General features: G+C 71.5%; 53 protein-coding genes (1 of these 53 running past the window's edge). 25 read left to right on the top strand and 28 right to left on the bottom strand.

What is annotated here, in order from left to right:
* The 4 genes in view from N1031_RS18840 to N1031_RS18825 are tightly spaced (each overlapping or abutting the next) and all read right to left on the bottom strand, a layout consistent with a single transcriptional unit that may run on beyond the window.
* Window positions 1-1,321 carry the 5' portion of an APC family permease gene (locus N1031_RS18840; protein ID WP_259481471.1) on the bottom strand. Its footprint begins 104 nt before the window's first position, so 1,321 of the gene's 1,425 nt are visible here — the first part of the coding sequence; its start codon is at window positions 1,319-1,321; its stop codon lies beyond the left edge, outside the window.
* The gene (locus tag N1031_RS18835; protein WP_259481469.1) at window positions 1,318-3,027 is read right to left on the bottom strand and encodes an amidase; all 1,710 of its coding nucleotides are present in this window, start codon (window positions 3,025-3,027) and stop codon (window positions 1,318-1,320) included. The genes N1031_RS18840 and N1031_RS18835 overlap by 4 nt, the downstream gene beginning before the upstream one ends.
* The gene (locus N1031_RS18830) at window positions 3,024-4,094 is read right to left on the bottom strand and encodes an agmatine deiminase family protein (RefSeq protein ID WP_259481468.1); all 1,071 of its coding nucleotides are present in this window, start codon (window positions 4,092-4,094) and stop codon (window positions 3,024-3,026) included. Before N1031_RS18830 ends, N1031_RS18835 begins: the two co-directional genes overlap by 4 nt.
* Window positions 4,091-5,524, bottom strand: coding sequence for a pyridoxal phosphate-dependent decarboxylase family protein (locus tag N1031_RS18825; RefSeq protein WP_259481466.1), 1,434 nt, complete (start codon window positions 5,522-5,524; stop codon window positions 4,091-4,093). The genes N1031_RS18830 and N1031_RS18825 overlap by 4 nt, the downstream gene beginning before the upstream one ends.
* Window positions 5,525-5,641: 117 nt before the next feature.
* On the opposite strand from N1031_RS18825, the gene N1031_RS18820 reads away from it, so the two are divergent.
* The 3 genes from N1031_RS18820 to N1031_RS18810 all read left to right on the top strand — a co-directional run bounded on the left by N1031_RS18820 (window position 5,642) and on the right by N1031_RS18810 (window position 8,979).
* The gene (locus N1031_RS18820; protein WP_259481465.1) at window positions 5,642-6,931 is read left to right on the top strand and encodes a serine hydrolase domain-containing protein; all 1,290 of its coding nucleotides are present in this window, start codon (window positions 5,642-5,644) and stop codon (window positions 6,929-6,931) included.
* Window positions 6,932-7,049: 118 nt separating this feature from the next.
* On the top strand, window positions 7,050-8,765 hold the full coding sequence (gene pgi, locus N1031_RS18815; protein ID WP_259481464.1) for a glucose-6-phosphate isomerase: 1,716 nt from the start codon (window positions 7,050-7,052) through the stop codon (window positions 8,763-8,765).
* A 10-nt stretch (window positions 8,766-8,775) separates the two neighbouring features.
* Window positions 8,776-8,979, top strand: a complete 204-nt coding sequence (locus tag N1031_RS18810; RefSeq protein WP_259481463.1) for a hypothetical protein — start codon at window positions 8,776-8,778, stop codon at window positions 8,977-8,979.
* Between the two features lie 3 nt (window positions 8,980-8,982).
* Here the strand turns inward: N1031_RS18810 and N1031_RS18805 are convergent, their stop codons facing one another.
* Window positions 8,983-9,639, bottom strand: coding sequence for a dihydrofolate reductase family protein (locus N1031_RS18805; protein WP_259481462.1), 657 nt, complete (start codon window positions 9,637-9,639; stop codon window positions 8,983-8,985).
* 55 nt (window positions 9,640-9,694) lie between these two features.
* Complete coding sequence (gene map / locus N1031_RS18800; RefSeq protein WP_259481461.1) at window positions 9,695-10,453, bottom strand: type I methionyl aminopeptidase; 759 nt, start codon at window positions 10,451-10,453, stop codon at window positions 9,695-9,697.
* A gap of 67 nt (window positions 10,454-10,520) precedes the next feature.
* Here map and N1031_RS18795 point away from each other — a divergent pair, with 67 nt between their 5' ends.
* Window positions 10,521-10,808: a helix-turn-helix domain-containing protein gene (locus N1031_RS18795; protein ID WP_259481460.1), complete on the top strand. Its 288-nt coding sequence runs from the start codon at window positions 10,521-10,523 to the stop codon at window positions 10,806-10,808.
* A 43-nt stretch (window positions 10,809-10,851) separates the two neighbouring features.
* Here the strand turns inward: N1031_RS18795 and N1031_RS18790 are convergent, their stop codons facing one another.
* Together N1031_RS18790 and N1031_RS18785 are read right to left on the bottom strand one after the other, a co-directional pair.
* A complete protein-coding gene (locus N1031_RS18790; RefSeq protein WP_259481459.1) occupies window positions 10,852-11,379 on the bottom strand; it encodes a DUF5655 domain-containing protein in 528 nt (175 codons plus the stop codon).
* Between the two features lie 16 nt (window positions 11,380-11,395).
* Entirely contained in the window at window positions 11,396-12,337 is a 942-nt protein-coding gene (locus tag N1031_RS18785) for an NAD-dependent epimerase/dehydratase family protein (protein WP_259481458.1), read from the bottom strand.
* Between the two features lie 152 nt (window positions 12,338-12,489).
* Here N1031_RS18785 and N1031_RS18780 point away from each other — a divergent pair, with 152 nt between their 5' ends.
* The 5 genes from N1031_RS18780 to N1031_RS18760 all read left to right on the top strand — a co-directional run bounded on the left by N1031_RS18780 (window position 12,490) and on the right by N1031_RS18760 (window position 17,558).
* Window positions 12,490-13,266: a TetR/AcrR family transcriptional regulator gene (locus tag N1031_RS18780; protein ID WP_259481457.1), complete on the top strand. Its 777-nt coding sequence runs from the start codon at window positions 12,490-12,492 to the stop codon at window positions 13,264-13,266.
* 96 nt (window positions 13,267-13,362) lie between these two features.
* Window positions 13,363-14,580 carry a serine hydrolase domain-containing protein gene (locus N1031_RS18775; protein WP_259481455.1) on the top strand — a complete coding sequence of 406 codons (1,218 nt, stop codon included), beginning with the start codon at window positions 13,363-13,365 and terminating at the stop codon, window positions 14,578-14,580.
* Window positions 14,577-16,178 (top strand): D-alanyl-D-alanine carboxypeptidase/D-alanyl-D-alanine endopeptidase, encoded by a 1,602-nt coding sequence (gene dacB, locus N1031_RS18770; RefSeq protein ID WP_259481454.1) that lies wholly within the window; start codon window positions 14,577-14,579, stop codon window positions 16,176-16,178. The genes N1031_RS18775 and dacB overlap by 4 nt, the downstream gene beginning before the upstream one ends.
* A 35-nt stretch (window positions 16,179-16,213) precedes the next feature.
* Window positions 16,214-16,657, top strand: coding sequence for a DUF805 domain-containing protein (locus tag N1031_RS18765; RefSeq protein WP_259481453.1), 444 nt, complete (start codon window positions 16,214-16,216; stop codon window positions 16,655-16,657).
* 7 nt (window positions 16,658-16,664) lie between these two features.
* Window positions 16,665-17,558 (top strand): alpha/beta fold hydrolase, encoded by an 894-nt coding sequence (locus N1031_RS18760; RefSeq protein WP_310795721.1) that lies wholly within the window; start codon window positions 16,665-16,667, stop codon window positions 17,556-17,558.
* Window positions 17,559-17,565: 7 nt separating this feature from the next.
* Here the strand turns inward: N1031_RS18760 and N1031_RS18755 are convergent, their stop codons facing one another.
* The 4 genes from N1031_RS18755 to N1031_RS18740 form a co-directional block, all read right to left on the bottom strand.
* Entirely contained in the window at window positions 17,566-19,071 is a 1,506-nt protein-coding gene (locus tag N1031_RS18755) for a glycosyltransferase family 39 protein (protein ID WP_259481452.1), read from the bottom strand.
* Window positions 19,072-19,131: 60 nt separating this feature from the next.
* Complete coding sequence (locus tag N1031_RS18750) at window positions 19,132-20,496, bottom strand: NtaA/DmoA family FMN-dependent monooxygenase (RefSeq protein ID WP_259481451.1); 1,365 nt, start codon at window positions 20,494-20,496, stop codon at window positions 19,132-19,134.
* A 42-nt stretch (window positions 20,497-20,538) separates the two neighbouring features.
* Window positions 20,539-21,915: an NtaA/DmoA family FMN-dependent monooxygenase gene (locus tag N1031_RS18745; protein WP_259481450.1), complete on the bottom strand. Its 1,377-nt coding sequence runs from the start codon at window positions 21,913-21,915 to the stop codon at window positions 20,539-20,541.
* Window positions 21,916-22,019: 104 nt separating this feature from the next.
* Window positions 22,020-22,601 (bottom strand): TetR/AcrR family transcriptional regulator, encoded by a 582-nt coding sequence (locus N1031_RS18740; RefSeq protein WP_259481449.1) that lies wholly within the window; start codon window positions 22,599-22,601, stop codon window positions 22,020-22,022.
* A gap of 102 nt (window positions 22,602-22,703) precedes the next feature.
* Here N1031_RS18740 and N1031_RS18735 point away from each other — a divergent pair, with 102 nt between their 5' ends.
* From N1031_RS18735 to N1031_RS18700, 8 genes are all read left to right on the top strand, one after another.
* Window positions 22,704-23,507, top strand: a complete 804-nt coding sequence (locus N1031_RS18735) for an ABC transporter ATP-binding protein (RefSeq protein ID WP_259481448.1) — start codon at window positions 22,704-22,706, stop codon at window positions 23,505-23,507.
* Window positions 23,508-23,511: 4 nt separating this feature from the next.
* Complete coding sequence (locus tag N1031_RS18730; RefSeq protein ID WP_259481447.1) at window positions 23,512-24,261, top strand: ABC transporter permease; 750 nt, start codon at window positions 23,512-23,514, stop codon at window positions 24,259-24,261.
* Complete coding sequence (locus tag N1031_RS18725; protein WP_259481446.1) at window positions 24,258-25,076, top strand: ABC transporter permease; 819 nt, start codon at window positions 24,258-24,260, stop codon at window positions 25,074-25,076. Before N1031_RS18730 ends, N1031_RS18725 begins: the two co-directional genes overlap by 4 nt.
* An 83-nt stretch (window positions 25,077-25,159) precedes the next feature.
* Entirely contained in the window at window positions 25,160-26,245 is a 1,086-nt protein-coding gene (locus N1031_RS18720) for an ABC transporter substrate-binding protein (RefSeq protein ID WP_259481445.1), read from the top strand.
* A gap of 10 nt (window positions 26,246-26,255) precedes the next feature.
* Entirely contained in the window at window positions 26,256-27,659 is a 1,404-nt protein-coding gene (locus tag N1031_RS18715; protein ID WP_259481444.1) for an NtaA/DmoA family FMN-dependent monooxygenase, read from the top strand.
* A 32-nt stretch (window positions 27,660-27,691) separates the two neighbouring features.
* Window positions 27,692-29,044, top strand: coding sequence for an NtaA/DmoA family FMN-dependent monooxygenase (locus N1031_RS18710; protein ID WP_259481443.1), 1,353 nt, complete (start codon window positions 27,692-27,694; stop codon window positions 29,042-29,044).
* Window positions 29,041-29,637 carry a helix-turn-helix domain-containing protein gene (locus tag N1031_RS18705; RefSeq protein ID WP_259481442.1) on the top strand — a complete coding sequence of 199 codons (597 nt, stop codon included), beginning with the start codon at window positions 29,041-29,043 and terminating at the stop codon, window positions 29,635-29,637. The genes N1031_RS18710 and N1031_RS18705 overlap by 4 nt, the downstream gene beginning before the upstream one ends.
* A gap of 715 nt (window positions 29,638-30,352) precedes the next feature.
* Window positions 30,353-30,862 carry a hypothetical protein gene (locus N1031_RS18700; RefSeq protein ID WP_259481441.1) on the top strand — a complete coding sequence of 170 codons (510 nt, stop codon included), beginning with the start codon at window positions 30,353-30,355 and terminating at the stop codon, window positions 30,860-30,862.
* Window positions 30,863-30,877: 15 nt separating this feature from the next.
* On the opposite strand, the gene N1031_RS18695 is transcribed toward N1031_RS18700, so the two are convergent.
* Genes N1031_RS18695 through N1031_RS18685 form a run of 3 tightly spaced genes read right to left on the bottom strand, consistent with a single transcriptional unit; the run spans window position 30,878 to window position 32,497 of the window.
* Window positions 30,878-31,231 (bottom strand): DUF2200 domain-containing protein, encoded by a 354-nt coding sequence (locus N1031_RS18695; protein ID WP_259481440.1) that lies wholly within the window; start codon window positions 31,229-31,231, stop codon window positions 30,878-30,880.
* Between the two features lie 34 nt (window positions 31,232-31,265).
* Window positions 31,266-31,901 (bottom strand): hypothetical protein, encoded by a 636-nt coding sequence (locus N1031_RS18690; RefSeq protein WP_259481439.1) that lies wholly within the window; start codon window positions 31,899-31,901, stop codon window positions 31,266-31,268.
* Entirely contained in the window at window positions 31,898-32,497 is a 600-nt protein-coding gene (locus N1031_RS18685) for an RNA polymerase sigma factor (RefSeq protein WP_259481437.1), read from the bottom strand. Before N1031_RS18685 ends, N1031_RS18690 begins: the two co-directional genes overlap by 4 nt.
* Before the next feature lie 161 nt (window positions 32,498-32,658).
* On the opposite strand from N1031_RS18685, the gene N1031_RS18680 reads away from it, so the two are divergent.
* On the top strand, window positions 32,659-33,192 hold the full coding sequence (locus N1031_RS18680) for a YbhB/YbcL family Raf kinase inhibitor-like protein (protein WP_259481436.1): 534 nt from the start codon (window positions 32,659-32,661) through the stop codon (window positions 33,190-33,192).
* A 54-nt stretch (window positions 33,193-33,246) separates the two neighbouring features.
* On the opposite strand, the gene N1031_RS18675 is transcribed toward N1031_RS18680, so the two are convergent.
* Both N1031_RS18675 and N1031_RS18670 read right to left on the bottom strand, forming a co-directional pair.
* Entirely contained in the window at window positions 33,247-35,076 is a 1,830-nt protein-coding gene (locus N1031_RS18675) for a hypothetical protein (protein ID WP_259481434.1), read from the bottom strand.
* Window positions 35,077-35,159: 83 nt separating this feature from the next.
* Window positions 35,160-35,612 (bottom strand): hypothetical protein, encoded by a 453-nt coding sequence (locus tag N1031_RS18670; RefSeq protein WP_259481433.1) that lies wholly within the window; start codon window positions 35,610-35,612, stop codon window positions 35,160-35,162.
* Between the two features lie 72 nt (window positions 35,613-35,684).
* On the opposite strand from N1031_RS18670, the gene N1031_RS18665 reads away from it, so the two are divergent.
* A complete protein-coding gene (locus N1031_RS18665) occupies window positions 35,685-36,392 on the top strand; it encodes an RraA family protein (RefSeq protein ID WP_259481432.1) in 708 nt (235 codons plus the stop codon).
* A 16-nt stretch (window positions 36,393-36,408) separates the two neighbouring features.
* Here N1031_RS18665 and N1031_RS18660 read toward each other — a convergent pair whose 3' ends face one another.
* Together N1031_RS18660 and N1031_RS18655 are read right to left on the bottom strand one after the other, a co-directional pair.
* Window positions 36,409-37,548: a hypothetical protein gene (locus N1031_RS18660; RefSeq protein WP_259481431.1), complete on the bottom strand. Its 1,140-nt coding sequence runs from the start codon at window positions 37,546-37,548 to the stop codon at window positions 36,409-36,411.
* 63 nt (window positions 37,549-37,611) lie between these two features.
* Entirely contained in the window at window positions 37,612-38,403 is a 792-nt protein-coding gene (locus N1031_RS18655) for a helix-turn-helix transcriptional regulator (RefSeq protein ID WP_259481429.1), read from the bottom strand.
* Between the two features lie 104 nt (window positions 38,404-38,507).
* Between N1031_RS18655 and N1031_RS18650 the strand changes: the two genes are divergently transcribed.
* Window positions 38,508-38,918 carry a DUF2000 family protein gene (locus N1031_RS18650; RefSeq protein ID WP_259481428.1) on the top strand — a complete coding sequence of 137 codons (411 nt, stop codon included), beginning with the start codon at window positions 38,508-38,510 and terminating at the stop codon, window positions 38,916-38,918.
* Window positions 38,919-38,962: 44 nt separating this feature from the next.
* On the opposite strand, the gene N1031_RS18645 is transcribed toward N1031_RS18650, so the two are convergent.
* Genes N1031_RS18645 through N1031_RS18635 form a run of 3 tightly spaced genes read right to left on the bottom strand, consistent with a single transcriptional unit; the run spans window position 38,963 to window position 44,891 of the window.
* On the bottom strand, window positions 38,963-39,946 hold the full coding sequence (locus N1031_RS18645; protein ID WP_259481426.1) for an acetylxylan esterase: 984 nt from the start codon (window positions 39,944-39,946) through the stop codon (window positions 38,963-38,965).
* Entirely contained in the window at window positions 39,946-41,295 is a 1,350-nt protein-coding gene (locus tag N1031_RS18640) for a cellulase-like family protein (protein ID WP_259481425.1), read from the bottom strand. Before N1031_RS18640 ends, N1031_RS18645 begins: the two co-directional genes overlap by 1 nt.
* Complete coding sequence (locus N1031_RS18635) at window positions 41,292-44,891, bottom strand: DUF5107 domain-containing protein (protein ID WP_259481424.1); 3,600 nt, start codon at window positions 44,889-44,891, stop codon at window positions 41,292-41,294. Before N1031_RS18635 ends, N1031_RS18640 begins: the two co-directional genes overlap by 4 nt.
* Before the next feature lie 118 nt (window positions 44,892-45,009).
* Here N1031_RS18635 and N1031_RS18630 point away from each other — a divergent pair, with 118 nt between their 5' ends.
* Window positions 45,010-45,885, top strand: a complete 876-nt coding sequence (locus tag N1031_RS18630) for an AraC family transcriptional regulator (RefSeq protein ID WP_259481423.1) — start codon at window positions 45,010-45,012, stop codon at window positions 45,883-45,885.
* Between the two features lie 43 nt (window positions 45,886-45,928).
* Here N1031_RS18630 and N1031_RS18625 read toward each other — a convergent pair whose 3' ends face one another.
* Both N1031_RS18625 and N1031_RS18620 read right to left on the bottom strand, forming a co-directional pair.
* Window positions 45,929-46,873, bottom strand: a complete 945-nt coding sequence (locus N1031_RS18625) for a carbohydrate ABC transporter permease (protein WP_259481422.1) — start codon at window positions 46,871-46,873, stop codon at window positions 45,929-45,931.
* A complete protein-coding gene (locus tag N1031_RS18620; RefSeq protein ID WP_259481421.1) occupies window positions 46,867-47,727 on the bottom strand; it encodes a carbohydrate ABC transporter permease in 861 nt (286 codons plus the stop codon). The genes N1031_RS18625 and N1031_RS18620 overlap by 7 nt, the downstream gene beginning before the upstream one ends.
* Here N1031_RS18620 and N1031_RS18615 point away from each other — a divergent pair.
* Window positions 47,720-47,848: a hypothetical protein gene (locus tag N1031_RS18615; protein ID WP_259481420.1), complete on the top strand. Its 129-nt coding sequence runs from the start codon at window positions 47,720-47,722 to the stop codon at window positions 47,846-47,848. The genes N1031_RS18620 and N1031_RS18615 overlap by 8 nt on opposite strands.
* Window positions 47,849-47,907: 59 nt before the next feature.
* On the opposite strand, the gene N1031_RS18610 is transcribed toward N1031_RS18615, so the two are convergent.
* Both N1031_RS18610 and N1031_RS18605 read right to left on the bottom strand, forming a co-directional pair.
* Window positions 47,908-49,236: an ABC transporter substrate-binding protein gene (locus tag N1031_RS18610; protein ID WP_259481419.1), complete on the bottom strand. Its 1,329-nt coding sequence runs from the start codon at window positions 49,234-49,236 to the stop codon at window positions 47,908-47,910.
* A gap of 175 nt (window positions 49,237-49,411) precedes the next feature.
* The gene (locus tag N1031_RS18605) at window positions 49,412-51,868 is read right to left on the bottom strand and encodes a beta-glucosidase (RefSeq protein WP_259481418.1); all 2,457 of its coding nucleotides are present in this window, start codon (window positions 51,866-51,868) and stop codon (window positions 49,412-49,414) included.
* A gap of 186 nt (window positions 51,869-52,054) precedes the next feature.
* On the opposite strand from N1031_RS18605, the gene N1031_RS18600 reads away from it, so the two are divergent.
* Window positions 52,055-52,936: a glycosyltransferase family 2 protein gene (locus N1031_RS18600; protein WP_259481416.1), complete on the top strand. Its 882-nt coding sequence runs from the start codon at window positions 52,055-52,057 to the stop codon at window positions 52,934-52,936.
* Window positions 52,937-53,014: 78 nt separating this feature from the next.
* On the top strand, window positions 53,015-53,236 hold the full coding sequence (locus tag N1031_RS18595; RefSeq protein ID WP_259481414.1) for a hypothetical protein: 222 nt from the start codon (window positions 53,015-53,017) through the stop codon (window positions 53,234-53,236).
* Window positions 53,237-53,258: 22 nt separating this feature from the next.
* On the opposite strand, the gene N1031_RS18590 is transcribed toward N1031_RS18595, so the two are convergent.
* Window positions 53,259-54,815 carry an FAD-dependent monooxygenase gene (locus N1031_RS18590; RefSeq protein WP_259481413.1) on the bottom strand — a complete coding sequence of 519 codons (1,557 nt, stop codon included), beginning with the start codon at window positions 54,813-54,815 and terminating at the stop codon, window positions 53,259-53,261.
* 42 nt (window positions 54,816-54,857) lie between these two features.
* On the bottom strand, window positions 54,858-55,574 hold the full coding sequence (locus N1031_RS18585; RefSeq protein WP_259481412.1) for an SDR family oxidoreductase: 717 nt from the start codon (window positions 55,572-55,574) through the stop codon (window positions 54,858-54,860).
* 87 nt (window positions 55,575-55,661) lie between these two features.
* Between N1031_RS18585 and N1031_RS20480 the strand changes: the two genes are divergently transcribed.
* Window positions 55,662-56,168 (top strand): winged helix-turn-helix transcriptional regulator, encoded by a 507-nt coding sequence (locus N1031_RS20480; RefSeq protein WP_310795720.1) that lies wholly within the window; start codon window positions 55,662-55,664, stop codon window positions 56,166-56,168.
* The last annotated feature ends 213 nt before the right edge of the window (window positions 56,169-56,381 follow it).

Below are 56,381 nucleotides of genomic sequence, written 5' to 3'. Positions count from 1 at the left end.
CCACCACGATGCCGCCCACGATCAGCGCCGGCACCAGGGCGTCGGGCGGGGTGACGAGCACCACGAGTGCGACCACCACCCACACCAGCGCGGCGACCGCCACCGGCACCTCCAGCCTGCCGAGGGCGAAGCCGCCCTCCCGCCGGTCGAGCCGTCGCCGCACCGCGAGGTAGAGCACGATGGTTCCGCCGTAGAGCAGCGCCGGCAGGATGGTGCTCCCCACGATCAGCTGCAGCAGCGCCGCTCCCGGCAGCGCCAGCATGAGCACCGCACCCACCACGACGATGAGCACCGTCGCGGCGATCGGCGTGCGGGTGCGCGGGTTCACCCGCGACATCAGCCTCGCCGCGGGGAATCGCCCGTCGCGCGCCATCGCGAACACCTGGCGCGCGCAGGCGGCCATCGTCACCGTGCCCGCCCCGAACATCGCGAAGGCGATCACGGCCAGCAGCAGCCGCTCCCACACCGGCCCCAGCTGCTCGCGGATGATCGCGGCGACCGGTGAGGCGTCGCGGGTGACCGCGTCGAGGTCGTCAATCGAGAGGGTGAGCACCACCACGAACACCAGCCCGGCCACGCCGGCGGCGACGACCGACAACACGATCGCGCGCGGCACCGCACGGAACGGCTCGCGGGCCTCCTCGGCGAGGTTGGCGGCGGAATCGAAGCCGACGAGCGTGGTGAGACCCATCAGAGCGCCCGCCATCAGCCCTCCGCCGAGCGCGAAGTAGGCCGGGTCGCCCGCGGCCGACCCCTGCGACACCAGGTTCTCGGGATGCGCGCTGCCCGACACGAGCATCGCCACGACGAGGGCCACCACCAGCACCGCCACGATGGCGAGCTCGGCCACCACCGCCGTCGAGCTCACCAGTCCGAGCAGCCGGGTCGAGGCGATGACCAGAGCGGCCTGCACCACGAGCACGGCGAGCGTCAGCACCCGGCCGGTGCTTTCGTCGTCGGGCAGGCCGAACAGCGGCGTGATCGCCTGGGTCACGAGCGCGTTGTCGACGGCCACCACCGCGATGGCGAGGAACCAGAACCCGAGCCAGCCGAAGAACCATCCCACCCGCGGCGTGGCGAGCCGCGACGCCCACTGGTACGACGAGCCGCTCAGCGCGATCCGCGCGGCGAACTGCGCCACCACCAGGGCCACCAGCGTCTGGCCCACGGCGACCACCACCCACAGCCAGATGCCCACGGGACCCGACGAGGAGAGCACGTCGCCGTAGGTGCCGAACACCCCCACCGCCACCGAGATGAACGCGAACGAGACCGCGAAGAGCTGGAAGCCGCCCAGCGTGCGGGTGAGCCCGGTGCTCACAGCCGCGGGGTGCGCGGCGGCTCGGTGCGCGCAGGGTGCAGTCGTTCGAGGGCCGCGGCCAGCCGGAGCAGCAGCACGTCGGAGTAGGCCGGCCCCGCGAGCGTGACCCCGATGGGCATGCCGATGTCGGCCATCTCCCCCATCGGTACGGTGACGGTCGGGATGCCGAGGTGCCGCACCGCGAGGTTGCCGTTCGCCACCCACACCCCGTTGCGCCACCCGGCGTCGGCCGATTCCGGGTTCACGTCCATGTCGGCCGGCCCGACGTCGGCCACGGCGGGGAAGAGCACGGCGTCGAGCCCGAGGTCGTCCATCCACTCCTCCAGGTCGAGCTCCCTCGTGCGTTCGAGGCCCCGCACGCCGTCGGCGAGGGCGGGGATGTCGGTGAACGCGGAGTACGGATGCTCGCGCACCTGCTCGGGGTAGCCCGCGATGTCGTCGTCGAAGCCGGTGTACCGGTCGGGCAGCGCGCCGGCCGGATGCGGGAAGATCGCCGAGCCGTCGACTCCGACGAGCGTCGAGAGGGCGGGATCGCCGTTGGCGGCGAGGAAGTCGTCCCACGCCCACGCCGAGAGGTCGACGATCTCGCGCTTCAGGAACTCCGGAGACACCAAGCCCCTCGTCGCGATCGTGGGCGCGCCGGCCCGGTCGCCCTCGTAGTTCGTCACCGCGGGGAAGCCGACTTCCACGACCTCCGCACCCGCCGCCTCGAGCACCCGGCGCACCCGCCCGAACAGCTCGAGCGAGCTCGGCCGCGGAACGATCCGCTCCCCCGTCGGTCCGCCGATCCCGGTGCCCGTACCCGCGTGCTCGTCGGTGCCGAGATACATGCGCGGCACCCCGAACCGCACGCCGGCAAGGGCGGCCTGCGCATGGTCGTCGCTGGCCGGGGCCAGCGCCGGGAACGACGGCGGCCGGATGCTCGACGCGGCCGGGATCTCGACCCACGGCTGCGACCGCCAGAAGTCGCCCCGCGCATCCGGGTCGTCGTCGACCACGACGTCGAGCACCTCGAGCAGGTCGGCGACCGTGCGGGCGTGCGGCACCACGACATCCATCGTGGGCACGAGAGGCCAGTTGCCGCGCACCGAGATGACCCCGCGCGACGGCGTGTAGGCGCAGAGCGCGTTGTTGGTGGCCGGCGCCCGGCCGCTCGACCAGGTCTCCTCGGCCAGGCCGAAGGCCGCGAAGCTCGCGGCGGTGGCCGTGCCCGATCCGTTGGACGACCCCGAGGCGAAGGCCGAGGTGAGGTACCCGGCGCTGTAGGGGCTCTCGGCGCGCCCGTAGAGTCCGCGCTGCATGCCTCCGTTGGCCATCGGCGGCATGTTGGTGAGGCCGAGGCAGATCGCACCGCCGGCGCGCAGCCGCTCCACGGTGAAGGCGTCGCGCTGTGCCCGCAGGCCTGCGAAGGCCGGGCTGCCGGCCGCCGCCGTGAGGCCTCGCACGAGGTAGCTGTCCTTCGCGGTGTACGGGATGCCGTCCAGCGGCCCGAGCACAGGATCCGCTGCCCGCCGCGCGTCGGAGGCGCGTGCCTCGTCGAGCGCTCCGGGGTTCAGTTCGACCAGGGCGTTCAGCCGCGGCCCCCCGCGGTCGTAGGCCTCGATTCTGGCGAGGTAGGCGTTCACGAGCTCGACGCTCGTGGTGCGGCCCTCCTCCAGCGCAGAGCGGAGCACCGCGATCGGCGCCTCCACGACGTCGAAGCTCATGCGCCGGCGCCCGTCCCCGCCTCGCGCGCGGGCAGCTCGGGCAGCGCGGGTTGCTGCTGCGTGATGCAGTGGATGCCCCCGCCGCGCGCGAAGATCTCGCGCGCGTCGACCGTCACCACCTCACGACCCGGGTACTCCTCGGCCAGGATCGACGCCGCCCGCGCATCCGCCACCGGGTCGCCGAAGCCGCACGCGATCACCGCGCCGTTCAGCACGTAGTGGTTGACGTAGCTCCAGTCGACCGGCCCGTGCTCGTCGGTCAGCGTGGCCGGTGCGGGCAGCTCGACGATCTCGAAGGCGCGGCCGGCTGCATCCGTCTGGCCGGCGAGCACCTCGCGCAGCTGCTGCACCACGAGGTGGTCGGGATGCGCGGGGTCGGGCTGCGCGTGCAGCAGCAGCCGCCCGGGCGAGGGGATCGCCGCCACGATGTCGACGTGACCGTTGGTGCCGAAATCGTCGTAGTCACGGGTGAGCCCGCGGGGCAGCCACACCAGGTGGTGGGTGCCGAGGGTGCGGAGCATCTCGGCCTCCACGCGCCCCCGGTCGGCGAACGGGTTGCGGCGCGGGTCGAGCTGCACCGTCTCGGTGAGCAGCACCGTGCCTTCGCCGTCGACGTGGATGCCCCCGCCCTCGTTCACGAGCAGCGAGCTCACGAGCTCGGCACCGACCGCGTCCGCCACGAAGGCTCCGTGCCTCGCCGACTTCTGCCACTCGGCCCAGGCGGGGGCGCCCCAGCCGTTGAAGATCCAGTCGACCGCGCCGAGCGCTCCCGGCCTCTCGGCGTCGAGCACGAAGGTGGGGCCCGAGTCGCGCATCCAGAACTCGTCGACGGGGGTCTCGACGAGGTCGATCGCCCCGTCGAGCAGCGACCGGGCTCGGGCCGTCTCGGAGGGGTCGACGAGCATCGAGAGCGGCTCGAAGCCGGCGACCGCGTTGGCCACGGCGGCCCACGCGGCGTAGCCGCCCTCCGTCTCGGCGGGCGTGCGCCCGAGGGTCTCTCCGACGCGCGGGAAGGTCATCCAGGTGCGCTCGTGCGGTGCGCCCTCGACGGGCATGCGCCAGGTCACGACTGTCCCCCGGCGGTGCCGTGGGCGTCCATGGTGTCGAGGATGAGCACCAGGTCGGCGAGCGTCGTGCGCGGGTTGACGATGGCGAACCGGGCGTTCGCCCTGCCGTGGTGGGCGCTCGGGGTGACGAAAGCGAGCTGCTCGTCGAGCAGTCTCGCCGACCAGGCGGAGTAGTCGGCCTTCGACCAGCCGACCCGTTCGAACACCACCACCGAGAGCTGCGGGTCGCGCACCAGCTCGAATCCGGGTCGCTCACGGATGAGCTCGGCCGCCTCGCGGGCCAGCACGAGTGAGGCGGTGATGGCCTCGCGGTATGCCGCAGCCCCGTAGCTGGCGAGCGAGAACCACAGCGGCAGCCCGCGCGGGCGCCTGGTGAGGTGCGCCGCGAAGTCAGAGGGGCTCCAGTCGGTCGTCTCGGTGAGGGTGTCGAGGTAGTCGGCGTGCTGGGTGTGCGCCCGGCGGCCCAGCTCGGGGTCGCGGTAGAGCAGGGCGCAGGCGTCGAAGGGGGCGAACAGCCACTTGTGCGGGTCGACCACGAGCGAGTCCGCCCGCTCCACGCCGGCGAACCTCGGCCGGGCTTCCGGGGACAGCATCGCCGACAGCCCGTAGGCCCCGTCGACGTGGAACCAGACACCGTGCGCGGCCGCCGCCTCGCCGACACCGGCGAGGTCGTCGACGATGCCGAAGTTGGTGGTGCCCGCCGTGGCGACCACGGCGAACACGCTGCCGCCGTGCTCCTCCAGCGCGGCGCGCACGGCCGGGCCGCGCAGCGTGCCGTCGGCGTCGACCGGCACCGCCACCACCTCCACGTCCATCACCCGCGCGGCCGAGGCGATCGAGGAGTGCGCCTCCGCACTGCAGACCACCCGCCAGCGCTCGGGCAGCGGGCCGCCCGCCTCACGAGCCCGATCGCGGGCCGCCTCGCGGGCCGCGACCAGGGCCGACAGGTTGCCGAGCGTGCCGCCCTGCACGAACACGCCGCCCGCACCGGCGGGCATGCCGAACTCGGCGGCGAGCCAGCGCAGTACCTCGTTCTCGGCGTGCACCGCTCCCGCGCCCTCGAGCCACGAGCCGCCGTAGAGAGCGCTCGCCGACACCACCACGTCGAACGCGGCGGCGGCCTTCGAGGGCGCGCTCGGGATGAACGAGAGGTACCGCGGGTCGTCGGTGGTGATGCAGGCCGGGGCCAGGATGTGCTCGAAGATCGACAGCGCCTTCGCCGCGCCGATGCCCTGCTCGGTGACGGTCGCCCCCGCCAGACGGCTCAGCTCGGTGGCGCTCTGGGGCTTGTCGAGTGGGGTGTCGACCATGAGCAGCCGCTGCCGCGAGTAGTCGAGCACCCGGTCGACGATGTCGCGGTTCTCCTCGGTCACCTCGTGCATCCGCGCGGCGGCGACGGTCGTCGCTGCGCTCGAGTTCTGTGCGGTCATCGGCACCTCCGGTGACCATACGATACCCAGCCGGAGCGCCGAACCCCAGCATCCCTTCTCCGCGCCTGGGGACCTGGGTCTATTCCGCGCATCCCGGCCGGATGGGAGCGTGGTGGGGTGATCAGACGCGCCCTCACCGCAGCGCACCCCCTCCTGGTGCTCCCCGTGTCCGCACTCCTCCTCGCGGGGTGCACCGTGGGTACGCCCACCTCGAGCAGCGCTGTGCCCACACCGTCCGCCACCGCCGGCGGCGACGCGGCGCGCGTCTACCAGACGCTGGCGCCCCTCGACCGGGACGGCCTGGTCTCGCTGTTCGAGTCGACCGCAGAAGACCTCGGGCAGGCGGGCGCCGCCCTGCTGCTGCGCACGCCGGAGGGCGAGGTGACCGCGACCTTCGGCACCACCACCCGCGGCGGCGACACCCCCGTCTCGATCGATGACCACATCCGGGTGGGGTCGAACACCAAGACGTGGACCGGCACCGTCATCCTGCAGCTCGTCGGCGAGGGCCGCATCGCCCTCGACGACCCGGTATCGCTCTACCGCCCCGACGTGCCGAACGGCGAGAACATCACCATCGAGCAGCTCCTCACGATGCGCAGCGGACTGTTCAACTACACCGAGACCTACGAGCTCAACGCGGCCATGGACGACGAGCCGGAGCGGGTCTGGAACCCCGAAGAGCTCGTGGCCATCGGTCTCTCCCTGCCGCCCTACTTCGCGCCGGGCGAGGGCTGGCACTACTCCAACACGAACACCGTGCTGCTCGGACTCATCGCCGAGCAGCTCGACGGCAAGCCGTTGCCGCAGATCTTCGAGAACAGGCTGTTCGGCCCGCTCGGACTCGACGAGACCTCGCTCCCCGCCCTCGACGACGCCCAGCTGCCCGAACCGCGCTCGGACGGCTACTACTGGTGGACCAACGTGGGCACGATGTCGAACCCGGCCCTGCCCGCCGACCTCTTCGCCGCCGCCGAGGCCGGCACGCTCCAGCCGAACGACAGCACCGTCGACAATCCGTCGTGGGCCTGGTCGGCGGGGGCGGGCATCTCGACGGCCACCGACCTGGCCGACTGGGTCGAGGCGCTCGGCGGCAAGCCCGGCACCCCCGTCGCCCTGCTCGATCCCGAGCTGCAGCAGGCCCGGCTCGACAGCATCGCGCCCACCACCGAGGCGAGCCCCGACACGGCCGGCGCCCCGGCCGCGGGATACGGATGGGGCCTGGCCAGGCTCGGTCCGTTCTTCGGTCACACCGGGGAGCTGCCCGGCTACAACTCGTTCATGGGCTACGACCCGGTGAACGACGTGACGCTCGTGGTGTGGGCCAACGTCGCTCCGGCCGCCGACGGCCGCGCCCCGGCCTCGACGATCGCGCTCGACCTGGTCGACGAGGTCTACGCCGACTGACGCGCGTCAGCGCCCGGTCTCCCGGCGGTCACCTCCGGGTCACTCCGAAGCGGTAGGTTCGAGGTAAGCGCGTCCGCTCACGACTCCGGATGCGACGCTCGAGTCTCCAGGAGAACCCATGGCCGGAACGGCGCCCATCGACCCGACTGCAAGCACCGCGTGGAAGGAGCTCGAGGGCATCGCCTCCGGCTTCGCGCCCGACCTGCGGGCCTGGTTCGCCGCGGAGCCCGAGCGGGCCGCCCGCTACACCTTCCAGGCCGCCGACCTCACGGTCGACCTGTCGAAGAACCTCGTCACCGAGGAGATCCTGGGTCACCTTCTCGCCCTCGCCGAGAACGCCGGGGTGGCCGCGCGCTACCAGGAGATGATCGCCGGCGAGCACATCAACGTCACCGAGAACCGCGCCGTGCTGCACACCGCCCTCCGCCGCCCCGCTCCCGGCACGCCGGCCGCGGCCGACCTCGACCCGGCCTCGGGCTTCGTGGTCGACGGCGCCGACATCGACGCCGAGGTGCAGTCGACCCTCGAGAAGGTGTTCGCCTTCGCCGACCGTGTGCGCTCAGGTGCCTGGACCGGTGTGACCGGCAAGCGCATCGAGACGGTGGTGAACATCGGCATCGGCGGGTCGGACCTCGGCCCGGTGATGGTGTACGAGGCCCTCAAGCCTTACGTGCAGGCCGGGCTCGAGTGCCGCTTCGTGTCGAACATCGACCCCTCCGACATCTACGAGAAGACCGCCGGCCTCGACCCCGAGACCACTCTCTTCATCGTGGCGTCGAAGACCTTCGGCACCCTCGAGACGCTCACCAACGCCCGCCTGGCGCGCGAGTGGCTGTGGAAGGGGCTCACCGCATCCGGAGCCATCGCCGACGACGAGAGCGCTCGCACCGGAGCGGTGGCCAAGCACTTCGTGGCCGTCTCGACCGCGCTCGACAAGGTGGCGGCCTTCGGCATCGACCCCGAGAACGCGTTCGGCTTCTGGGACTGGGTGGGCGGCCGCTACTCGGTCGACTCGGCCATCGGCACGAGCGTCGCCATCGCCATCGGCCCCGACGGGTTCCGCGAGTTCCTGGCCGGCTTCCACGCGATCGACGAGCACATGCGCACCACCCCGCTCGCCGAGAACGTGCCGGTGCTGATGGGCCTGCTCAACGTCTGGTACACCAATTTCCTCGGGGCGCAGAGCCACGCGGTGCTGCCCTACGCGCAGTACCTGCACCGGTTTCCCGCCTACCTGCAGCAGCTCACGATGGAGTCCAACGGCAAGAGCGTGCGGTGGGACGGATCGCCCGTCACCACCGACACCGGTGAGATCTTCTGGGGCGAGCCGGGCACCAACGGTCAGCACGCCTTCTACCAGCTCATCCACCAGGGCACCCGGCTCATCCCGGCCGACTTCATCGCGGTGGCCAACCCCGCGCATCCGCTGAAAGACGGCGACGCCGACGTGCACTCGCTGTTCCTGGCGAACTTCTTCGCCCAGACCAAGGCGCTCGCCTTCGGCAAGACGGCCGACGAGGTGCGCGCCGAGGGCACCGCCGAGTCGGTCGTGCCCGCCCGCGTGTTCAGCGGCAACCGGCCCACCACCTCCATCCTGGCTCCGGCTCTCACGCCGGGCGTGGTCGGTCAACTGATCGCCCTCTACGAGCACATCGTGTTCACCGAGGGCACCATCTGGGGCATCGACTCGTTCGACCAGTGGGGCGTCGAGCTCGGCAAGCAGCTGGCGCTGCAGATCGCCCCCGCGGTCGACGGCGACGCCGCCGCGCTGGAGTCGCAGGACTCGTCGACGAAGTCGCTGATCGCGAAGTACCTGGAGCTCCGCGAGGAGTAGGGTCGCGCGCATGAGCGATGCGAGCACACCCGAAGGCACCGGCGACACCCAGGACGAACCGGTGATGAGCGGTTCCGACGAGGCGACCGAGGATGAGAAGGCAGCCGGCCGGGCCGCGCAGGAGCGTGCCGACGCGGCGTTCTACGACGCCAAGGCCGGGGACACCACGCCCGACGACGACACGCCCTCCGACGACAGCGACAGCGGATCCTGAGCCTCAGCGCGTCATGTCGCCGGTCGCCGGCGTCTCTCCGGTGGGGCCGTAGCGCAGGATGAGGATGCCGGCCGGGGTGCTCACGGCCGGCTCCAGCAGCGTGAGCCGGTTCGCCGGGCCGTCGTCGGGGAAGAGCCGTTTGCCCGCCCCGAGCACGATCGGGAACACCCACAGGGTGAGCCGGTCGAACAGGTTGTCGGCCACGAGCGAGCGCGCGAAGTCGATGCTGCCGATGACGTGCACCTCGCGGTGCCGCTCACGCAGCGCGGCGACCTGGCCGGCGAGCACGGAAGTCCGCCCGCTGCCGCCGCTGCCGGGATCGTCGTCGAGCAGCCGCGCACCTCGCCACGTCAGTTCGGGCCGGTGCCGCGACGCCACGTACTTCGGCACCTCGTCGAAGGTGCGGCCGATCTCGCCCTCCGGGCCGTCGAGGTGGTGCGGCCAGTACGACGCGAAGATGTCGTAGGTCTTTCGCCCGAGCAGCAGCGCGTCGAGCCGCCCGATGCCCGCCATCACGTCGGCGCCGATCTCGTCGTCGTCGAACGGCGCCTGCCACCCGCCGAAGGCGAAGCCTCCGTCGCGGTCTTCGTCGGGCCCGCCCGGCGCCTGGGAGACCCCGTCGAGCGTGGTGAACAGATCGATCTCGATTCGTCCGGTCATGCAGCGACCTTCGTCCTCACCCCCGCCGGTGTCAAGTGCCGTGCCGGCGGTCGCCTCAGGTGAGCACGAGCGGGCCGTCCTCGGTCACGGCGAGGGTGTGCTCCGTATGGGCGGCCCGGCTGCCGTCGGCCGAGCGCACGGTCCAGCCGTCGGGGTCCATCCGGATGCGCGCGGTCGTCTTCGCCCACCAGGGTTCGAGGGCGATCACGAGTCCGGGCCGGATGCGGTAGCCGCGACCGGGGCGGCCGTCGTTGCAGATGAACAGGTCGCCGTGCATGGTGCGGCCGACGCCGTGCCCGCCGAACTCGCGGTTGACGGGGTAGCCATAGGCCGCCGCCACCGCGCCGATCGCCGCGGAGATGTCACCGATGCGGTTGCCGGGCACCGCGGCCGCGATGCCGGCCTCGAGCGCTTCGCGCGTGGAGCGGATGAGGCGCTCGTCGTCGGGATCGGGCCGCCCCGCGATCACGGTGACCGCCGCATCCGCCACCCAGCCGTCGACCGAGACAGCGAAGTCGAGGCTGAGCACGTCGCCGTCGCGCAGCACGTAGTCGTGCGGCAGGCCGTGCTGCGCGGCGTCGTTCACCGAGAGGCAGATCACGTTACGGAACGGTCCCTCGCCGAACGAGGGTGCATAGTCCCAGTAGCACGAGACCGCACCACGTCGCTCGATGGCCCGGCGTGCGGCGTGCTCGAGCTCGAGCAGGTTGACCCCGACCTCGACGCGGGCGGCCAGCCCGGCCAGCGTCGTGCGCACGAAGTCGCCCGCGGCGCGCATCCGGTCGATCTCGGCGGGCGTGTGGAGTTCGATCATGACTGGTATGATAATACCGAATGCGGGATGATAATACCGCTGCGATGGCAGACCGGAGACTCACATGATGGTGCGCGCACCACTCACCCCCGAGCAGCTCGAGGCCGGGCGACGGCTCGGCACGGCCCTGCGCACCGCCCGCGGGTCACGGTCGCTCAACGAAGTGGCGACCCTCTCGGGCATCTCGCCCGAGACCCTCCGCAAGATCGAGACCGGCCGCCTGCCGAGCCCCGCCTTCGGTGTGGTCGCCGCCCTGGCCGCCACCCTCGGTCTGTCGCTCGACGAACTCGCGGCGGAGTGGGCCCACCCGCCGACCGCCGAGCTCCGCGGCGTCGCCGCCGAACGCACGGCGTAGACCTCACCAGCGACAACGCCGCGCGCCCCGACGACACCCAGGCTCAGGCCCGGGCGTAGGCTTCGCGCAGCCACCCCCGCAGCTCGTCGTCGATCTCGTCGACGCCCGTGAGCACCACGCGGTGCGAGCACATGGTGTTACCGGCCCGCAGGCGCTCGGTCGCCTCGACCCCCTTCAGCTGCAGGCCCAGCTGTACCCGCGCGGCGCTCGGCACCTCGATGAGGGCGAACTGCTTGCTGCGCCGCAGGGAGACTCCGGTCTTCTTCGGCGCGACCTCCACGTCGTCACCGAGCGCGAGCGCCGCGGCCACAAGACCGCCGTAGACGGGCCGCAGCGCCGCCTTCGCCCCGGCGTACTGCGCGGCGACGAGGTCGTCGGCGTCGGTGGAGGCACCCCGATTCAGGTAGGCCTGGGCGATGCCGTTCGCGAACCCGTGCGTGAGCCCGTGCTCCGACTTGAGCCAGGCGACGATCTGCCCGTGCTTCTCGAGACCCGACGACCCCACGATCGCGATCCACGCGGGCATGTCGCGGCCGGTCTTCTCGACGAGGTTGGTGAACGGATCGCTCATGCGACAGATTGTGCCCTCAGATGGCCGCCGGCGCCATCCCCGATCCGAGGGTACGCCGGCACACGTCCTCCCACGGGGTCGGCGCGAGGCCGAAGTGCGCCCGCGACGCGCTGTCGTCGAGCACGTACGGGCGGGTCCACTGGTACGACAGCTCGCCGATCTCGCGCAGCATCGGCACGACCAGGCCACCCAGTCGCAGCACCGCGCGCGGGATGGCGCTGACCGCCACCGGCGGCAGCCCTCCGGCGGCGAGCACCTCGGTGAGCGCCTGCCGCTGCGACCGCGGCGGGTTCGACGGAACGTGCCACACCCTCCCGTGCGCCGAGCCGTCCTCGGCGGCGGCCACCAGGATGCGCGCCACGTCGAGCACGTCGGTGAAGCTGTGCGGCTGGTCGGGGTCGCCGATCACCCAGGCCCGCTTGCCCCGCCGGGCGGTCGGCAGCTGGCGGGTGACATGCCCATTGGCCCCCACACCCGGCCCCACGTAGTCGGAACCCCGCACCTCCACGGCACGCACCTCGCCCGCGCGGTGCGCAGCCAGTGCATCGGCCCACAGCCGGGCGCGGAGCACCCCTTTGTGGTCGGTCGCCGCATCCGGCAGCTCCTCGGTCATCGGCACGTCGACGGGACCGTAGGGGTAGAGGTTTCCCGTGATGGCGTAGACGGCACCGGTGCGCCTGGCCGACTCGAGCAGCGAGCTCGCGAGCGGCGGCCACACGGTGTCCCAGGTGGTGTAGTCGCCGGGGTTGGCGCAGTTGTACAGCACGTCGGCTCCCTCCACCGCGCGCGTGAGCTGCTCGACGTCGCTCGCGTCGGCCTGCACCGACCGCACACCCAGCAGACCCACGTCGGTGCCCGACCGCGTGACGACCACCACTTCCGACCCCCGCTCTGCGAGCAGCGCGGCGACGTGCCGCCCCACCGGCCCTGCCCCGACGACGACGTGACGATCCGACATGATGAATCCTCCCTGATGAACCGGTCCGGACCGCGAGCCGATCCGAACGGAGAGCACTGCTCTCGCAATCACTCTCGCAGATCGCCGGTCCGATCGCAAGAGCACTGCTCTCGTTTGTTGCGCCTGCTCTCTCAAGAGGCCAGAGTGAGGGGATGCACAGCGACGACTCCCCCGCGCCCGCCCGGTCGGCCAGGGCGCGCGCCCGCGATCAGATCACGGCCGAGATCCTCGCCGCCGCGCGCATCCGGCTCGCCGCAGAGGGGCCCGCCGGGCTGTCGCTGCGCGCCGTCGCCCGTGACGTGGGCATGGTCTCCTCGGCGGTGTACCGCTACTTCGCGAGTCGTGACGAGCTGCTCACCGCCCTGCTCGTGCTCGCCTACGACGACCTCGGCCTCGCGGCCGAGCGGGCGGATGCGACGGTGGCCGATCGCAGCGATCTCGGCGCCCGCTGGCTCGTCTCGCTGCGCGCCGTGCGCCGCTGGGCCCTGGCGAACCCCGGTGACTATGCCCTGCTCTACGGTTCCCCCGTGCCCGGCTACGCGGCACCGCAGACCACGGTCGAGCCTGCCGCGAGGGTGATCCTCGTCATCCTCGGCATCGTGCTCGACGGCGCGGCGGCCGGTGCCGAGCCGAGCCCGCCTCCCCCCTCGGCAGACCTCCGGCGCGACGAGGCCGCCGTCGCCGACGCTATCGGATGGGTGCGGATGCGCGACCTGGTCGCGCCCGAGGTCGCGGTTCCCGCCGAGCTCGTCATCCGCACCCTCCTGGCCTGGACCACGGTGTTCGGCACGATCTCCTTCGAGTTGTTCGGCCACCTGGTCGGATCGGTCAGCGACCGGGACGACTACTTCGATGCCGTGCTCCTGCGCCTGGCCGCCGATCTGGGCCTGCCCACGGACTTCGAATCGGCAACGACCGCGCAGGCGTAGACCTAGGTCCCTTGCGAGTGCGACGACCGACTTGGGAGCATGACCTCAGAGGTGCGTGACCGGTCAGGTGCGCGCCCACGACAGCGAGGGTTGCACATGGCGAGGTTGACGGTTCGGCGATCGAAGACGATGGGGGCGCTCGCGGTGATCGCGGCCGGAGGGCTGCTGCTCGCCGGCTGCTCGGCGGGCGGCGGCACCACCACCTCGACCGCTGCACCCGCCGGGGTCTCCGATGAGGCCGCCGCCGTGCCCGAGCCCACCCGTCCCGCGGCCCCGGAGGGCGAGCTGCCCGCCGAGCTGCAGAGCGAACTGCAGAGCACCCTCGAGTCGACGATGGCAGAGTACTCCGTGCCGGGAGCCGCCGTGGGCGTGTGGATACCCGGGGTGGGGTCGTGGACCACCGCGTCGGGCCTGGCCGACATCGCCGGGAACGTGCCCGTCACCACCGAGATGAGCTGGCCCCTGCGCAGCGTGACGAAGTCGTACACCGTCACCCTCATCCTCCAGCTCGTCGACGAGGGCAAGCTGAGCCTCGACGACACCATCGACCAGTACGTCGAGGGAGTCACCGACGGCGACCGCATCACCATCCGCCAGCTCGCCGACATGTCCAGCGGCAACGCCGATTACACGAACGACGCGTTCCTCGCCGACTTCAGCCAGGACACCACGAAGATCTACACGATCGACGAGCTCAACGGCTTCATGCTCGGCCTGCCCGCGCAGTTCGAGCCGGGTACCGCCAAGGTCTACACCAACGCCAACACCAATCTGCTCGGCGCGGTGATCGAGAAGGTCACCGGAGCGGACTACGACCAGGTGCTGCAGGAACGCATCCTCGACCCGCTCGGCCAGACCGGCACCCACTACATCGTCGACGTGGCGGACTGGACCGGCCCGCATCCGACCGGCTACCAGCCGGGTGCCACGGGGCCGGAGGCGCAGGATCAGAACCCGTCGATCCTCGGTGCGGCAGGCGCGATGTTCTCCACCCTCGACGATTCCCGGGTGTGGGCCGACACGCTCGGCGACGGAACCCTCCTCACGCCGGAGACCCAGGCGGAGCGACAGGAAGGCGCACCGCTGGACGCGGGGCCTCCTTACGACCGCTATGCCCTCGGGATGGGCGAGACCGCCGGCTGGTGGGGTCACAACGGCGAGGGCGTCGGCTTCACGGCGGCGGTCTTCCATCAGTCCGAGAGCGGGGCGAGCATCGTGGTGTTCATGAACGAGTCCGACGTCGACGACGCGCATCCCGCCGACCAGACCTTCCGCCGCCTGGCCGAGGTGCTGACCGCGCAGGGCGTGCTGTGATCGCCCGCCTCGCCCGCCTCCGCCGCCCGGCCGGTGTCGTGGCGCTGGCCGCCGCGGCCTCCCTGCTCGCGGGCTGCGTGTCCGGCGCTCCCGCCGAACCGCAGGCGGCACCGGTGCCCTACTCCGACGTGCACGGCCTGCCCGAGGGCGCTCTCGCGGTCATGAACCAGCCGCAGTACGCCCACGGGCGCTGGCTCATCTCGGTGAAGGACATCGACACCGGCGAGGTGCTCATCGACCTCGACGCCGACAAGATGGTGGAGCCCGGTTCCTTCGTGAAGACCTACAGCGCCGGTGCGGCCTGGCTCACCTGGGGCCCCGACCACACCATCACCACCCCGGTCAAGCGCACCGGCGACGTGGCAGACGGCACTCTCGCGGGCGACCTCGTGCTGGTGGGGATGGGCGACCTCACGATGGGTGGTCGCACGAAGCCCGACGGCACCGTCGACTTCACCAACCTCGACCACAACGACGCGAACCCGCTGCCGGGCGCCACGCTCACCACCGAAGACCCGCTCGCCGGGCTCGACGAGCTGGCCGCCCAGGTGAAGGCCGCGGGCATCGACAGCGTGGCCGGTGACGTGCTGGTCGATGACCGCCTGTTCTCGGGCGAGCTGGAGAACCAGCCGATCTCACCGATCATCATCAACCAGAACATCCTCGACGTGCTCATCACGCCCGGGGCCGTGGGCGAGACCGCGACCGCGGCGCTCACCCCCGCCGTGGCTCCCTGGACCGTGGTGAGCGAGGTCGAGACCGTCGAGGCCGGCGGCGAGACCGCCATCTCGGCGCCCGTCGAAGGAACCGACGGCACCCTCACCGTCACGGGCACGGTGGCCGCCGACGCAGGACCCCAGCTCAAGGTCTACGCCTTCGACGACCCCGCGACCTTCGCCCGGACGGCCTTCATCGAGGCCCTCGGCCGCGCCGGCGTGGCCGTCACCACCGACCCGCTGGCCACGAACTCCACGGCCGCCCTGCCTGCGTTCGCCGACGTCGAAGCGCTCCCCTCGGTCGCCGAGATCGAGTCGCTTCCGCTCGGTGAGGAGATCACCTACGTGATGAAGATCAGCTACAACCGCGGCGCCCAGACCCTGGTGTGCCGGCTCGCGGTGCAGGCGGGTTCCGACGACTGCGACGACGGCATGGCCGAGGAGAACCGCATCTGGAAGGAGGCGGGGCTCGACGTGCTCGGCGCCTCCCTCGTCGACGGGTCGGGGCTCGACGGGAACGTCATCACACCCGAGAACGCCGTGCAGATCCAGACCCTCCTGGCCGAGCGCCCCGACGCCGAGCGGTGGCGCGACACCCTTCCGATCCTGGGCGTCGACGGCTCGCTCGCCGACGTCGCGTCTGACAGCCCGGCCGCGGGCAAGGTGTTCGCCAAGACCGGAACCCTGCTCGGCTACGACGCCTTCAACGATCGCTACCGCCTGGTGACGAAGGCGCTCGGCGGCGTGATGGACTCGGAGGACGGGCGGCACCTGGCCTTCACGATCGCCGTCAACCAGGGCTTCTTCGACGACGCCGTCGGCGTGTTCAGCGCCAACGACGACGTCGGCGCGGTGGCAGCGCTCATCCAGCAGGCCTGGTAGCCTCCGAGCAACGACACACTCCAGGGGGAGATCAGATGACCGTGCCAGCCACCGCCGTGCCGCTCGACGCACCGTACTACAACGCTCCCATCGGAGCCGCGTTCACCCGGTTCTTCACGAAGTACGGCACCTTCTCGGGCCGGGCCAGCCGCAGCGAGTACTGGTGGTGGTACCTCATCTCGGTGATCGTGAACACGGTGTTCAACATCCTCGCCTTCACCCTCGGCGGCTATGGCATGCAGCTCGACGGTACCTACGCCACGCCGAGCGCCGGAGCCGTCGTGATCTTCGTGCTCTGGGGCCTCTGGGCGCTGGCCGTGATCGTGCCCTCGCTGGCCCTGCTCGCCCGGCGCCTGCACGACACCGACCGGAGCGCCGGCTGGATCTTCATCGGTTTCGTGCCCTTCGTCGGCGGCATCATCCTGCTCGTCTTCACCCTCCTCGCACCCGTGCCCGCCGGAGCCCGCTTCGACCGCTAGCCCGAGCATCCACCACCGGGTCGGGGTCAACGGCGTCGACCTCTCGGTCGAGATCTTCTCGAACGAGGGTCCGGATGCGCCGCGCGGCGGCCCCGCGGGCGACATCGTTCTGGTGCCCGGGGCGTCGTCGGCTTCGGACTGGTGGGACCCGGGCTTCTGCTCCGCGCTCTCCAGCAGGGGCCACCGCGTGGTGCGCTACGACCTGCGTGACACCGGCGAGTCCACCACCCGGCCACCCGGGAGCCCGGACTACGGCGGAGACGACCTGGTCGCCGACCTGCGCGGACTGGTCGCCGTGCTCGGCCGCGGCCCCGCCCACGTGGCGGGCCTGTCGATGGGCGGAGCGCTCGCCCAGCAGCTCGCGGCCGAGCATCCCGGCAGCGTGGCCTCGCTGACGCTGCTGTCGACCACGGCGATCGACCCGTCCGATCCGGCGGAAGAGCTGCCCGGCATCACCCCCGAGCTCGAGGAGTACTTCGAGGTGCTCGCGGAGCGGCCGGCTCCGGCAGACCGGGAATCCGCGTTCCGCGCCGCCCTCGCCGACGAGCGGGCCTTCGGCGGCACCCTCCCGATCGACGTCGACCGCCTCCGGGCCATCTCCGACTCCGTCTTCGACCGCTCGGTCGACCTCGCCGCCGCCGGCAACCACGGGATGCTCGGGGGCAGCGAGAGCGAACGCCCCCGGCTGGCCCGTGTCGTGGCCCCGACGCTCGTGGTGCACGGCACCGAAGACCCCCTGTTCCCCCTCGAGCACGGGCGTTCGCTCGCCCGGCGCATTCGCGGTGCCCGCCTGCTCGAGGTGCCCGGGCTTGGCCACCAGTTCCCGCCTCCGCCGAGCTGGGACGTCATCGTGCCCGGCATACTCCGACATGTGGCGGCAGCCGGCGCGCCCCGACCCTGAACCTGGCTCAGTTCAGGTGGGCGAACGAAGGCCAGAGCTCGGCCCACGGGCGCACGGGGCCGGAGCAGACGGCCATCGGCTCGCCCTGCTCCTCGTTGTCGACGCCGAGACCCGAGTCGAGCTCGTCGACGACGGCGCAGCGGGCGAACAGATCTCGCACCCGCTCGAACTGACCACCGACGACGACCGCCGCCTCGGCGTCGGCCGCCGGGCGTCTGGCCGCGGCCAGGGCGTTGTGCCCGCTCACAACGGGCGGGAGCGCATCACCCCCGTACCGGTCGAGCGCGCCCGCCTCGCCGTAGTTGCTCGCGATCACGACGTCGGCTCCGGAGTCGAGGGCGGCACGCTCCACCTGCGCGACGTAGGCGGGCCACCCGACCTGGTCGGCGACCGACTGGTTCATCGCCGGGATGGGCGTGGCCCCGAGCACGTCGACCGGCACGATCGGCAGGGAGATGACGGCGCTCACCACGGAGTTCACCGCAACGGCCGCAACCAGGAGCACCCGCCGCAGCCTCCGCCCCGGCCACGACCCCGCCCAGTCGGCGACCACGACGCATCCGGCCGCGTACACGCACACCAGCAGCCCGTAGGGGTAGTAGAACTGCGCCCCCGCGATCGCCACCAGCACCAGCAGCACACCGAAGGCGACCGCCAGGAAGCGCGCAGAACGCCAGGCCGCACGGCGGAGCAGCCCGACGAGGCCGGCCACCCAGATGGGCACCAGCAGCGGCCCGAGCAGCAGCGCGAGGAACGGCCACATCAGCACCCGCACCTCGCCGGCGTTGCCGCTCGAGAGCGCACCGCCCATCGCGAGCTGCGGCCATCCGTTCAGCGCCTGGTAGACCAGGGCGGGGGCGCCGAGCACGAACATGACCGCGACCCCGAGGTAGGGCCAGCGTGTGCGCAGCACGCCGCGGGGCCCGGCGACGAGGATGCCCGCGGCGAGCGAGAGCAGCAGCAGCGCGACCAGCAGCTTGTTGTCGAGGCTGAGCCCCACGATCGCTCCGGCCACGAGCCACCACCAGGGCTGCGCGGGCTCCGGCCAGCCTCGGAGCGCCCGCAGCACGGCCAGCACCACGAGCGGCCACACGAGCAGGTCGAGCGACGCCGTGAAGAGGGCGTGACCGAAGGTGAGCGTGAACGACCCGAAGGCGTACCCCCACGCGGCGAGCCCCTGCGCGAAGGCCCCACCGCCGAGTTCTCGGGCGAGGAGAGCCACCACCGCGACGGATGCCACCGCGAACAGCAGCGGCCACAGCCGCAACGCCCAGGGCTCGTCGGCGATCAGCGTGCTCAGCTTGGCCAGCAGGGGTGTGAGGGGCGGCTGGTCGAGGTAGCCCCAGGCCGGCTCGAGCATCCTGAAGTAGAGCTCATCACGGTGGTACCCGTAGCCTCCGGCCGTGAGCGCGAGCACCAGGGCGAGCGCACCCGCCGCCGAGAGCACGGGCAGGCGCGCGAACCGCGGCAGGATGCGCGACCCCGCCGGTGCGCCCGTCGCGACCCCCGTCACACCGCCAGGCTACGACACAGAGCGCCGGTCGGCCACGAAGCCAGTCGGCCACCGCACCGGCTACACCAGCGCGTTCGCGGCGCGGAACCCCGCTCCCGGGTGGCTCTCCGGCAGCAGCACCGACCCTTCTCCGAACAGGTGCTCGCGCAGCGTCGCCCCCTCGAGCTCGTCTTTCAGCAGCCCACGCCGCCGCAGCTCCGGCATCACCCGGCCGAAGAAGAGGTCGTGCCCGCCGTCGAACTCGGGCTGCACCAGGAAGCCGTCGGCACCGGTCTCCTCGATCATCGCCTCGGCCTGGTCGGCGATCTCCTCCGGTGTGCCGAGGAACGGCTTGCCCATCACGCCGTTGGCCCGGAACTCCTCGAGCACCTCGCGCACCGTGGGCGCGTCGGGGCCGAGGAAGCGCTCGATGTTGGTGCGCCCGTTGTCGCCGTTCGCCGCGCTCTCGGGAATGGGCTTGTCGAGGTCGAGCGAGAGCAGGTCGATTCCGGTGAAGTAGGCGTAGAGGGTGGCGGCGTGCTCGAGCGAGATGCGGTCGATGATCGCCTGGTGCTCCGCCTCCGCCTGGGCGCGGCTGTCGGCCACCCGGAAGGTGCCGGCGATGAGGCACTTCACCGCATCCGCCCCACGCCCGTTCTCCACCGCGAGCCGGCGGATGTCGGCGATCTGCGCCGCCAGTGCCTTCGACTCCGCGGCGAGGAAGACCGCCTCGGCGTAGCGCGCCGCGAGGGCCCGGCCGGCGCTCGAGGCACCGGCCTGGAAGAGCACGGGCGTCACCTGCGGGCTCGGCGGCGTGACGAGCACCCCCTTGGCCTTGAAGTAGGTGCCGTCGTGCACGATCTCGTGCACCTTGGCGGGGTCGGCCCACACGCCGTTCGCCCCGTCGCGCACCAGGGCGTCGGGTTCCCAGCATCCCTCCCAGAACTTCAGCGACAGCTCCACGTGCTCGGCCGCCTTCGCGTACCGCTCGTCGTGCGGCATGAGGTCTTCTCCGAACAGCATCGCCGAAGCCGCCTGCGCCGACCCCGTCACGATGTTCCATCCCACGCGTCCCGCCGAGAAGTGGTCGAGAGACCGGTACTGGCGGGTGAGGGCGGGCGGGGCCTCCACCATGGTCGACGTGGTGGTGACGAGCCCGAGCTTGGTCGTCACCGCCGCCAGCGCGGCGATGAGCGTGTGCGGGTCGACCGTGCTGAACTGCACGTTGCGTTCGACCGCGGTGGGCACGATCTCGCCGTGCAGCGTGGGGTAACCGTAGGAGTCGGCGAAGAACAGGAAGTCGACGCCCGCCGCCTCGCACTTCTTCGCCAGGTCGATCCAGTAACCCAGGTCGGTGAAGTTCGGGTCGTTCTCGCGGCCGGCGATCTTCCAGCTCTGACGCACGCCTCCGCCCTGGAACATGCCGATGGCCAGCTTCTTCGTCATGGTGCGTCTCCTTCGTGGTGTGTCAGGTCGTCGTGACGGGGATCACGTCGCGATCGCGACGCGCGAGGGCACGCGATGAGCGGCCCCCGGATGCGCGGGGTCGAGGTGCGGGCCGCCACCCAGGCGCTCGCGCAGCGTGAGCACGGGTTCGTCCGCCGCCGGCACGGGCGCCACGAGGCCGCGCCGCCGGAACTCCGGCAGCACCAGCTCGACGAACGAGTCGAACACCCCGAACGCGTCGGGCTGCACCAGGAACCCGTCGGCCCCGGTCTCGGCCATCACGGCCTCGGCCCGATCGGCGATCTCGCGGGGGTCTCCGATCAGCGGCGAGCCCATGACGCTGTTGCGCTGGAACTCCTCGAGGATCTGGCGCACCGTCGGCGCGCCCGGCCCGAGGAACCGCTCGACGTTGGTGCGCCCGGTCTCGGTGAGCGCGGCGCTCGCCTCGAGCGGCCGGTCGGGGTCCATCCGCGAGAGGTCGAGGCCCGTGAAGAACGCGTACTGCACCGCGGCGTCGGCGAGGCTGCGCACCGACTCGGTGCGGCGACGCAGCTCCTGGGCCCCGGCGCCCGTCTCGGCCACGAAGATGGTGCCCGCGATGAGGCACTTCACGGCCTCCGGGTCTCGCCCGTTCTCCGCGGCGCGCCGCCGGATGTCGGCGATCTGCGCGCGCATGGCAGGCACCTCGGCCGCGATGAACACCCCCTCGGCGTACTTCGCGGCGAGCTCACGCCCCCGCTCCGAGGCTCCGGCCTGGAACAGCGCCGGTGTGCGCTGGGGACCGGGCGGTGTGGTGAGGATGCCGTCGGCCGAGAAGTGCGACCCCCGGTGGTGGATCTCGCGTACCCGTTCCGGGTCGGCGTACAGATTGGCCTCGCGGTCGACGACCAACCCGTCGTCGTCCCAGCTGCCCTCCCAGAGCTTCAGGGTGAGGTCGACGTGGTCGTCGGCGATCGAGTACCGCTCATCGTGCGGCGTCATCGCCTCGCCGAAGAGCCGGGTGGAGGCGTTCTGGCCCGCTCCCGTGACGATGTTCCAGCCGATCCGGCCGCCGGTGAGGTGGTCGAGGGTGGCGAGTTTCCGCGCGACCATCGGCGGCTTCTCCACGGTGGTGGACAGCGTGACCACGAGCCCCAGCCGCTCGGTGACGGCGGCGAGGGCGGGCAGGATCGCCATCGGATCCGCCCGCGGAAACGAGATGCCGCCCCGCATCGCCTGCGCCGGCAGCGCCCCGTCGATCAGCGGGTAGCCGTAGTCGTCGGCGAAGAAGAGGAAGTCGACCCCTGCGGCGTCGAGCGACCGCGCCATCGCGAGCCAGTGACCGAGCTCGAGAAAGCTCGTCGACCGGTTCTCCGGCAGCTGCCAGGTGCCCATGAGACCCGCCGTCTGGAACATGCCGATGGTCCACGGAGCCGGCATCCGCCACCTCTTCCCGAGTCGTCCGTACTGCGAAAGTGAACTGATCGATTCACAATCTAGACGCGCGATGTTTCGGCCTCGTCACATCGGCGTGACGATCTGACTCAGGATGCGGGCACGGGTGCCAGCAGCGCCGCGAGCGAGCGGCGATGGGCGGCCGTGAGCTCGTCGGCGTCGACCCCGGCCAGCAGCGAGATCTGCAGCCCGCGCCACAGCCCGACGATCGAGACGGCGCACACCTCGGCGGTGGCCGGATCGGCGCCTTCCCGCACGAGCAGTCGCGCCACCCCCTCCGGCCACTGCGTCGCGATGCGCCGGAAGTACCCGTCGTTGCGCTCGGGCCGGCGGGCGTGCAGCGAGAACAGCTCGAAGAAGAGCTTGAGGAACGGACGGTTGCGCTTGTCGGCGATCCGCGTCCACGCGCGGTTCAGCAGCACCTCTGGCTCGCCGTCCTCGTCGAGCTCGCCCATCAGGTGGTGGATGCCGGGGAACCGCTCGAGCGCCGTGAGCGACGCCTCGTCGAGCAAGTCCTCCTTCGAGCCGAAGTAATAGAGCAGCATGCGGTTGTTCGAGCCGATCGAACGGGCGAGCGAGCTCAGGCTGATGTCGTTCACCCCGTGCTCGAGGATGTGGTCGGCCACCAGTCCGAGCAGTCTGCGGCGCTCTTTGGACAGGGGCGCTGGCATGTCTCGACAGTAGCGCACAGAACGAAAAGCGATCGTAATGCCGCGGTAACAATGCGCTCCTACTCTGAAGCGAACAGTTCATCAATCGGAAGCGTGGTGCCCGTGAGTTCGGTTCTTCAGCAGGTCACCCGCACGCCGTCGCGGGAGATCTCCCTCACCGAGGTGAGCAAGAGCTATCCACTGAAGCGCGGCGCCACGCTCACGGCGCTGCAGGACATCTCGCTCACCATCGGCAACGGCGAGTTCCTGGCCCTGCTCGGGCCGAGCGGATGCGGCAAGTCGACCATCCTGCGCATCGTCGCGGGCCTCGAGCAGCCGAGCTCCGGCACCGTCACGGTCGGCGACTCCACCCCGCAGGCACTCTCGCGCGAGCACCGGCTCGGTGTCGCCTTCCAGGAGCACTCACTGCTCCCCTGGCTCACCATCCGCCAGAACATCGCCCTCCCCTACCGCGTCGCCGGGCGGAGCGTCGACACCGCGCACGTGCAGGAACTGATCGACCTCGTCGGACTCGCGGGGTTCGAAGACGCCAGGCCCAAGCAGCTCTCGGGCGGCATGCGCCAGCGCGCCTCGATCGCCCGCGCCCTCGTGCTCGACCCCGAGGTGCTGCTGCTCGACGAGCCCTTCGGGGCGCTCGACGCCGTCACGAGGCGGCGGATGAACCGCGAGCTCGGGCGCATCTGGAGCGAACTGCGCATCACCACACTGCTGGTCACCCACGACGTCGATGAGGCCGTGCTGCTCGCCGACCGCGTGGTCGTGATGACCGGGCGCCCGGGGAGCATCCGCCACATCGAAGACGTCGACCTCCCGCTGCGCGAGCACTCCGAACTCACCCGCTCCCCCGAGTTCCACGACATCGTCGACCGCCTGACCGGCCTCCTCGACGCCCCGAAGGACGCCTGATCCGATGACCTCGCGTCTGCGACCCGTGCTGTACGGCGTCTCGGGGGTCGTCGTGCTCCTCGTGCTGGCCGAGCTGATCGGGCAGCTGGGGCTGCTCGGCACCACCTGGCCGCCGCTGTCGACCGTCGTGGCCTTCCTCCTCGACCCCGACAACCACACCCTGCTCGGCAACGCGCTCGCGGCCACGGTCACCGAAGCGCTGATCGGCGGCGCCATCGGCATCGCCGCGGGCGTCTTCTTCGCCCTGCTGGCCGTGCTCGTGCCGGTGCTGGCGCCCGGGCTGGATCGCTTCGCCGCGGTCATCGACGCCGTACCGGCCGTCGCGCTGGCCCCCTTCCTCATCCTCATCCTCGGCCGCGAGGGCACCCCCGTGCTCGTGGTGGCACTCTCGGTGACCTTCATCATCTACATCTCGATGAGCTCGGGCCTCTCGGTCGCGAGCCACCCCTACCAGGACCTGTTCACGGTGCTCGGCGCCCGCCGGGGCACGCGACTCGGTCTGGTCGACCTGCCGGCCGCGCTGCCGAAGTTCTTCGACGGCCTCGCGCTCGCCGCGCCCGCGATGATCCTCGGCGCCACGATCGGCGAGTGGTTCGGGGCCAAGCGCGGGCTCGGCGTGCTCTTCATCAGCGCGATGCAGAACTACCGCATAGACCTGCTCTGGGCGGCGGCCGCCCTCTCGGTGATCTGCTCGCTCATCATCTACGGCATCGCCGTGGCCGCCCAGCGCGCCGTGGCCAGGAGGTTCGCATGACCCAGAGCCTCAGCGTGGCGGCCGCCCGCACCACCGGCGGCCTCTTCGGCCGCGTCGGCGGCGCCGTCGGACGGTTCCTGCTCGTGGTGCTGCAGCGCTACTGGCCCATCATCCTGCTGCTCATCGCCTGGCCGGTGTGGCTCTGGGCCAACGGCTACAGCCGTGCCGTGGCACCCTCGCCGCTCGACGTGGCCACCGACCTCGTGCTCCACCCCGACGTCTACGTGTGGCCCGTGCTCTGGACGACGCTGTTCGCGGTGGGAGGCCTGGCGCTCGGGATGCTCGTGGGCGTCGTGCTCGGAGTACTGGTGTGGATGTCTCCGCTCGCCTCGGGCCTGCTCATGCCGAGCGCCCTCATCCTGCGCGTCGTGCCCGTCACCGCGATGATCCCCATCCTCGCCCGCCTGTTCGGGTACGGCTCGGGCACGGTGGTCGTGATCGTGGTGATCCTGGTGTTCTTCCCGGCGTTCTCGCTGACGGTCTCCGGCATGTCGTCGGTGGCGAAGTCGAGCCGCGACCTGTTCGGCGTGCTGGGTGCGGGACTGCTCACCCGGGTGCTCAGACTGCACCTGCCCGCCGCCATCCCGAGCATCATGCTCGCACTGCGGCTGAGCGCCCCGATCGCCATCCTCGGAGTGCTGCTGGCCGAGTACCTCATCTCCGGAGTGGGCCTCGGCGACCTGCTCCGGTCATCGGCCGACCGCCTGCAGTTCGAGCGCGAGTGGGCCTCCGCCCTCGTCGCGACCGCGCTCTCGGTGCTCTGCTTTGGGCTCGCCCAGAGCCTCGAGCGCCGCGTCGTCGACCGCGTCACCTGACCCCCCGCCGCACCACCCGTGTCACCCCGCACCACCGGTGTCACCCGCACCACCCCCCTGAGATGCCCGTACCACCACCAACGATGAAAGCGAGCACCGTCATGCACCGTTCCCCCACCCCTCACCGCAGCCGTCGCCGCGCCCTCGCGGCCGGCGCCTCCCTCGCCGCCGGCGCCCTCCTCCTCGCCGGCTGCAGCACCGGCGCCTCGAGCACCGAGTCCACCGAGTCGGCCGCCGGCGAGACCGTGCCGTTCAAGGTGGCCATGTCGTGGATCTCCAACGTGGAGTACGGCGGCTTCTGGCTCGCCGCCGCCAACGGCTACTACGAAGACGAGGGGCTCGAGGTGGAGTGGCTCCCCGGCGGCCCCGACGCCCCTACCGCCGAGTCGCAGGTGGCGGCCGACGCCGCCGACGCGGGCATCACCGCGGGCATGTCGAGCGCCTTCGCCGCGATGGCCGACGACGAGCTCGCCGTGATCGGATCGGTCTTCCAAGACAACCCGGGCTGCTTCCTCTGGCTCGCCGACGACCCGATCGAGACGCCCGAAGACCTCATCGGCAAGCGCATCCTGGCCCAGAGCGAGGCCACCGTCGAGCAGGTGCTCACCCTCAACGACATCCCGCTCGACCAGGTCACGATCATCCCCACCGGTTTCGACCCCGCACCGCTCGTGAACGGCGACGGCGACGTGTACACGGCGTACTCGACGAACCAGCCGATCACCCTCGAGCTGAGCTTCGACCTGGAGCCGGGCAACGACTTCGGCTGCACCCTCTCGGGCGACCTGGGCGCTCCCGCCTACGCCTCGTCGATCTTCGCGAAGGACACCGCGCTCGAGGAGAACCGCGACCTCTACCTCAAGTTCCTGCGCGCCTCGATCAAGGGCTGGGAGGACTTCCTCGCCGACCCGGCGTCGGGCGCGGAGCTCGCGGTGAACGACTTCGGAGCCGACCTCGGCCTCGACCTCGAGCAGCAGACCCTCTCGGGCGAGGCCTTCGCCGAGCTCATGGAGAGCCCCACCACCGACGAGCACGGCCTGCTCTACATGGATGTCGACCGCGTGGAGACCGAGATGTACCCGGCGATGGAGGCTTCGGGCATCACCGACCTGCCGCCCGTCGCCGACGCGGTCGACCTCAGCCTGCTCGACGAGATCGCGGCCGAGTAGGAGCCCGACGATGGCGAAGAGGATGATCCTGGGCGTCTTCGAGGCGGGCACTCAGCAGGTGGGCGGCACCACCAGCTGGGCCCACCCGAAGAGCCAGAACGGCGACTACCGCGACATCGAGTACTGGATCGGGATGGCCCGGATGCTCGACGACGCGGGATTCGACCTGCTCTTCTTCGCCGGCGGCTCCTTCGGTTACGCCTCGCTGAAGGGCGAGCTCTCCGACGTGCTGGTGCGCGAGGGGATGATGTTCGGGCTCGACGGCTCGTACATCATCCCCGCGCTCGCCGCCGCCACCTCCCGCCTCGGCTTCGTGGTGACCACCACGACGGGGTCGGACCACCCGCTGCACACGGTGCGCAAGTACTCCACGCTCGACCACGTCACGAAGGGCCGCATCGGCTGGAACATCGTCACCGGCGCCTCGCAGAACACCATGGCCAAGATGCTCGGCCAGACCGAGATGGTGCCGCACGACAAGCGCTACGAGGCCGCGGCCGAGTACGTGGAGGTGGCGCTGAAGTTCTGGGAGGGCGGCAACGACGACGACGCGGTGGTGCTCGACCGCGCGACGGGGGTGTTCGCCGACCCGCAGAAGATCCACCCCGTCGTGCACGAGGGCGAGTACTACCGCTCGAACGGTTACCACACGCAGCCACCGTCGCCGCAGCGCTCCCCCGTGCTCTTCCAGGCCGGCACCTCGGCTGCGGGTCGCGCGTTCGCCGCCCGGCACGCCGAGGCCGTGTTCGTGCAGGGCACCACCTACGAGCAGACCGCGGCGAACGTGGCCGACATCCGCCGCCGCGCCGCCGAGGAGGGCCGCGACCCGGCCGACCTCAAGCTCATCGTGGGCGTCACCGTCATCACCGCGCCCACGAGCGCCGAGGCGCACCGCCTGCGGGCCGAGTTCGAGGCGCTGCAGAGCGACGAGCTGGCCGCGCACTACTACTCGGGCAACACCGGCCTCAACCTGCTCGAATACGACTTCGACCGGCCCCTCAAAGACCAGCTGCCCGACGACGGCCTGGCCGGCCAGATGGGCGTCAGCAACATCGAGCGCTTCTACACCCGCCCCGACGGCTCGGCGCCCACGGTGCGTGAGATCCTCGACGACCTCAAGGGCAAGGGCACCCGCGGCTTCGCCATCACGGGCGACCCGGTCGAGGTGGCCGACGAGCTGGAGCGGATGATCGACCTCACCGATCTCGACGGCTTCATGCTGGAGGCGGTCTTCAACACGGCCTCTATGCGCGACGTGATCGACCTCGTGCTGCCGGAGCTGCGGCGGCGCGGCCGACTCGACCCCGCCCCCGAGGGCACGACCCTGCGGGAACGGCTCATCGGCAAGGGCCCGCATCTCGCAGCCGAGCACCACGGCGCCGATCTCCGCCCCGAATTCAGCGCGTCCACTTGATAAGTACCACTTATCACTGACACAATCGGGGCATGAAGAACATCGTGCTCGGCGCCTTCGAGATCGTGGGCCCCACTTTTCTCAGCAACGCCTGGAGCCACCCCGATTCGGACACCCGCGGCTTCACCACCCTCGCCTACTGGCAGGAGCTCGCCCGCGCGCTCGACGCCGGCGGCTTCGACTTCCTCTTCTTCGCCGAGGCGCTCGGCTACCCCATGACGGCCGACGGCGCCGCCTCCGAGGTGGCGCTCCGGGAGGGTGTGCAGTTCCCGGTGCTCGAGCCGCTCTCCCTCATCACCGGCCTCGCCGCGACGGTCGACCGCCTGGGCTTCGTCGTCACCACCTCCACCACCGCCGAGCGGCCGTTCACCAACGCCAGGCGGTTCTCCACCGTCGACCACCTCACGCGCGGCCGAATCGGCTGGAACATCGTCACCTCCGACAACCAGGAGGCCATGGTGAAGCTCCTCGGCGAGAAGGGCATCACCCCGCACGACGAGCGCTACCGCCGCGCCGCCGAGTTCGTCGACCTGTCGCTGAAGCTCTGGGAGGGGTCGTGGGAGGACGGCGCCCTCGTCATGCGCAAGGAGAGCCGTGAGCTGGTCGACCTCGAGCGCCTGCACGAGGTGCAGCACCACGGCGAGAGCTTCGACCTCGAGGGCTACTACCCCATCCCGCCATCGCCGCAGCGCACCCCCACGCTGTTCCAGGCCGGCGCCTCCTCGCGCGGCAAGGACTTCGCGTCGACCTACGCGGAGTGCGTCTTCATCCAGGAGCGCGACCTCGCCAAGGGCGCGGCGCTCGTGCAGGAACTGCGCGAGCGTGCCGCCGCTCACGGCCGCGCCCCCGAGTCGATCAAGCTCGTGAACGGTCTCTCCTTGGTGATCGCCGACACCGAGGAGGAGGCCGCCGTCGCCCGGGAGGCGCTCACCACAGCGCCCAGCCGTGAAGCCATGGGAGCGCTCTTCATGGGCTGGAGCGGCGTCGACCTGCTCTCGCTCGACCCGGATGCGACCCTCGCCGAGATCCGCACCGAGGTGGGCCAGTCACTGCTCGCCCAATACCAGGACCCCACGCTCACCGTCGGCGGCGTGCTCGACCGGCTGCGCGAGACGATGGGCGGGTTCAAGGTCACCGGCACCCCGGAGAGCGTGGCCGACCAGATCGAGGAGATCGTGCGGATCACCGACGTCGACGGCTTCCTGGTGGAGCACTCCGTCGGCGGCGTCGCCACCTACCGCCGGTTCATCGACGAGGTCATGCCGCTGCTCCGCTCGCGCGGCCTGCTGCCCGACGAGCCCCGCCGCGGCACCCTGCGCGAGATGCTCACCGGCGGCTCGGCCCGGCTGCCCGCCGACCACCCGGGTGCCCGGTACACGGTGTGAGCGCCACCACCATCGGCGAGCTCGTGCGGGAGGCCCGCTCGCGGGCCGGGCTCTCGATGAGAGCTCTCGCCGCGCTCGTCGAGGTGAGCCAGCCCTTTCTCAGCCAGGTCGAGAACGGCAGGGCGAACCCCTCGCTGGCCACGCTCTACCGCCTCGCCGACGCCCTCGGTGTTCCGGCGAGCGCGCTGCTGCCCGAGGCCGTCTCGGCCGGCGACGTGCTGCAGGTCGGCGCCGACGGCGGCCGGATGATCCCGGTCTCGGCCGAGCCCGGCTCCGCCTCGGGCCGGATGCTCACGATCGGCGCCGGCCATCCCCTCGAGGTCGTCGAGTACCGCGTGGCCCCCGGCGAGTCGCTCGGTGGCTGGTTCAGCGGCCCGGGCGAGCAGACGCTGTTCGTGATCGAGGGCTCGGTGACCGTCGAGCTCGACGACGGCAGGAGCTTCAGTCTCAAGCCCGGCGGCGCGGTGACGCATCCGTCGTCGGTGCCGCACCGGTGGGTGCCGGGGCCTCTCGGCTGCCGCCTGCTGCTTTCGGTGGCACACGGCCAGACCGCGGCCCACGGCTCTCCGCAGTCGTCGCGAGACCAGCCGTAGCCAGAGCCGCCGCGAGAGTGGCGATCGCGGCGATCGTCTCGCTCCACGGCGTCGTGTCGTGCGACTGGTACCCGGCGATCCCGGGTGCGATGAGGAAGGTCGCCACCAGATACCCCGGCAGGGTGCTCCCGAGCAGCAGAACGCAGGTCACGGATGCGGGCCACGCGCTCCGCAGCCACACTCCCGCCAGCACGAGCAGAGCGAGGAACGGCAGCCCTGTCGCCAGCAGCTGCACCGGCATGGCCTGAAGGGGCGTCGGCACGCCGAGGAATCCAGACACCAGCGCGTGCATCCCGCTCACGGCGAAGCCCGTCGCGCACACGGCGGCCACCACGCGCTCCAGCGCCGACGACCGCGCCCCCACCGACAGGGCCACCGACATCGGCAGCAGCAGCACGCCGACCGACAGTACGAGCATCCCGAGCCCGTGCACCTGGGCGGTCACGCCGAGGTTCTCCCACGGGTCGGAGGGCATCGTGTAGTCGAAGCGGTGGTCCTCGATCGAGATGTCGGTGCGACCCCAGGCCGGGGCGAGCACCACCCATCGCTCCAGCGAGGGGGCCAGTTGCAGCAGGCCTGCCAGCCCGATGAGTGCCGCCACCCCGATTGCCCGCCCCCGCATGCCGGCACCCTAACCGCCGCACACGAACGGGTGGTGAACGGATGTGGAGAACGACGGTCACAGGCGGTCTTCCGCCTCCGCTACGGTGAGACCATGGGGAACACAGACACGAATCCATCCGGCACGCTCGCGCGAAGGACGGTGCTGGGGGCGGCGTGGGCGGTTCCCGTCGTGGCCGTGGCGGTCGCGGCGCCGGGCGCTGCCGCGAGCGGAGGAACAGCTTCGATCTGGGCCTTCGAGGCCTCGCCGAACCCCGCCGCGATGGGGAGCGGCCAGACGGGGACCACCTCAGGCCTGACCATCCGCAACACCGGAACCACCGACGAGATCGCCGAGCTCACCGTGGTGGTGAGCGGCATGTCGGAGGGCTTCACGGCCGGCTCCTTCCCGGGCACCGGCTGGGCCTACGTGTCCGGAGAGAGCGACAGCTCGGTGACCTTCTCCTATACCGGGGAGATCGCCGCGGGCGGCTCGAGCGCGGCGCTCTTCCTCGTGATCTCGTTCACGGGTTCCGACTCCCGGCCGTTCTCGCGCACGCTCTCGATCGTCGCCACCGACACCTCCGTCGACCCGATCTCGCTCGTGGTCGACGTCGCCGCCTGATTCAGCCGCGCAGTCTCACGAGCCGCGCAGGATCGACGACATCTTCTTGCCGCGGGCGACCTCGTCGACGAGCTTGTCCATCCACCGGATGCGCTGCATGAGGGGGTCGTCGATCTCCTCCACCCGCATCCCGCAGATCACGCCCGTGATGAGCGGCGCATTCTCGTTCAAGGCGGGCGCCTCGGCGAAGAAGGTCTCCAGGTCGGTGCCGTCGGCGATCACCCGGGCGAGTCCTGCGTCGTCGTAGCCCGTCAGCCACTCGATCACCTGATCGACCTCGGCCTGGCCGTGCCCCTTCCGCTCCACCTTCGCCACGTAGAGCGGGTAGATGCGGGCGAAGCTCATGCCGAAGATGCGGTGTCTGGTCATCGCCCCCAGGATACCCGCGCCCATCACAACCGGCTCAGTCCAGGGCGTCGGTGACCTCGATCACGGGCTGATCGGCAGGCCCGGTGATCGTGCACACCTTGACGCCGACGCGCTCGCCCTCGGGGTGCAGGCGCACCACCGGGATGACGACGGTCCAGACCCCGGGTGAGGGCTGGAGCACCTCGCTGTCAGCGAGCGAAGCGACGCTCAGCGTGGGTGCGGCGGGGAGCATCCCTTCGCCCGCGTCCACCGGTGCGTCCCACACGTCGGACGCCTCGACGCACCACGCGTACGCTGAGGCGGCATCGGCGACTGCCCCGGAATCACCCGCGTCGCCGGCGCTCGCGGCCTCTCCGTTACTCTGAGGGCCGCCGGCGGGCGGTGACGAGGTGTTCGCGAACGGCACTCCTGCGGGGTCGAGCGGATGGGATTCCGCGCCGGCCTCGGCGGACGGCGTCGACGTCGCACCGGCCGACGCCTCGCCGCCGCTGACGGGCCGCGACACGATCGCGGCCGTTCCCGCCAGGCCCACCAGCACCGCCACGGCCGCCGCGACGCCCACCCATCTGGGTGCCCGGTGCCCCACCGTCGACCCGGAGCGCCGCGCGTGTTCGACCAACAGGGCGCGCATCCGCTCTCGTCGCCGCGGATCGATCTCGTCGCCGCTCATCCCGCCTCTTCCTCTCCCCCGCGCGGCTGCAGCCGTGCGAGCACCTCGGCGCTCAGCCGCGCGCGCGCCCGCGAGAGCCGCGACTTGACGGTGCCGGGAGCGACCCCGAGCGCCTTGGCCGCCTCAGCGGTGCTCATCTCCTGCAGCACACAGAGTGTGATCACGTCACGATCGCGGGCCGGCAGCGCCGCGAGCGCCCTCCGCACGGCTGCGGCGCCCGCCTCACGGTCGAGTCGCTCCCCCACCTCGACGGCGTGGTCTTCGGCCCACGCCGATTCGCGGTCGACCTCGTGCAACCGCGCGATCAGCGCGCGCTGCCGGTTGCGCGACCTGGTGACGTTGCGGGCCACGTTCGTCGCGGTCACCGCCAGCCAGCCGATCGCCGTGCCGTCGACCACCCGCACCGAGGCCCTCCGCCGCCAGGCCTCGAGAAACACCAGTGCGGTCACGTCCTCCGCGTCGTGCACCGTCGCCGTCACCCTCCTGGCCTGCCGGAACACCCGAGCGTGATGCAGGTCGAACACCGCACCGAAGGCCTCCGCATCGCCGTCACGCACGCGCGACCACAGCGCCCCCTCGTCGATCTCAGACCCCACACATCGATCATGTCCGGCATCGCCCTTCCGGTTCCAGTTCCCGCACAGTGATGTCCGCATCCGGCTCCCGGGTTCCCGGGAGGTCAGTGCGAGCAGGGCGCGGAGGTTCCTACGATGGTGGAAGGAGGTCGGCGCGACAGCGCGACCGGAAAGGGACGACGATGACCGGGAACGATCCGTTCGCACGTGCGGCAGAGGTGCCCACGTTCACCCTCACGAGCACCACGGTGGTGGACGGCGGCACCTGGCCGGCGCCGCAGTACTCGGCAGCGTTCGGCGTGCCGGGCGGAGAGGACGTGTCGCCGCAGCTGAGCTGGTCGGGCGCGCCGGAGGGCACGCAGAGCTACCTCGTCACCGTCTACGACCCGGATGCGCCCACCCAGTCGGGCTTCTGGCACTGGGCCGTGGCGAACATCCCGGCCGCCGTCACCGAGCTGCCCGAGAACGCCTCGGTCGAGGGTCTGCCCGCAGGGGCCGTGCAGTTCCCCAACGATGCCGACGCTCCGCGCTTCTACGGCGCCGCCCCGCCTGCGGGCCACGGGCCGCACCGGTACTTCGTCTCGGTCGAGGCGCTCGACGTCGCCACCCTCGACCTGCCGGCCGACAGCACACCGGCGTTCGCCGAGTTCAACGCCGTGCCCCACCTGCTGGCGCGCGCCACCCTCGTCGTGACCGGCGAGATCCCCGCCGCCTGACCCCTGGTACCGGCGGCGAACCCATCGGCCGCGTCACCTGGGCTGGAGTCTGGCTCAGAAACCGTCGATCTGAGGGGCGTCGCAGGCCGCCCAGAGGCGCACTCGGGCGTTGTCGATGTCGTGCGACGCCACGAAGTCGGCCAGCTCCTGCGCGTCGGAGAAGCTGCTCCTGGCCGCGATGTCGTAGAACTGCACCACCGTCGAGAAGTCGCCGGCGAGCTCGGCGGGCGGCTCGGCGGTGATGGAGTGCAACCCGGCCGCGAACGAAGCCGCCCAGCTGAACGGGTCCCCCGCGCTCGGGAGCGAGGCAGCCCCGATCGCCGCCTGCTCGCTGAACTGCGTGCAGAAGTCCCCGTCGCCGTCGCCGGGCTCGACCGGTTCCTCGGGCGCGGCAGGGGGGTCTGGTTCCTTCGGTTGGTGATGCGTCACCCACACGGTCCCGTCGCCCTTGAGGTTGAGCATCCCCACCTCCCCCGCGGCGCCCTCGAGCGACGAACGGAGGCTCGACACCACGGGGTCGATGGCCGCGTCGAGCACGGTCGAGGCGGTGTTCTTGAACAGGTCGGGCACTTTGGCGAGGATGTCGGCCTTCACCGTCTCGACCTGCTTCGCGGCGAGGTCGAGGAAGTCGCCGACCTCCTTGCGGGGCACCTTCACCGTCACCCGGGCGGCCTCGGTGATCTCGGGTCCCTTGGCCGTCTCGGCATCCTCCGTGGCCGTCACGAAGCTCATGATCGCGGTCTTGTCGTTCGTGACCGTCGACTGCGTACCGTCGAGGCTGATGAGCGTCACACCCTGGGTGAGCGTCCACTCCGCGGCGTCGCCGGCCCTGATGAGCTCCGGGATGCTCGCCCCGCTCACCTTGGCGCAGTCGGCCAGCGCGGAGGGCCAGTCCTTGGTGAGCGAGAGGGTGCTGGCGGTGAAGGTGCCGGTGTTTCCGGGCGCGGGCTGGATGCCGAACGAGGTGTGGTCGGCGGGCGTGACCTTCACCACGAGCCGTTCGTTGGTGAAGTAGCTGAGCACGAGCGAGGCCGTGCCGAGACCGGAGAGCCCCACACGCAGGGCGTTGAGCACGGGTCCGGTGACCACAGCGACGAGACCTTCGACCACTCCCTGGGCGAGCCCGATGGCGCTCTCCACGAGCGCGCCGAGCAGCACACCGAAGATGCCGAGCTCGCTGATCTTCGTGATCTCGCGCGGGATCACCCGGAGCACGTCGAACAGGCTCTGGATGGTGCTCGAGATGAAGGCGGTCACCGTGCTGCACGGGGAGTCGATCACGGCGGGCGCCAGGGCGGGAGCAACGGCCGGCGTGATCGCGGCGGGCCCGAGCCCCATCCCCTCGGCGGCAGGCGTCTCCGCCTCGAACGAGCCCTCGGCGAGCGCCGCCGTCATCAGGTCCTGCTCGAACAGCGCGATGACCGCCATCGGGAAGACGATGACCTCGGGGTGCGTCCAGTCCGTGTCGCCCGGGTACAGCGTGCGAGCGACCCGCTGGCCCGCGGGGTCGCCGGGCAGGTCGTCGGCGCTGAGGTAGGCCGCGAGCAGGTAGCTCATGCGGGGCAGGGTGGGGTCGAGCGGCACCATAGCGTCGATCTCGGCCCCGGTGCGGCCGGCGCCCGCGCGTACCTCGGCGAGCATCCGCTCGGCCTGGATTCGCGTGACCGTGTACGCGGTCGGGATCGTCTCGGTCGTGACGGCGGTCTCGTCGTCGACGATCTCGATTCCGGCGGCGGTCAACTGCTGCTCGGTGACGACGCCTCCGCCTCCGCCTCCGGGGTTCCACCAGGTGGGCGTGACCGCGACGCAGCCGGCGAGGAGCGCCGCCACGACGAGACCGACGAGCGCCGTCACGGCGGCGGAGGTGGGACGGACGCGGCGCATGGCGACCTTCCGGCGGATGCGGACGGAGGGGGTGAGCACAGGGGGTGGGCGCACGGCGTGCACACCTGTCGAGCACGATCAGGCTAGTTCGCGTCGCTGTCGCTGTCCAGCATCTCGTCGGCCGGCGTCAGCTCACCCACGACCCGGGTGTCGAACCACACCAGCACGGGCACCGTGCGGTCGAAGCCGACGGGGAGCTCGGTGAGGAAGGTCTTCATCTCGCCGATGTCGGGGCCTCCGGGCGGATCGCACTCGGTGACGAAGTCGATGCCCGACTCGAAGGATCGCACGTGGTCGAGGCGCTCGTCGCAGTGGGGAGACCCCATCACCGTCAGCCGGATCACCCCCTCCGCCGCATCCACCCATTCCACCGTGTCCACCCAGTCCTCCGGCGGGCGGGTCGCGTCGTACTCCACCTGCCGCCAGAGCACTCCCTCGCTCGCGGCATCGGTGGAGGCGGAGATGGGCGCGGGTGCCGGCGGATCGATCGTGCAGCCGGCCAGCAGAACGGCCGTCGCGAGTCCCACCGCGCTCACGGCACTCCTCGCCGCGACCCGCGCGCCATCCGCATGCCCGTTCGGCGATCGACGGCTCGGTAGCGTGGCGCCATGAACGCTTCCTCCACTCCGGCTCACCTCCTCGAGGGCCTGACCACCCCTCATGTCGCCGACGCACTGCTGCGGCTCGGCCTGCCCGTGCGCTGCGCCCCGGCGACGGTCAGACCACTGCAGCCCGGCACCCGCGTGGCGGGGCGCGTACGACCGGCCCGTCACGCCGGCAGCGTCGACGTCTTCCTCGAGGCACTCGAGCAGTCCGCGCCGGGCGAGGTGCTCGTCGTCGACAACGGCGGCCGCCGCGGCGAGGCCTGCGTCGGCGATCTCACGGCGCTCGAGGTGCAGGGCGCCGGGCTCGCGGGCATGGTCGTGTGGGGCCTGCACCGCGACACGAGCGAGCTGCACGCCATCGGTCTGCCCGTGTTCAGCGAGGGGGCGCTGCCCACCGGTCCCCTCCGGCTCGACCCTCAGCATCCGGATGCGCTCCGCTCGGCCCGCGTCGGCGACCATACGGTCTCCCCCGACGACGTCGTGCTAGGCGACGACGACGGCATCGTGTTCCTCCCGCTCGACCGCGTGGTCGAGGTCGCCGAGCGCGCTCGGGAGATCCGGGACACCGAGCGCCGGCAGGCCGAGCTCGTGGCCTCGGGCGTCTCGTTGCGGCACCAACTGCATTTCGGCGAGTACCTGCGGGCGCGTGCCGCGTCGGGCACGACGTTCCGGGAGCACCTGCGCTCGCTCGGCGGCGCCCTCGAGGAGTGATCGGAACACGATCGCCCTACCCGGCTCGCTCGAGACGGCCGAGCTCCACCCCGGCGGGGTCGAAGAGCACCAGCTGCCCCTCGTCGTAGGCGATCGTGCGCACCCATCCGGCCAGCACCGGGAACGTGGGCACGCAGGCCATCGCATCGGAGGCGACGAAGGGCATGAGGAACAGGGATCCGTCCCCGGCCCATGGCGTACCGCTGCCGGCCGGCTCCGCGAGAGGCGGGTCGAGCGGGCCCTGCCTCCCCGGCCACGACAGCGAGTGGCAGTCCCGCGTGCGCACGCCCTCGGGCGTGATGGTGATCGTGGCCACGCTGTCGTCGCCCACGCCGACCTCTCCCGCGTCCCCCGCTCCCGCGCCGCCGTCCTGCGCGACGCCCTGGTCTCCCACGACCTTCCAGGTGCCGAGCAGCTGATCCGCCCGCGCCGCGACGAGCCCGTCGCCGAGCGGCGCCGGCCGCTCATACAGCGAGGCGACCAGGGCGTCGTCGAGCTCGTCGTCGAGCAGCGGCACCCCCTCCACCTCCCAGGGAGACGCCAGCGGTGAGCCGTCGGGGCCGACCGGCGGATGCAGCGTGGCCACCACCGTGCCCGTGGCGTCGAGCAGCTCCCACCCCGTCTCCGTCGCCCGGTATCCCCGGAGCGACAGCCCCCAGTCCTGGTCAGGCCCCTCGGCCAGCCAGCCGCCTTCCGCACCACGGAAGCAGGCCTCCGATCCCGCGCCGAGCGCCGTCACGAGGAGCCCGTCGGCCGCCGCGAACGACCACCCCAGATGACCGCACGCCCTGACCACCTGCAGTCCGCTGCTGTGGATCCTCAGCCAGTCGCCCTCCTCTGCCGGCGCCCCGCTCATCCGCCAGTCCCCGAACAGGCCCGCCGCCGGGTCCGCCCCGGTTCCCGCCGGGGAGAGGGCTGTGGTCTCGAGCGCCTGGTCGGCCGGCATCTCGGCCGCCGTCTCGGCGACTCCACTCCCGCCGGCGCCCACCCCGCCGGTGTCGGCCGCGTACGTCGGCCAGAAGAACGCCACGACGATCAGCACCACCAGAACCGTCGCCGCCCCGACGACGACGGCCGTCGTCGCGAGTACGGATCGACGAGGTCCACCACTTCCGCCCCCATCCGAAGCTTCTTCGCCCGCAGACTCACCAGCCATCAGCACCCCCACACCCTTCCTACCCCGTGATGTCCGGATGGGGCGGCCGGGTTCCCTCGCCGTTCAGGCCGCCCGGCCGGCTGCGGCGAACGCGGCCGGCGTCGTGCCGAGCGTGCGGCGGAAATGCCGGGTGAGATGCGATTGATCGTGGAATCCGGCCTGCACCGCGCTCGCGGCCGCCGTGTGCCCGGAGAGCAGCAGGCGGCGCGCGAGGTCGACCCGGCGTCCCGTCACGTAGCGGTGCGGCGGGATGCCGTAGGCGGCCGAGAACGAGCGCACCAGGTGACTGGGGTGGGCCCCGAGCATCCGCGCCGCCTCGTCGAGGGTGATCGCCTCGGTGAACCGGTCGTCGAGAAGCTGCCGCAGCCGCCGCGCGATCGGGGCGTCGTGCCGATGCGCCCTGGCACCGCCGAGCCCGAGCTGTACCAGGTCGGCCAGCCGCAGCACGCCGTGCTCGGCGACGAGCTCGTCCCCGGGGTGGAGGATCGTCGCGTGCAGCGCGGTGATCAGCGGCTGCACGCGGGCGTCGGCGGCGAACGGCCGCGCCGCTGCGGCCCCCACGGCCGACGGGGGCAGCCAACCCTCGTCGAGATAAAGCACCCTCTTGCGGAACGCCGTGCCGCGCACGGCCGAGCGCCCGTCGTGGGGCACGTGTGGCGGCAGGAGACTCACCGAGGCCGGCCGCGCCTCGTGGGCCGCGCCGTCCATACGGTAGCTCACGGCGCCCTCGTCGATGAGCAGCACCGTCCACACGTCGTGGGTGTGCGCGGGATAGGCGTGCTGCTCGAAGGTCGCGTGCAGCACCTCGCGCACGAGAGGCACCCGAGGCCGCCACGCCCGCACCTGCTCGTTCATCGCCGACCACCCCCTCGCATCCCGTGCCCGCGCATCCCGTTCCCTCGCATCCCGTGCAAGAAACGTACAAGACTCCACCCCGCCCGCGCCGCCAGGCTGAACGCATGCGATTCGACACCAAGGTCGCGGTACTGCTCCGCGACGACCTGCTCCCCTGGCAGGAGCTCAACGTGACCGCCTTCCTCCTGAGCGGTGTGGCCACCAGCGAGCCCGACCTCGTCGGCGAGCCCTACCGCGACGCCGACGGCCGCGAGTACCTCCCGCTGCTGCGCCAGCCCGTCCTCGTGTACTCGGGCGACTCCGGGATGCTCGCCGCAGCGCTCGACCGCGCCGCATCCCGTGGCCTACGGGCGGCGGTCTACACCCGCGACATGTTCTCCACGGGCCACGACGAGGCCAACCGCGCCGCCGTCGCCGCTGTGTCCACCGCGGAGCTCGACCTCGTGGGGCTCGCCCTGCGCGGCCCCCGCAACGCCGTCGACAAGATCGTCAAGGGCGCCCGCCTGCACGCGTGAGCGCTCCGTGGTCGCCCGCGACCACGCCTCATGTCAGCGCGCACTCAGGTCAGCGACCGCGCGAACGCGATGTGCTCCGCGATCCGCGCCGCTCCCCCGTTGGCGTGCCCGTTGAACGGGTACACGGTCATCGTCTTCTCGCCCGCGTAGGAGTTGTAGGCGCCGTAGACGGTCGACGGCGGGCAGATGTCGTCGAGAAGCGCCACCGCGAACGACGCCGGCATCGTGCCCCGCGCCGCGAGGTTCACCCCGTCGAAGTAGTCGATCGTCGAGAACGCGCGCTCCTGCCGCTCGGGGTCGATCTGCACGCCGAGCCAGCTGACGAGCTCGGAGTACGGCGCCGTGTCGACGAGCCGCACCGCCCGGCGCACGTCGCTGAGGAACGGCACGTCGACGATCACCCCGACCGGTGTCACCGGCACCGCGCCCGGGGTGAGCGCGGCCGCGGCGAGCGCGATCGCCCCGCCCTGGCTGCCGCCCGAGATCACGACCCGGGCGGGGTCGACCGCCGGATGCCCCTGCACCGCCTCCACGGCCCGCACCGCGTCGGCGAACACGCGCCGGTAGTAGTACCCCTCGGGCGACTCGATGCCGAGCGTGAGAAAGCCCCCGAAGTGCGGACCTCCCACCCCCGGGTCGACGGTGTCGGCCCTGCGGTGCCCGGCCCCCTGGCCGCGCAGGTCCATCACGAAGTGCGCGAACCCGGCGCTCGGCAGCGCGGTCCACTCGGCGAGATGCCCGCGACCGCCGCCGTAGCCGATGTAGGTCACCACCGCGGGCAGCGGCCCCTCCGCGTGACGCGGCCGCAGCATCCAGCCCCGGATGGGGTGCCCGCCGAACCCCGCGAACACGACGTCTTCGGTGACTAGCTCGGTGAACCCGGCGTCGACCTCGGTGAACACGGCGGCGAGCGGATGCGCGGCCGTCTCGGCGAGGGTGCGGCTCCAGAACGCGTCGAAATCGGCGGGCTCGTGCCGCTCGGGCCGGTAGCGCTCGAGCTCGGGCAGGGGCAGGTCGTACTGGGGCATCAGCGCGAGACCCCCGACGGCATCGGCAGCGGCGCGGCGAGGATCTCGGCGTTCATCCGCCGCTGCCATTCCACGTCGGCCCACATCGGGTGGTGGGGTGCCGCGTTGGAGCACAGCACCATCCCCCACACCCCGTGCTCGAGGGCGGTGCGGATGCCGTGCTCGGCGAGCGCCCGGCCCACCGGCCCCTCCTCGAAGGTGCCGTGCAGCGGCGTGTACCCGATCCATCCCTCACCCACCACGGCGGGCACCGCCTTCCAGCGCGCCCACTCGGCGATGGCGATCACCCTCGACTCGATCTCGCGCAGCATCACCTCACGGTAGTCGCCGTAGTGGGCGTACAGCCAGGCGTCCCAGGCGTCGGCGTCGAGGAAGTCGTAGCCGTAGAACATCTGGTCGGTCACCACGGTGGCCCGGTACTTCCACTCGGCGGCCCTGCCGTACTCGGCCGGGTTCGGCGCCCCGGGCACGAGCATCGCTCGCAGTGCCGCGTTGGGGAAGTCGTCGCTGCCCTCCGAGCGGATGTCGAGCTCGCTCTGCAACGCGTCGAGCACGCCGTAGCTGTACACGTGGAACTGAGCGGCACCCAGACCCTCGGGCACCTGGTGCATCGCGAGGTGCGGCGGCTTGCCGTAGCTCGCGGTGACGAGCAGGTCGGGATGCGCGGCCCGCAGCCGCTGCACCGCCTCAGCCCCGCCGTCGGCCAGCGGAGGCAGCAACGAGAAGTCGACCTCGTTGTGCAGTTCGACCATCGCGATGCGCTCGCGGTGCCCCGCGTCGGTGAGCCGCGCGAGGAGGCGGTTCCAGGCCAGTTCGAGCGTGGTGTAGCGGTCGGCGAGCGGGACGGCGTCGAGCGCCCGGAACCACGCGTCGGAGCGGGCGAAGGCCGGCGACTGCTGGTACTCCCAGCTCGCCAGCAGCACCACGAGCCCGTGGCGCTCCGCCGCGTCGAACAGCTCGATCAGTCGCGCGCCGAGGTCGACCGTGTACCCGCCGGGGGTGTCGTACCACCGGGTGCGGGCGCCGTAGTACGGAACCGTCGCCGTCCCGTCGGAGGTCTCGCCGTCGAACGGGGTTCGCCCGAGCCCCTCGATCGCCAGACCGGCAGCCTCGCCCGCGAGCTCGGGCAACGTGAGCAGCATGGGGGCCGCGCAGATGCGGATGGCGTTGTACCCGCGGTCGACCGCCTCGGCGCACGCGCGGTCGAGGTCGTCGAACGGCCCGCCCGGTTCGGCCCTGGTGTACCAGGAGAAGTCCCAGAGCGTGACGGTGAGACGGCTCGGCAGGTGGGAGGGAACAACTCCGGTGAGCGCGGCCGCGGTGAGCGCAGTCCCGTCGATCGCGCTCATGCCGCATCCTCTCCGGCGGCCAGCGAGCGACCGCGCGCAGCCCAGTCTCGCAGCAGCGCCGCGGTGCGGGCACGCGCGCCGCTCGTGTCGGTGTCGAACAGCAGCAGCTCGGGGAGCGAGGTGGCGAAGTAGTCGACCTTCGGCTTCTCGGTCTCGAGCACGGCCGCCCGGGCGTCGAGCGCCGCCCACAGCGCGTCGGCCTCTGCCGTCTCGCCGAGGCGCAGGTGCGCCACACCGACCCAGAAGTCGGCGGCCTCGACCGGGCGGGGCGCGACGTCGAGGGCTCCCGCCCCCGAGCGCGCCCGCCGCCAGGCGGCGGTGGCCTCCGCGGTCTCGCCGAGCGAATCGAGGGCGTCGCCGAGCAGCACGAACCGCTCCGCCATGCTGCCGGCGGGGTGCCGGCCCTCACCGAGGTTCGCGGGAACCTCGATGCCCGCTCGCAGCAGCTCGACCGCTGCCCGCGCATCCGTCACGAGCAGCCGCCGCGCCACCGCCAGAGTCGCCCGGTCGTAGGCCGCGATCGCCTTGCCCTCCCCTCCTTCGAAGGGCTGGAAACGGCGGGTGCCGAGGATCGAGAGCGCCTCGTCGACCCGCCCCGCGTCGAGCAGCAGGCCCAGGTGACTGAGTGCGAGGTCGTCGCGCCTGGCCACGGCCTCGGGCTCCCGCTCGAGGGCGAGCAGCCGCTCGGCCGGGTCGACACCGCGGATGCCCGCGAGAACGTCGCGCTCGAACACGAGCCGGGCGTCGCCCGGGCTGAGCTCGAGGGCGCGGGCGAGCAGCTCATCGGCCCGATCCGGATCCCCACCGCTGTTCACCAGCGCGATCGCCGCGTTGCGCCAGGCGACCGGGTCGGTGCTGCCGAGCTGCGTCGCCGTGGCAAGCGTGTCACGGGCGTCATCGGTGCGGCCGGCGTCGAGCAGCCAGGCGCCGAGTAGAGCGTGAGCCACGGCGTCGCCCGGGTCGGCGTCGATCGCAGCCTGCAGGGCGTCGTACTCGTCGAGCCCGGCCGGGAAGGCGTGCAGCGTGTCGGCGCCCCTCGCCCGCCCTCGCTCGGATGCGGACGCGACCGCATCGCCGAGACGGTCGAACCAGGATGCGCGCAGGTAGTGCGCGAGCGGCACCGGGTTCCCGAAGGCCGCGTTCCCGAAGGCCGGCTTCCCGGGGGCCTGGGTGCCCCCCTCGTCACCGTCTCCCCCGGTCGTGGCGATCAGTGCGTCTGTCAGCGCCACCGCCTCGGCCCAGAGCCCGGCCCGTGCCCAGTCGCAGGCCACCAGCAACGCGGCCTTGGGGTCGACGGACAGGGCCGCAGCCGTGGCCGCACGCCCGCCCGCCAGCGCCCGGGTCGCGGGGTCGAGCGGATCGGCGTCCATCAGCCCGGCGATCAGCTCCTCCGCCTCGGCCACGCGCCCGAGTCGCCGGAGCGCCATGACCTTCAGCCGCTCCGGCTCGGCCGATCGCGACCCCGTCCCCGCCAGCGCGCCCAGCGCCGCAGCGGCGTCGCCTCGACGAAGGGCCAGGCGAGCGATGGCGACACCGGCCGGCACCGCCCAGGCGCCGTCCCAGGCCGCCTTCGCGAACCGGTCATGCGCCTCGTCGAGCTCACCGAGCCGTTCGAGCGACAGGCCCAGCCGGTAGCTGGTCTCGCCGCTCGCCGGATTGAGGTTGCGCGCGGTGAGTCGCGTCAGCGCGTTCTCGAACAGGCGCACGGCTTCGCGGTACTCGCCGCGGCGATGGTGCCAGGCCCCGAGCGCGGTCGACGCGCGGGAGTCGAGAGGGTCACGGCGCAGCAGCTCCTCGAAGTACGGCACCGCCGAGCGGGTGGGATGCCGGTACTGCTGCAGGTGCACCCCGGTGAGGTAGAGCTCGTCGGCCGAGACGATCTCCTCGGGCGCGGGTGGCTCGCTGGCGGTCCACGGCTCTGTGCCCGTGCCCATGCCCGCGCCCGTGCCCGCCCCCTCGCCGGGCTCCGGTGCGCCGGGCCGGGGCGTCCACTCGATCAGCGTCTCCCCCTCCCGCTCCACGGTCAGCGTCAGCTCCTCGGTCCGCACGCCCGCCGGCAGCACCACCTCCACGAGGAACGGCTCACCGGGCGCGAGTTCGACGGTCCATGCGCCCACGGCACCGTCGACATCCGTCCCAGCGCGGCGCACCAGCACCACCCTCGCATCCGGCACCACGATCGCCGACGCCACCCCGACCCGCACGGTCTCGCCCGCATCCCCGTCACGCGCCCCCGCACCCGTACCGCCCGCACCCGCACCGCCCGCACCCGCACCGCGTGCATCCGGAACCACCTCGAGACTCACCGCCAGCTCGCGGTTCGCCTGGTGCGCCGGCCCGATCCGCTGGATCGGGTACCAGAACTGGCTGAACCCGCGCGTCTCCCCCGGCGCGAGGTAGCTGAAGTCGGGCTGGTTGTCGGTGTACACCCCGGCCATGAGCTCCACGTAGGGGCCGTCGCCGTCGGTGAGCTGCTCGTCCCAGGCGTGGCCGATGGGCCCGTTGCCCCAGGTCCACTGCTTCTTGCCCGGCGAGATGGCGCGGTCGGCCCAGTGCACGAACCCCGCCTGCGCGTCGTGGTCGTAGCCGCCGAAGAAGTCGTCGACCGTGTCGGTGACCATGTAGGAGGTGGGCACCGGGATGGAGGTGTAGATGTCGAGCCGGTCGGCATCCGGATGCGCGGCGTCGACGAGCGCCGGATAGTCGACCCCGTAGTACGGCCGGTCTGCGCGCGGGAACGCCGTGACAGCACGCCGGGCGTGGTCGGCCACGTAGCGCACGTCGGTGGGGAAGAACGACTGGTACCGCTCGTGCGACCGCGCCGCCACGTTGGCCCACCAGAGGAAGGTCTGCGGCTCGTCAGTGCGGTTGGTGAGCTCGGCGAGCACCTCGATCAGCGAACTGCCCGGGGTGAGGCGCACGCCGTGCAGCCCGCGCATCCGCTGCAGCGGGTCGATGTCGCTGTGCCACACGGTCACCGCGCCGTCGTCACCGCGCTCGATGCGGGTGTCGACGGGCAGGAAGGTGCCCGGCCGGTGGTGCTGCGGCCAGTTGAACTCGACGCCGCCCGAGATCCACGGTCCCGCGAGGCCCACGAGGGCGGGCTTGATGACGTTGTTGCGGTAGAAGAAGTCGTAGTCGGCGGTCTTGTCGTAGCCGAGGTGGATGCGCCCGCCGATCTCGGGCAGCAGCAGGAGGCGCAGATACTCGTTCTCGAGGTGCACGGCCTGCCAGGCGCGGGGCGCCTTCTCGGTGGCGATGCGGTCGATGAACGGCATCGGGTACACCTTGCCGCTCGACCCCTGGTACACCCGCCGGTCGAGGAACACCGGGTAGCGGTCGGGTGCGGCCGGCTCGTAGGTGTCGATCTCGAGCGGGGCGCTCCAGCACGCCACCCCTCCCGCGGCGAGCACCGCGGCCTGGTCGGGCGGCGCCTCGGGGAGCCGCAGCACGCTCGAGGGGGCGTGGGCGGGGGTCGCCGGGGCGTGGGCGGGGGTCGCCGGGGCGTGGGCGGGGGTCGCCGGGGTGTGGGCGGGGGTCGCCGGGGCGTGGGCGGGGGTCGCCGGGGTGTGGGCGGGGGTCACGGCGGTGTTCACACGCTCGAGACTAGGCAGCGGCGGCCGGGGCATCCATGGCAGATGATGGGCACGGGATGGAGGATCCGCTGATTCGCGTGGGAGTCACTCCGTCGCCGCCCGCGTGCCATGATGAAGCATGGACTCCCCGCTCGAACGCGCGACCGGATTCGACAACCAGCGTCTCTGCGTACTCCCGCGCCCCCTGGTCGCCGAGGCGCTGGGGAGGCCGGTCACCAGGCGCCTCGTCGTCACCGACGCGGGCTACTTTCCGCACGCCGACGCGCATGGCCGCCATCGGCCGCGGGGCGCCGAGGAGACCATCGTGATCGTCTGCGTGGGCGGCTCGGGCTGGATCGAGGCCGGCGGCGTGCGCCACAGGATCGGCTCGTCGACCGCCGCAGTCATCCCCGGCGGTGTACCGCACGCCTACGGCGCCTCGGAGAGCGACCCCTGGACGATCTGGTGGTGCCATGTGCGCGGCAGCGACGTCGCCGAGCTGGTGGAGGCTTCGGGCGTCGACCCCTCGCGCATCACGGTCTCGCTGCGCTCGGTCGACCGCCTCACGGCGATGCTCGACGAGATCGTGAGCGCCCTCGAACGCGACCAGTCCCCCGCCCGCCTGGTGGCGACGGCGGGGATGGCGTGGCGGATGCTCACCCAGCTGGCCGTCGACCGCCGCCTCCCCGAGGAGGGCGAGCCGCTCGAGCGCGCGATGCGCTACCTCGAAGACCGGGTCGACGGCTCCATCCGGGTACCCGAGCTCGCGGCACTGGTGGGGGTGTCGTCGTCGCATCTCTCCGCCCTGTTCCGCGATGCGACCGGAGGCGGGGTGCTCGCGCACCACACCTCGCTCAAGATGGCCAGGGCCCGCCGGCTGCTCGACACGACCGCGCTCTCGGTGGCCGAGATCGGCCGCGAGGTGGGCATGGCCGACCCGTTCTACTTCTCCCGCCAGTTCCGGCGCATGCACGGCGTGAGCCCGAGCACCTACCGTTCGCAGCGCAAGGGCTGAGCGGCACCGGCCGGTCGCAACGGCCGGCCTGCCGCGCATCCGGTCAGCCCTTCGTCGCCCCCGCGGTGAGGTCGGCCTTCCAGAACCGCTGCAGCGAGATCATCAGCACCACCAGCAGGATGGCCGACACGGCCGAGCCGGTCACGACCAGCTGGTAGAACATCGGGTCGCGCTGCGTCTGCGAGTTCCAGAGAGTGAGACCGAGGGTGAGCGGGAAGGTGCGCGGGCTGTTGAGCATCACCAGCGGCAGCAGGTAGTTGTTCCAGATGGTGACGAACTGGAACAGGAAGATGGTCACGAGCGCCGGCATCAGCATGCGCGTGGCGATGGTCGCGAAGATGCGCAGATCGCCCGCACCGTCGATGCGCGCGGCCTCGATCACCTCGTCGGGCACGGCCGCGTTGGCGTGGATGCGCGCCAGGTACACCCCGAACGGGCTCACCATGCTGGGCAGCAGCACCGCCCAGTAGGTGCCTGTGAGGTCGACCGCGTTGAGGAGGAAGTACAGGGGTAGCGCGATGACAGTGGCCGGCACGAGCACCCCTCCGAGCACGATCGAGAACAGCGTCTCGCGGCCCCTGAACACGTACTTCGCGAAGGCGTACCCGCAGGCGGCCGAGATGACCATGGCCACGAAGGCGCCCACCGCCGAGTAGATGACGCTGTTCACGATCCAGGTGGTGAAGATGCCGCCGTCCTGGGTGAACACCGCCACCAGGTTCTGCCACGCCTGCGGCGAGTCGGAGAACCACAGCCCGAAGCTGTTGAACAGCTGCCCGGGCGACTTCGTGGCGGCGATGAGCACCCAGAGGATGGGCAGCAGGAAGTAGATCGCCGCCAGCACGAGCACGCCGTTCACCACGATCGTGCTCACGAGGGGCTGACGGATACGCTGGCCACGCGCCACGCGGCCGGGTGCGGCGGCGGGTGCGGCGGATGCGGTGGGGCTGTTGGGTGCGGTCGTGCTGCCGGGTGCGGTGGTCACCATGCGCGGTTCCCCTTCCGGTTCACCAGGCGGAGGAAGCCGAACGAGAACACGAAGCCGATCACGGCCACGATCACCGCCATCGCGGCGGCGAGGTTCGGGTTGCCCTGGGCGAACGACTGGTTGTAGGCGGCGAGATTGGGGGTGAAGTCAGAACTGATCGCCGTCGTGAGGGGCCTCAGCACGAGCGGTTCGACGAACAGCTGCAGCGTGCCGATGATCGTGAACACCGTCACCAGGATGACGGAGGGCCGCACCAGCGGCAGCTTGATCTGCCAGGTGATGGTCCACTCCGAGGCGCCGTCGATGCGCGCGGCCTCGTAGAGCTCGGAGGGGATCGCGTTCAGCGCGGCGATGAGGATGAGCATGTTGTAGCCCGCGAACCCCCACAGCGCGATGTTGGCGATGGCGAACAGCACCCCGTCGGAGGAGAGCGGATTGATGTCGATGCCGATCGCGGCGAGCCCCTGCAGCACCGGGCTGGTGGCGGGGATGTAGAGGAAGCCCCAGAGCAGGGCCGCGATCACCCCGGGCACGCCGTAGGGCACGAAGTACACGACCCGGAAGAACCGGGGAAAACGTGCCCTCGCCGATTCGAGCAGCAAGGCGAGGCCGAGTGCGGTCACCACCATGAGCGGCACCTCGATGAGCGAGAACAGCAGCAGCCGGCCGAGGCTCTCGACGAACGACGGGTTGCTGAGCGCGGCGAGGTAGTTGTCGAAGAACACGAACACGGTCTCCGGCGCGCCGAAGCCGAGGCCCGACGACTTCGTGGCGAACAGGCTCTGCACCACGGCGTAGACGATCGGCGCCACGAAGAACAGGGCGAACATCACCAGGAACGGAACGGTGAGCACGAAGAGCGCGACCGGGGGTCTGCGCCTGGTCGCGGGTGCGGTCGCGGGTGCGGGAGCGATGGTGGCCACGGGAGAGCGTCGGTCCTTCGTCGTCGAGGGGGTGGAGATCGAGGGGGTGTGATGCGGGATGCGGGCGGGGCGACCTGGGTGCGCCCCGCCCGCATCCTTCGGGCTGTCCGGCTAGTTAACCGCGATGCCCTTGGCCTCGAGCGCGTCGACCATGTCAGTCTGCGTGGCCTCGAAGGCGCCGGTCAGTGGCGTGCCGCCCTCCACCGCGCTCTTGACGTTGTCGGTGAGCGAGGCGAACAGGGTCGACGAGAGCGGCGGCCACATCCACGAGGTGTCGACCGCGGCGTCGGACTCGGCGAACACGTCCCAGATGTCCTGGCCGCCGTAGAACTCGAACACCTCAGGGTCACTCTGCAGCGAGGTGATCTCGCTGGTGTCGGCGATGGCCGGCCAGCCGGCGCCCACGTTGGTGAGGATGTTCACGCTCTCCGGGTCGGAGTTCAGCCAGAGCGCGAACTCGGCCGCCTCCTTCGGGTGCGCCGAGCCCTTCAGCACGGCGCTTGCCGAGCCGCCCGCCCAGGTGGCGGAGACGTTCTCGCCGGCCTCCCACTGGGGCATGGCGCCGACGGCCCAGGAGCCGGCGGTGTCGGGCGCGGTGCCGCGGAGGATCGCGTCGGCCCAGGAGCCCGAGATCCAGGTGGCGACGTTCCCGTTCTGGATGTCGGCGTTCCACTCGCTCGAGAAGTCGGCCTCGATCTTCACCAGGCCCTCGTCGATGAGCTTCTGCCAGAACTCGGCCACCTTCATGGTCGACTCGTCGTCGATGGTCACGTCCCAGGCGTCGCCCGACACACCGAACCAGTTCGCGCCGCCCTGCTGGGCGAGCCCGATCAGCCAGGGGGCCTGGTTGAAGGCGAAGGCGGTGATGTACTTGTTCGGGTCGGAGGCGTGGATGACCTTGGCCGCCTCGTAGTACTCCTCCCAGGTGGTGGGGTAGGCGAGTCCGAGCGAGTCGAAGATGTCCTTGCGGTAGAACTGGCCGAGCGGGCCGGAGGCCTGCGGCACCGCGTAGACGGCGCCGTCGAAGCTGCCGGTGGCCCACTGCCAGGGCACGAACAGGTCTTCGGAGTCGCCGACGTACTCGGTGATGTCTTCGAGCGCGTCGTTGATGAGGAAGTCGGGGATGGCGTCGTAGCCGAGCTGGACCACGTCGGCCGGCTCACCCGCCTGCACCGCGGAGAGCATCTTCGCGTAGCCGCCGTCGGGGCCGGCCGTGATGGTCTCGAGGGTGACCTGGACGTCGTCGTGCGAGGCGTTGAACGCGTCGACCGCCTGGTCGATGTTGGGCACCCACGACTGGAAGGTGAGCTCGACCGGCGAGCCGTCGCTCGGTGTGTCGGAGGATCCCGACGAGCAGGCCGCGAGGCCTCCGGCCAGTGCGAGGGTGAGGGTGCCGGCCACGACGAGGCGTGTCCGGCGGTTCAGGGAGAGTCCGAACATCATGCTCCTTTGCAAGTGTGATGCGAGGGTTCGGGATGTGATGCGAACTGAGGTTACGTGCATCCCGAGCGCCGGAGACATGGTGGATGCTGCCCAATACCTGGACGATTCACTGGTCGGTTCTCGCCTCACAGCCCTCTCACATGGACTATTCGGCGATGCGCCTGGATCTTTGTCAGATCGACTCGCCGGTGCCTTGGCCGCGCGTGCCACGCGCCCCGCGCGGCCGGGTGAGTCGGTTCAGCACCCGCAGCGCGAGCACCGCGGTGCGGCGGCTGACGACCGCGTCGCTCACCGTCGGCAGCATGCGCAGGCTGAATTGCCCCACCACCTCTCCCGCCACGTAGTCGACCGGGCCGAGGTCGGGGGCGCCGATCGTCTTCACCGCCTGACGGGTGAGAAAACGCGTCAGCCATCGCCCGGTGCGTGTGCCCTGCATGTCGCGGAGCGCCGTGTCGAGGGTGAAAGCCCCCGGCCGGTCGGAGCGGTTGGCTGGTGCGCCACGGCCAAGCAGCGCCGTGAAAGCCGCTGCGCCGAAACCCCGATCGCGTCCGGGTCGGCGGTACCCCTCCGCCACCGGGCCGACCTCCCGTGCACGCCCCTCGCCGCCCGATGTTGCCGGCTCTTCGCCCGCAGCGGTGAGAACGACTCGCTGCACCACGTCCCTCGACGAGCGCGCGAGTCGCACCTCGAACCGCCCGGGTTCGACCACCCACGCGCCGTTCACCACATCCCAGAATGCGAAGGCTCTCGGAGGCAGCACGATCTCGACCTCGCGGCTCTCCCCCGCCGTCAGTCGCACCTTCCCGAAGCCCCGCAACTCCTGCTCGGGCCGGAACAGCGTCGAGACCACGTCGTGCACATAGACCTGCACCACCTCGCAACCCTCGCGGTCGCCCGTGTTCGTCACCGTGAGCCGCACCACCACGCCGGTCTCCGGGGTCCCCGTCACGACGGCCTCCGTCCACGAGAAGTCCGTGTACGACAGTCCATGCCCGAACGGGAATGCGACGGTCTCCGCCGCGGTGTCGAAGTAGCGGTACCCCAGATACAGGCTCTCGCGATACTCCACCGTGGCCGGCCCGGCCGGGAGCCATGACACCGGATGCTCCTCGTAGCGCACAGGGAAGGTCTCGGCCAGTCGACCTCCCGGCTCGCTCTCCCCCACCAGCACCGAGGCGAGCGCACTGCCCGAGGCCTGCCCACCCAGGTAGCACTCGAGCACGGCGGGCACCGAGGCCACCCAGGGCAGCTCCACCGGCGACCCGTTCTGCAGCACCACGACCGTGCGAGGGTTCACAGCCGCCACCGCATCGACCAGCGCATCGAAACATTCCGGAAGACGCATGTGCCGGCGGTCGACGCCCTCGGTCTCGTACACCTCGGGCAGGCCGATCACCACGACCGCCACGTCGGCCTCACCGGCCACCCGCACGGCCGCCGCGAGCTGCTCGGCCGACGTGGTGGTGGCGTAGCGGTCGTAGCCCTCGGCGTAGTCGACGCGGAGTCCGCCGGCTTCGCGCTCGCGGAGCGACTCCAGCAGCGACTCGACGCGCGTGGGCACCACGTGGGAGCTGCCGGCGCCCTGGAAGCGCGGCTCGGCCGCCATAGCCCCGATCACCGCGACCCGCGCATCCGGTGCCATCGGCAGCACGACGCCGTGGCCCGGCAGCGCGTCGTTCTTCAGCAGCACGGTCCCTGCCTCGGCGGCCTCCTTGGCGAGGAGGTGATGGGCGACGAGGTCGACCGGCCGGTCGAGCTCCTCATCGCCGCCGTAGCGCTCCACGAGCTCGAGCACCCGCAGCACCGCCGCATCGAGCGCCTCCCGCGAGAGACCGCCTCCGCGCAGAGCAGCGAGCACGTAGCGGTCATCGGCACGGCCGAGCCCCGGCATCGTCAGGTCGGTGCCGGCGGGGATCGACGCCGTCCTGTCCCACGACGCGCCCCAGTCGGAGACCACGACCCCCTCGTAGCCCCACTCCTCCCGCAGCACCTCGGTGAGCAGCCAGTGGTTCTCGGTGCAGTGCGTGCCGTTCAGGCGGTTGTAGGCGGCCATCACCGTGGCCGGCCGCTCCCGGGTGACCACGGGTTCGAAGCTCGACAGGTAGAGCTCGCGCAGCGCCCGCTCGTCGACCACGGAGTCGATGCCGTAGCGGCGCTGCTCGGTGTTGTTGGCCGCGAAGTGCTTCACCGACGCACCGATGCCCGCGCTCTGCACCCCGCCGACCCAGGCCGAGCCGAGCGTCGACGACACGAGGGGGTCTTCGGAGTAGTACTCGAAGTTGCGGCCGCCGATGGGGGTTCGTTTGAGGTTCACCCCGGGGCCGAGCAGGATGTCGACGCCGTGCTCTTGCGACTCCCGGCCGAGTGCCTCCCCGATGCGCCGCACCAGCGCCGGGTCCCAGCTGGCGCCGAGCGCGGCCGCCGTGGGGAAGCAGGTCGCGGGGTGCGAGTCGAACATCGACAGACCCGACCCTTCCTGTGGGCGGCGCACACCGTGCGGCCCGTCTCCGAGACGCAGCGGCGGGATGCCGAGTCGGTCGATAGCGGGGGTCGTCCATGCGTCGGCACCTGCCGTGAGAGCGACCTTCTCCTCGTCGGTCAGCAGCGCGAGGAGCTCGGTCGGGGTCACCCTTCCATCCTGCTCCATCTCGAGCGCTCCCTCTCCGCATCCGTCACCCCGCCCGCGCGATGCCCGCCGTCTGCCAGACTGGCCTCTACGGCTCCTGGTCTCTACGCCTCCCGGCCTCAACGACCACTGCCTGTATCACTCGTTCTGGCACCACCTCCGCCGACACCTCGACCGAAAGGCGACGCCGTGACCGACAGCACCCTCCTCCCCGCAGACCCCGGCCCGGCGGCCCTCCCGACCGTGTCGATCGTGATCCCGGCCTACAACGAGGAGGCGGGCATCCGGCACTGCCTGGTCGCGGCGATCGAACAGACCGTGCCGGCGCATGAGATCATCGTGGTCGACAACCGTTCCACCGACGGCACTCGCGCCGCGGTGGAGGCGATGATCACCGCGTTCCCCGACTCGAACATCCGCCTCGTCACACAGGATGCGGAGCAGGGCATCACCCCCACCAGGAACGCCGGTTTCGACGCCGCCACCGGCACCGTCATCGGCCGCATCGACGCCGACTCCGCGCTCTCGCCCGACTGGGTGGAGCAGGTGCAGCGCGCCTTCGCCACGGGCGAGTTCGTGGCCGCGAGCGGACCGGTGGAGTACTACGACATGCCGATGCGGGCGTTCGGGCACCACGCCGACGACACCTTCCGCAAGATCCAGGTGAAGCTGGCGGGCAAGTACGTCTTCCTGTTCGGCACGAACATGGCCATCACCAAGGAGGCCTGGCTCGCCGTGCGGGGTGAGGTGTGCGCCGACCGCGAAGACCTCATGCACGAAGACCTCGACCTCGCGGTGCACCTGGCGCTCAAGGGACTCAAGGTCGGCTACGTCTCGGCGATGGTGGTGGGCATGTCGGCCAGGCGGCTCGACTCCTCGCCCAAGGACTACTACTACTACGTGGAGCGGTTCAAGCGCACCTACGACGCCCACGGCATCCACGACCTGCGGCTGCTGGCGCCGATGGCGGTGTTCCTCGGCATCTACCCGGCGCTGCACGCGGGGCGCGCGCTCACCGAGCACCGCACGGCGCAGCGCTGGGGCGGGGCGCCGAAGACGGCGGCCGAGTAGCGCCAGACGGGATACACTCGACTCAGCGGATGTCCCAGACCGACCGACATGGGGAGTCCGCCGACCTGGGGGAACGTCATGACCGAGAACGACCCGTACACCAATCCGCTCTCACGCAAGACCCCGCTCGGCGGGAGCACGGGCGTGGCCATCGTCTCGATCGTGCCCATCGTGGCGCTCGTGCTGTTCCTGCTGCTCGGCTTCCTCGCGGGCGCCTGGGCCTGGGCGTGGGTGTTCTTCCTCGCGGTGCCGATCGTGAGCATCATCGTCTACGGCTTCGGAGGCCGGCAGCAGCGCTAGCCGCGCTGTAGCACCACCCCCGCTACGCGCTCGCGGCTCCGAGTCGCGCGCGGGCGGCGTCGAGAGCGGGATCGTCCCGTTCGAACACTCCCCCGAGATAGCCGTCGGGCCGCACGATCACCACACCATCGGCCGTGCCGAGACCCAGCCTTCCTGCATCCGGATGCGCCGCATCCACCTCCACCGTGATGGCCCGCAGTGCGCTCCCGGCCACCTCGTCGACGGCATTCAGCGACGGCGGCGCCGCATCGCCGGCCCGGAGCGCCGCGCCACGCCTCGAATCGCGCGCGGTCGCGAGCGGGGTGTCGCGGTAGTTCACCCGGGTCTCCTCGATCTCGGCGGCGAGCCTCGCCCGCGCCGGCGCCAGGCGCGACACGGCGGCGAGCACCTGACCGCGCACGAACCGTGCCGCCGCGGAGTCGAGCGTGCCCACCTTCGTGAGCGCCGTCGTGAACCGGATGACGTGCGCGGCCACCGGGTGCCGCTCGGCGTGATAACTGTCGACGACCGCCTCGGCGTCAGACCCCGTGAGATCGCCCGCGACCACGCTCGCGAGCTTCCAGCCCAGGTTGAAGGCATCCTGCATCCCGGTGTTCATGCCCTGCCCGCCGGCCGGGCTGTGCACGTGGGCCGCGTCGCCCGCCAGCAGCACCCGGCCCACGCGGTACCGCGCCACCTGCGCGTGATGGATGTCGAACGTGGTCAGCCAGTGCGGCTCGTGCATCCTGATGCCCATGCCGCGCTCATCCACCACCCGCTGCAGCCAGTCGAGGGTGGCGGGAGGCGCCTCGCCCTCGGCGGAGACCTCCACGATCACGCGTGCCCGGGTGCCCGCCATCGGGAACACCATGCCCGGTCCGTCGGGCGATCCGAGGTACATCTGCATGGCCGAGCGGTCGGCGTCCATGTCGGCCTCGACGTCGCCCATGAGAAAGCGCTCGCCGTGAAAGCTGCCCTCGAGCCGCTCCCCGACCAGGTGCCGCACGGTGCTGTGGGCGCCGTCGCAGCCCACCACCCAGGGCACGTCGAGCCGTTCGAGCCCGTGTGGCCCGGTGAGCTCCGCCGTCACCGCGCCCGATGCGCCCGGCGCACCCGCCACACCCCCCGCACCCTCCGCACCCCCCGCATCCGCCGCGTCCTGAACCAGCCCGGTGAGCTCGACGCCTCGCTCGATGGCCACCCCCAGTTCGGCGAGGCGGGCGGTGAGGATGCGCTCGGTCTCGGTCTGCGGGAGCGTGACCGTGTAAGGGTGACGTGAGTCGACGCCCTCGAACGAGAAGCGGTGGGTGGCGGAGCCGTCGGAGTCCGATCCGAGGTGCAGGTGCACGCCGGTCGTCATGACCCCGGCCTGCTCGACGGCCGTGCGCACCGAGCCGCCGAGCGCATCCAGCATCTCGAGACTCCGCGCGTGCACCACCACCGCACGTGACTGCGTGGTGGGTTCACCGAGCCGGTCGATCACCCTGATCGGCACGCCGCGCCGTGCGAGCTCCACGGCGAGCACGAGGCCGACGGGCCCCGCGCCCACCACGAGCACCACCGGGGAACCGGAGGTGGCTGGTGTGTGCTCGTCGGTCATGCCCCAAGTCTGGCGTAGCCGGCGGCGGATGTCAGCGCCTCGTCAGACCGACAGCTGCGGGTACAAGGCCGCGACCGGAGCCGACAGAGCGCTCTTGACGTCACGGCTCACCTGGTCGGCGAGAACCTCGTGCTCGCCGGCCGCCACGGAGTCCCAGATGCGCCCCACGATCACCGAGGCGTCGTTCTTCTCCACGTCGAGGCTCGCGATCATCGGGGTGTCGGTGTAGCCCAGGTGCGCACCCACCACGAGGGTGCGCTGGGGTGCGAGCTCGACCCGCAGCGAGTTCGTGATCGACCACAGCGCCGCCTTCGAGGCGGAGTAACCGCCGGCCAGTGCGAGCCAGCTCAGTACCGAGTGCACGTCGACGAGCACGCCGCCGCCGTTCGCGGCGAGCACCGGCGCGAACGCCTTGGCCACCCGCAGCGCCCCGAACACGTTGGTGGCGAACACGCGCTCGACGTCGTCGACGGTCGAGTCGAGCAACGATCCGGTGCCGCCGACGCCGGCGTTGTTCACGAGCACGGTGACATCGGATGCGCGGGCGGCGGCCGCGTCGACGCTGGCGTCGTCGGTGACGTCGAGGGCGAGGGGGACGATCCGATCGTCATTCCAGACGCGAGGCGTGCGGGCGGTGGCGTAGACCTTCGCGGCCCCGCGGGCGAGTGCCTGCAGCACGAACTCGGTGCCGAGGCCGCCGTTCGCGCCGGTGACGAGGACGACGGCGCCGCTCAGGTCGGTGGGGGTGGTGGGTGTCATCGCATGGTCTTCTTTCTCGACGGGCTGACTTCGGAATTCGAACATAGCATGCTGGATTCGTGTTTCAGACTCAGTTAGGATGAATCCATGCTCGGAATCCTCGGCGGCGACGACCGCTGCCCCATCGCCCGCTCGCTCGACGTGCTGGGCGAGAAGTGGACGCTCATGATCGTGCGCGACGCGCTCGCCGGTAGCACCCGCTTCAGCGCCTTCCAGGAGTCGCTCGGCGTTCCCCGCGAGGTGCTCGCCGCGCGGCTCGCCAGCCTGGTCGAGAGCGGCGTGCTCGAACGGCAGAGCTACAAGCCCGCCTCCGGACGCACCCGCGAGGAGTACGTGCTCACCGACGCCGGCCGCGACCTCGCCCTGGTGCTGCTGGCCCTCGGCGACTGGGCCGACCGCCACCGTCCCGCATCCGACCCGTCACGCCCCGCCGCGATGCGGTTCGTCGACTCTGCCACCGGACTCCCCGTCGTGCCCGCCGTCACTACGGCCGAAACCAGCACCGGAACCAGCACCGGAACCGACCGCGACACCGACACCTCCGGCACCCCCATCCCCCGCGACCGAATCCAGGCCACCTTCATCCCCAGCTGACCAGACACCCGGACGCCGCCACCCCCTCTCAACCCGCACCCCCGGTACCCCGCACCCCCAGCGCCCCGCACCCCCAGCACCCGCATCCCCCGCGCCCCAATCACCCCACACCCCCGCAGCCCCGCACCCCCGCACCCCGAATCCCCAGCACTCCGCACCACTATCACCACGTGTCCCGATCACCCCGCACCCGAACACCCCGCACCGGAACAC

Source organism: Herbiconiux moechotypicola (assembly GCF_024979255.1).
GTDB lineage: Bacteria > Actinomycetota > Actinomycetes > Actinomycetales > Microbacteriaceae > Herbiconiux > Herbiconiux moechotypicola.
Note: the sequence above shows the minus strand (reverse complement) of the source record. Positions and strands in the feature narration are given on the sequence as shown.

Bases quoted from the DNA above. Each gene is read 5' to 3' on its own strand.
- N1031_RS18645 (WP_259481426.1), bottom strand. From the start codon at position 39,946: ATGCCCCAGTACGACCTGCCCCTGCCCGAGCTCGAGCGCTACCGGCCC.
- map (WP_259481461.1), bottom strand. From the start codon at position 10,453: ATGATCGAACTCCACACGCCCGCCGAGATCGACCGGATGCGCGCCGCG.
- N1031_RS18695 (WP_259481440.1), bottom strand. From the start codon at position 31,231: ATGACCAGACACCGCATCTTCGGCATGAGCTTCGCCCGCATCTACCCG.
- N1031_RS18590 (WP_259481413.1), bottom strand. From the start codon at position 54,815: ATGACCGACGAGCACACACCAGCCACCTCCGGTTCCCCGGTGGTGCTC.
- N1031_RS18585 (WP_259481412.1), bottom strand. From the start codon at position 55,574: ATGACACCCACCACCCCCACCGACCTGAGCGGCGCCGTCGTCCTCGTC.
- N1031_RS18665 (WP_259481432.1), top strand. From the start codon at position 35,685: ATGAACGCTTCCTCCACTCCGGCTCACCTCCTCGAGGGCCTGACCACC.
- N1031_RS18675 (WP_259481434.1), bottom strand. From the start codon at position 35,076: ATGCGCCGCGTCCGTCCCACCTCCGCCGCCGTGACGGCGCTCGTCGGT.
- N1031_RS18775 (WP_259481455.1), top strand. From the start codon at position 13,363: ATGGCGAGGTTGACGGTTCGGCGATCGAAGACGATGGGGGCGCTCGCG.
- N1031_RS18790 (WP_259481459.1), bottom strand. From the start codon at position 11,379: ATGAGCGATCCGTTCACCAACCTCGTCGAGAAGACCGGCCGCGACATG.
- N1031_RS18780 (WP_259481457.1), top strand. From the start codon at position 12,490: ATGCACAGCGACGACTCCCCCGCGCCCGCCCGGTCGGCCAGGGCGCGC.
- N1031_RS18625 (WP_259481422.1), bottom strand. From the start codon at position 46,873: ATGGTGACCACCGCACCCGGCAGCACGACCGCACCCAACAGCCCCACC.
- N1031_RS18700 (WP_259481441.1), top strand. From the start codon at position 30,353: ATGGGGAACACAGACACGAATCCATCCGGCACGCTCGCGCGAAGGACG.
- N1031_RS18610 (WP_259481419.1), bottom strand. From the start codon at position 49,236: ATGTTCGGACTCTCCCTGAACCGCCGGACACGCCTCGTCGTGGCCGGC.
- N1031_RS18785 (WP_259481458.1), bottom strand. From the start codon at position 12,337: ATGTCGGATCGTCACGTCGTCGTCGGGGCAGGGCCGGTGGGGCGGCAC.
- N1031_RS18810 (WP_259481463.1), top strand. From the start codon at position 8,776: ATGAGCGATGCGAGCACACCCGAAGGCACCGGCGACACCCAGGACGAA.
- N1031_RS18595 (WP_259481414.1), top strand. From the start codon at position 53,015: ATGACCGAGAACGACCCGTACACCAATCCGCTCTCACGCAAGACCCCG.
- N1031_RS18725 (WP_259481446.1), top strand. From the start codon at position 24,258: ATGACCCAGAGCCTCAGCGTGGCGGCCGCCCGCACCACCGGCGGCCTC.
- N1031_RS20480 (WP_310795720.1), top strand. From the start codon at position 55,662: ATGCTCGGAATCCTCGGCGGCGACGACCGCTGCCCCATCGCCCGCTCG.
- N1031_RS18740 (WP_259481449.1), bottom strand. From the start codon at position 22,601: ATGCCAGCGCCCCTGTCCAAAGAGCGCCGCAGACTGCTCGGACTGGTG.
- N1031_RS18730 (WP_259481447.1), top strand. From the start codon at position 23,512: ATGACCTCGCGTCTGCGACCCGTGCTGTACGGCGTCTCGGGGGTCGTC.
- N1031_RS18680 (WP_259481436.1), top strand. From the start codon at position 32,659: ATGACCGGGAACGATCCGTTCGCACGTGCGGCAGAGGTGCCCACGTTC.
- N1031_RS18805 (WP_259481462.1), bottom strand. From the start codon at position 9,639: ATGACCGGACGAATCGAGATCGATCTGTTCACCACGCTCGACGGGGTC.
- N1031_RS18630 (WP_259481423.1), top strand. From the start codon at position 45,010: ATGGACTCCCCGCTCGAACGCGCGACCGGATTCGACAACCAGCGTCTC.
- N1031_RS18690 (WP_259481439.1), bottom strand. From the start codon at position 31,901: ATGAGCGGCGACGAGATCGATCCGCGGCGACGAGAGCGGATGCGCGCC.
- N1031_RS18655 (WP_259481429.1), bottom strand. From the start codon at position 38,403: ATGAACGAGCAGGTGCGGGCGTGGCGGCCTCGGGTGCCTCTCGTGCGC.
- N1031_RS18715 (WP_259481444.1), top strand. From the start codon at position 26,256: ATGGCGAAGAGGATGATCCTGGGCGTCTTCGAGGCGGGCACTCAGCAG.
- N1031_RS18795 (WP_259481460.1), top strand. From the start codon at position 10,521: ATGGTGCGCGCACCACTCACCCCCGAGCAGCTCGAGGCCGGGCGACGG.
- N1031_RS18660 (WP_259481431.1), bottom strand. From the start codon at position 37,548: ATGGCTGGTGAGTCTGCGGGCGAAGAAGCTTCGGATGGGGGCGGAAGT.
- N1031_RS18835 (WP_259481469.1), bottom strand. From the start codon at position 3,027: ATGAGCTTCGACGTCGTGGAGGCGCCGATCGCGGTGCTCCGCTCTGCG.
- N1031_RS18710 (WP_259481443.1), top strand. From the start codon at position 27,692: ATGAAGAACATCGTGCTCGGCGCCTTCGAGATCGTGGGCCCCACTTTT.
- N1031_RS18720 (WP_259481445.1), top strand. From the start codon at position 25,160: ATGAAAGCGAGCACCGTCATGCACCGTTCCCCCACCCCTCACCGCAGC.
- N1031_RS18650 (WP_259481428.1), top strand. From the start codon at position 38,508: ATGCGATTCGACACCAAGGTCGCGGTACTGCTCCGCGACGACCTGCTC.
- N1031_RS18825 (WP_259481466.1), bottom strand. From the start codon at position 5,524: ATGACCGCACAGAACTCGAGCGCAGCGACGACCGTCGCCGCCGCGCGG.
- N1031_RS18765 (WP_259481453.1), top strand. From the start codon at position 16,214: ATGACCGTGCCAGCCACCGCCGTGCCGCTCGACGCACCGTACTACAAC.
- pgi (WP_259481464.1), top strand. From the start codon at position 7,050: ATGGCCGGAACGGCGCCCATCGACCCGACTGCAAGCACCGCGTGGAAG.
- N1031_RS18750 (WP_259481451.1), bottom strand. From the start codon at position 20,496: ATGACGAAGAAGCTGGCCATCGGCATGTTCCAGGGCGGAGGCGTGCGT.
- N1031_RS18745 (WP_259481450.1), bottom strand. From the start codon at position 21,915: ATGCCGGCTCCGTGGACCATCGGCATGTTCCAGACGGCGGGTCTCATG.
- N1031_RS18640 (WP_259481425.1), bottom strand. From the start codon at position 41,295: ATGAGCGCGATCGACGGGACTGCGCTCACCGCGGCCGCGCTCACCGGA.